51 protein-coding genes and 1 riboswitch are annotated in these 48,663 nt (G+C 33.6%); of the genes, 42 read left to right on the top strand and 9 right to left on the bottom strand.

The genetic code is table 11. The features are described from left to right. Nucleotides 1–259: 259 nt before the first annotated feature. Nucleotides 260–634 carry a hemerythrin domain-containing protein gene (locus tag DFR80_RS11405; RefSeq protein ID WP_199505815.1) on the top strand — a complete coding sequence of 125 codons (375 nt, stop codon included), beginning with the start codon at nt 260–262 and terminating at the stop codon, nt 632–634. Between the two features lie 158 nt (nt 635–792). Here DFR80_RS11405 and DFR80_RS11410 read toward each other — a convergent pair whose 3' ends face one another. Then, nucleotides 793–2,565 carry a methyl-accepting chemotaxis protein gene (locus DFR80_RS11410; protein WP_114490034.1) on the bottom strand — a complete coding sequence of 591 codons (1,773 nt, stop codon included), beginning with the start codon at nt 2,563–2,565 and terminating at the stop codon, nt 793–795. 248 nt (nt 2,566–2,813) lie between these two features. On the opposite strand from DFR80_RS11410, the gene DFR80_RS11415 reads away from it, so the two are divergent. Beyond that, a complete protein-coding gene (locus DFR80_RS11415; protein WP_076544327.1) occupies nt 2,814–3,656 on the top strand; it encodes a methyl-accepting chemotaxis protein in 843 nt (280 codons plus the stop codon). A 27-nt stretch (nt 3,657–3,683) separates the two neighbouring features. Next, nucleotides 3,684–4,175, top strand: coding sequence for an inorganic diphosphatase (locus tag DFR80_RS11420; RefSeq protein ID WP_076544328.1), 492 nt, complete (start codon nt 3,684–3,686; stop codon nt 4,173–4,175). A gap of 361 nt (nt 4,176–4,536) precedes the next feature. On the opposite strand, the gene DFR80_RS11425 is transcribed toward DFR80_RS11420, so the two are convergent. Beyond that, nucleotides 4,537–5,205 (bottom strand): Crp/Fnr family transcriptional regulator, encoded by a 669-nt coding sequence (locus tag DFR80_RS11425; protein WP_076544329.1) that lies wholly within the window; start codon nt 5,203–5,205, stop codon nt 4,537–4,539. A 335-nt stretch (nt 5,206–5,540) separates the two neighbouring features. Between DFR80_RS11425 and DFR80_RS11430 the strand changes: the two genes are divergently transcribed. The 3 genes from DFR80_RS11430 to DFR80_RS11440 are packed head-to-tail and all read left to right on the top strand — an operon-like array spanning nt 5,541 to nt 8,478. Continuing rightward, complete coding sequence (locus DFR80_RS11430; RefSeq protein ID WP_114490035.1) at nt 5,541–6,749, top strand: ABC transporter substrate-binding protein; 1,209 nt, start codon at nt 5,541–5,543, stop codon at nt 6,747–6,749. After that, nucleotides 6,746–7,441 (top strand): GTP-binding protein, encoded by a 696-nt coding sequence (locus tag DFR80_RS11435; RefSeq protein WP_076544476.1) that lies wholly within the window; start codon nt 6,746–6,748, stop codon nt 7,439–7,441. The genes DFR80_RS11430 and DFR80_RS11435 overlap by 4 nt, the downstream gene beginning before the upstream one ends. Continuing rightward, nucleotides 7,441–8,478, top strand: coding sequence for an ATP-binding cassette domain-containing protein (locus tag DFR80_RS11440; RefSeq protein WP_114490036.1), 1,038 nt, complete (start codon nt 7,441–7,443; stop codon nt 8,476–8,478). The genes DFR80_RS11435 and DFR80_RS11440 overlap by 1 nt, the downstream gene beginning before the upstream one ends. A 57-nt stretch (nt 8,479–8,535) precedes the next feature. On the opposite strand, the gene DFR80_RS11445 is transcribed toward DFR80_RS11440, so the two are convergent. Together DFR80_RS11445 and DFR80_RS11450 are read right to left on the bottom strand one after the other, a co-directional pair. Further along, complete coding sequence (locus DFR80_RS11445) at nt 8,536–9,108, bottom strand: hypothetical protein (RefSeq protein WP_114490037.1); 573 nt, start codon at nt 9,106–9,108, stop codon at nt 8,536–8,538. A 77-nt stretch (nt 9,109–9,185) separates the two neighbouring features. Continuing rightward, on the bottom strand, nt 9,186–10,253 hold the full coding sequence (locus DFR80_RS11450) for a metalloregulator ArsR/SmtB family transcription factor (protein ID WP_158537712.1): 1,068 nt from the start codon (nt 10,251–10,253) through the stop codon (nt 9,186–9,188). A gap of 179 nt (nt 10,254–10,432) precedes the next feature. Here DFR80_RS11450 and DFR80_RS11455 point away from each other — a divergent pair, with 179 nt between their 5' ends. From DFR80_RS11455 to DFR80_RS11465, 3 genes are read left to right on the top strand one after another with little or no spacing between them, the layout of a single operon-like run. Next, nucleotides 10,433–12,226, top strand: a complete 1,794-nt coding sequence (locus DFR80_RS11455; RefSeq protein ID WP_114490039.1) for a DAK2 domain-containing protein — start codon at nt 10,433–10,435, stop codon at nt 12,224–12,226. A 12-nt stretch (nt 12,227–12,238) separates the two neighbouring features. Then, on the top strand, nt 12,239–13,015 hold the full coding sequence (locus tag DFR80_RS11460) for a DUF1295 domain-containing protein (RefSeq protein ID WP_114490040.1): 777 nt from the start codon (nt 12,239–12,241) through the stop codon (nt 13,013–13,015). Between the two features lie 24 nt (nt 13,016–13,039). Beyond that, on the top strand, nt 13,040–14,014 hold the full coding sequence (locus DFR80_RS11465; protein WP_114490041.1) for a DUF523 and DUF1722 domain-containing protein: 975 nt from the start codon (nt 13,040–13,042) through the stop codon (nt 14,012–14,014). Between the two features lie 108 nt (nt 14,015–14,122). Here the strand turns inward: DFR80_RS11465 and gndA are convergent, their stop codons facing one another. The 4 genes from gndA to DFR80_RS11485 all read right to left on the bottom strand — a co-directional run bounded on the left by gndA (nt 14,123) and on the right by DFR80_RS11485 (nt 18,510). Next, nucleotides 14,123–15,520 carry an NADP-dependent phosphogluconate dehydrogenase gene (gndA, locus tag DFR80_RS11470; RefSeq protein ID WP_114490042.1) on the bottom strand — a complete coding sequence of 466 codons (1,398 nt, stop codon included), beginning with the start codon at nt 15,518–15,520 and terminating at the stop codon, nt 14,123–14,125. A 40-nt stretch (nt 15,521–15,560) separates the two neighbouring features. Then, nucleotides 15,561–16,217: a cyclase family protein gene (locus DFR80_RS11475; RefSeq protein WP_114490043.1), complete on the bottom strand. Its 657-nt coding sequence runs from the start codon at nt 16,215–16,217 to the stop codon at nt 15,561–15,563. Nucleotides 16,218–16,273: 56 nt separating this feature from the next. Then, a complete protein-coding gene (zwf, locus tag DFR80_RS11480; protein WP_114490044.1) occupies nt 16,274–17,803 on the bottom strand; it encodes a glucose-6-phosphate dehydrogenase in 1,530 nt (509 codons plus the stop codon). Between the two features lie 71 nt (nt 17,804–17,874). After that, nucleotides 17,875–18,510 carry a lactate utilization protein gene (locus tag DFR80_RS11485; RefSeq protein WP_114490045.1) on the bottom strand — a complete coding sequence of 212 codons (636 nt, stop codon included), beginning with the start codon at nt 18,508–18,510 and terminating at the stop codon, nt 17,875–17,877. A 173-nt stretch (nt 18,511–18,683) separates the two neighbouring features. On the opposite strand from DFR80_RS11485, the gene DFR80_RS11490 reads away from it, so the two are divergent. The 8 genes from DFR80_RS11490 (at nt 18,684) to DFR80_RS11525 (ending at nt 28,600) form a co-directional block, all read left to right on the top strand. Next, nucleotides 18,684–18,887, top strand: coding sequence for a putative motility protein (locus DFR80_RS11490; RefSeq protein WP_076544466.1), 204 nt, complete (start codon nt 18,684–18,686; stop codon nt 18,885–18,887). 112 nt (nt 18,888–18,999) lie between these two features. Beyond that, nucleotides 19,000–20,022: a substrate-binding domain-containing protein gene (locus DFR80_RS11495; RefSeq protein WP_158537713.1), complete on the top strand. Its 1,023-nt coding sequence runs from the start codon at nt 19,000–19,002 to the stop codon at nt 20,020–20,022. An 11-nt stretch (nt 20,023–20,033) separates the two neighbouring features. Continuing rightward, nucleotides 20,034–21,788 (top strand): sensor histidine kinase, encoded by a 1,755-nt coding sequence (locus tag DFR80_RS11500; RefSeq protein WP_114490047.1) that lies wholly within the window; start codon nt 20,034–20,036, stop codon nt 21,786–21,788. A gap of 1 nt (nt 21,789) precedes the next feature. Then, nucleotides 21,790–22,938: a response regulator gene (locus DFR80_RS11505; RefSeq protein ID WP_158537714.1), complete on the top strand. Its 1,149-nt coding sequence runs from the start codon at nt 21,790–21,792 to the stop codon at nt 22,936–22,938. A gap of 330 nt (nt 22,939–23,268) precedes the next feature. Beyond that, nucleotides 23,269–24,366 (top strand): substrate-binding domain-containing protein, encoded by a 1,098-nt coding sequence (locus DFR80_RS11510; RefSeq protein WP_076544462.1) that lies wholly within the window; start codon nt 23,269–23,271, stop codon nt 24,364–24,366. Between the two features lie 90 nt (nt 24,367–24,456). Continuing rightward, nucleotides 24,457–25,989, top strand: a complete 1,533-nt coding sequence (locus DFR80_RS11515; RefSeq protein ID WP_076544461.1) for a sugar ABC transporter ATP-binding protein — start codon at nt 24,457–24,459, stop codon at nt 25,987–25,989. A gap of 2 nt (nt 25,990–25,991) precedes the next feature. Further along, entirely contained in the window at nt 25,992–27,104 is a 1,113-nt protein-coding gene (locus tag DFR80_RS11520; protein WP_084566107.1) for a sugar ABC transporter permease, read from the top strand. Nucleotides 27,105–27,247: 143 nt separating this feature from the next. Further along, entirely contained in the window at nt 27,248–28,600 is a 1,353-nt protein-coding gene (locus DFR80_RS11525; RefSeq protein ID WP_114490049.1) for a tetratricopeptide repeat protein, read from the top strand. A gap of 67 nt (nt 28,601–28,667) precedes the next feature. On the opposite strand, the gene DFR80_RS11530 is transcribed toward DFR80_RS11525, so the two are convergent. Continuing rightward, nucleotides 28,668–29,435: a glutaminyl-peptide cyclotransferase gene (locus tag DFR80_RS11530; RefSeq protein ID WP_114490050.1), complete on the bottom strand. Its 768-nt coding sequence runs from the start codon at nt 29,433–29,435 to the stop codon at nt 28,668–28,670. A gap of 202 nt (nt 29,436–29,637) precedes the next feature. On the opposite strand from DFR80_RS11530, the gene DFR80_RS11535 reads away from it, so the two are divergent. The 25 genes from DFR80_RS11535 (at nt 29,638) to DFR80_RS11655 (ending at nt 48,601) form a co-directional block, all read left to right on the top strand. Beyond that, the gene (locus DFR80_RS11535) at nt 29,638–29,907 is read left to right on the top strand and encodes a DUF6470 family protein (protein ID WP_076544457.1); all 270 of its coding nucleotides are present in this window, start codon (nt 29,638–29,640) and stop codon (nt 29,905–29,907) included. A 32-nt stretch (nt 29,908–29,939) separates the two neighbouring features. Beyond that, the gene (gene fliW / locus DFR80_RS11540) at nt 29,940–30,383 is read left to right on the top strand and encodes a flagellar assembly protein FliW (protein ID WP_076544456.1); all 444 of its coding nucleotides are present in this window, start codon (nt 29,940–29,942) and stop codon (nt 30,381–30,383) included. Beyond that, on the top strand, nt 30,383–30,610 hold the full coding sequence (gene csrA / locus DFR80_RS11545; RefSeq protein WP_076544455.1) for a carbon storage regulator CsrA: 228 nt from the start codon (nt 30,383–30,385) through the stop codon (nt 30,608–30,610). Before fliW ends, csrA begins: the two co-directional genes overlap by 1 nt. 54 nt (nt 30,611–30,664) lie before the next feature. Next, complete coding sequence (gene fliS / locus DFR80_RS11550) at nt 30,665–31,072, top strand: flagellar export chaperone FliS (RefSeq protein WP_076544454.1); 408 nt, start codon at nt 30,665–30,667, stop codon at nt 31,070–31,072. A 14-nt stretch (nt 31,073–31,086) separates the two neighbouring features. Continuing rightward, complete coding sequence (locus tag DFR80_RS11555; protein WP_076544453.1) at nt 31,087–31,476, top strand: hypothetical protein; 390 nt, start codon at nt 31,087–31,089, stop codon at nt 31,474–31,476. 33 nt (nt 31,477–31,509) lie between these two features. Continuing rightward, nucleotides 31,510–33,501 carry a chemotaxis protein CheA gene (locus DFR80_RS11560; protein WP_114490051.1) on the top strand — a complete coding sequence of 664 codons (1,992 nt, stop codon included), beginning with the start codon at nt 31,510–31,512 and terminating at the stop codon, nt 33,499–33,501. Between the two features lie 25 nt (nt 33,502–33,526). Beyond that, nucleotides 33,527–35,518: a methyl-accepting chemotaxis protein gene (locus tag DFR80_RS11565; RefSeq protein ID WP_147270189.1), complete on the top strand. Its 1,992-nt coding sequence runs from the start codon at nt 33,527–33,529 to the stop codon at nt 35,516–35,518. Nucleotides 35,519–35,531: 13 nt separating this feature from the next. Further along, nucleotides 35,532–36,023 carry a chemotaxis protein CheW gene (locus DFR80_RS11570; protein WP_076544450.1) on the top strand — a complete coding sequence of 164 codons (492 nt, stop codon included), beginning with the start codon at nt 35,532–35,534 and terminating at the stop codon, nt 36,021–36,023. Nucleotides 36,024–36,125: 102 nt separating this feature from the next. Continuing rightward, nucleotides 36,126–36,608: a chemotaxis protein CheW gene (locus DFR80_RS11575; protein WP_158537715.1), complete on the top strand. Its 483-nt coding sequence runs from the start codon at nt 36,126–36,128 to the stop codon at nt 36,606–36,608. Between the two features lie 27 nt (nt 36,609–36,635). Next, nucleotides 36,636–37,238, top strand: coding sequence for a chemotaxis protein CheC (locus tag DFR80_RS11580; RefSeq protein ID WP_076544448.1), 603 nt, complete (start codon nt 36,636–36,638; stop codon nt 37,236–37,238). Continuing rightward, entirely contained in the window at nt 37,222–37,725 is a 504-nt protein-coding gene (locus DFR80_RS11585; RefSeq protein ID WP_233493847.1) for a chemotaxis protein CheD, read from the top strand. Before DFR80_RS11580 ends, DFR80_RS11585 begins: the two co-directional genes overlap by 17 nt. 139 nt (nt 37,726–37,864) lie before the next feature. After that, nucleotides 37,865–38,218, top strand: a complete 354-nt coding sequence (locus DFR80_RS11590; RefSeq protein ID WP_076544447.1) for a response regulator — start codon at nt 37,865–37,867, stop codon at nt 38,216–38,218. A 90-nt stretch (nt 38,219–38,308) separates the two neighbouring features. Further along, nucleotides 38,309–38,394: riboswitch (cyclic di-GMP riboswitch) on the top strand. Nucleotides 38,395–38,449: 55 nt separating this feature from the next. Continuing rightward, nucleotides 38,450–38,836, top strand: a complete 387-nt coding sequence (gene flgB / locus DFR80_RS11595) for a flagellar basal body rod protein FlgB (RefSeq protein WP_114490053.1) — start codon at nt 38,450–38,452, stop codon at nt 38,834–38,836. A gap of 2 nt (nt 38,837–38,838) precedes the next feature. Continuing rightward, nucleotides 38,839–39,264: a flagellar basal body rod protein FlgC gene (flgC, locus tag DFR80_RS11600; protein ID WP_114490054.1), complete on the top strand. Its 426-nt coding sequence runs from the start codon at nt 38,839–38,841 to the stop codon at nt 39,262–39,264. A gap of 16 nt (nt 39,265–39,280) precedes the next feature. After that, a complete protein-coding gene (gene fliE, locus DFR80_RS11605) occupies nt 39,281–39,577 on the top strand; it encodes a flagellar hook-basal body complex protein FliE (protein WP_076544444.1) in 297 nt (98 codons plus the stop codon). A 44-nt stretch (nt 39,578–39,621) separates the two neighbouring features. After that, nucleotides 39,622–41,160, top strand: coding sequence for a flagellar basal-body MS-ring/collar protein FliF (gene fliF / locus DFR80_RS11610; RefSeq protein ID WP_114490055.1), 1,539 nt, complete (start codon nt 39,622–39,624; stop codon nt 41,158–41,160). Between the two features lie 20 nt (nt 41,161–41,180). Further along, nucleotides 41,181–42,185, top strand: coding sequence for a flagellar motor switch protein FliG (gene fliG / locus DFR80_RS11615; protein ID WP_114490057.1), 1,005 nt, complete (start codon nt 41,181–41,183; stop codon nt 42,183–42,185). Continuing rightward, on the top strand, nt 42,178–42,936 hold the full coding sequence (locus DFR80_RS11620) for a FliH/SctL family protein (protein WP_076544441.1): 759 nt from the start codon (nt 42,178–42,180) through the stop codon (nt 42,934–42,936). The genes fliG and DFR80_RS11620 overlap by 8 nt, the downstream gene beginning before the upstream one ends. Further along, the gene (gene fliI / locus DFR80_RS11625; RefSeq protein WP_114490058.1) at nt 42,929–44,236 is read left to right on the top strand and encodes a flagellar protein export ATPase FliI; all 1,308 of its coding nucleotides are present in this window, start codon (nt 42,929–42,931) and stop codon (nt 44,234–44,236) included. The genes DFR80_RS11620 and fliI overlap by 8 nt, the downstream gene beginning before the upstream one ends. Nucleotides 44,237–44,262: 26 nt before the next feature. Beyond that, nucleotides 44,263–44,697: a flagellar export protein FliJ gene (locus DFR80_RS11630; protein ID WP_076544439.1), complete on the top strand. Its 435-nt coding sequence runs from the start codon at nt 44,263–44,265 to the stop codon at nt 44,695–44,697. Further along, nucleotides 44,694–45,239, top strand: coding sequence for a MotE family protein (locus DFR80_RS11635; RefSeq protein WP_233493849.1), 546 nt, complete (start codon nt 44,694–44,696; stop codon nt 45,237–45,239). Before DFR80_RS11630 ends, DFR80_RS11635 begins: the two co-directional genes overlap by 4 nt. Nucleotides 45,240–45,354: 115 nt before the next feature. Beyond that, the gene (locus DFR80_RS11640; protein ID WP_114490060.1) at nt 45,355–46,992 is read left to right on the top strand and encodes a flagellar hook-length control protein FliK; all 1,638 of its coding nucleotides are present in this window, start codon (nt 45,355–45,357) and stop codon (nt 46,990–46,992) included. Nucleotides 46,993–47,005: 13 nt separating this feature from the next. Continuing rightward, a complete protein-coding gene (locus DFR80_RS11645) occupies nt 47,006–47,437 on the top strand; it encodes a flagellar hook capping FlgD N-terminal domain-containing protein (RefSeq protein WP_114490061.1) in 432 nt (143 codons plus the stop codon). 20 nt (nt 47,438–47,457) lie between these two features. Further along, nucleotides 47,458–47,853 (top strand): TIGR02530 family flagellar biosynthesis protein, encoded by a 396-nt coding sequence (locus tag DFR80_RS11650; RefSeq protein WP_114490063.1) that lies wholly within the window; start codon nt 47,458–47,460, stop codon nt 47,851–47,853. Nucleotides 47,854–48,016: 163 nt separating this feature from the next. Next, nucleotides 48,017–48,601 carry a flagellar hook-basal body complex protein gene (locus DFR80_RS11655; RefSeq protein ID WP_114490064.1) on the top strand — a complete coding sequence of 195 codons (585 nt, stop codon included), beginning with the start codon at nt 48,017–48,019 and terminating at the stop codon, nt 48,599–48,601. The last annotated feature ends 62 nt before the right edge of the window (nt 48,602–48,663 follow it).

The raw sequence follows: 48,663 nt of genomic DNA on the forward strand, positions 1-48,663 counted from the left end.
CGGTGAAACAACTCCTTTTGGTGTTTTTTGTCTGCAAACTAATTATACCAAAAGAAGGAGCTTGTTTCACCTTTTTTGCGTAATCTGTGGATAATTTATTTTAAGGACTTCTAAGAGCTAATTATCCACATTTTTTACTGTTGATAACTTTGAGTTTTTGCTATTTTAAAAAATGGGGAAACTACTTTAAATAAAAAAAGAGGTGTTAAAATGTTTAAATTAAATGATACAGTGGGTAATATTGTAACTGAATTTCCGGGTGCAGCAGAACTTACCCCGTCTTTCTGAGCTGACTAAAAAAATTCTGCGAGCTCATCGTGAAAATCATGGTGAAGTTTTAAAGAAGGTTCACCGCTTATTTAGTACTTTAAAAATGGAATTAGAAGAACATTTAATTAAAGAAGAGGAAGAAATATTTCCCCTAATTAAAGAATACTCTGAGCAGGAAAATGATATAAAGAATAAAGAAACTCTGAATGCCATCCTGGAATTAGAATCCGAACATGATACAGCTGGTGAGATAATCAAGGAATTGAGAGAAGTTACAGCTGATTATCAGCTGCCCAAAGATGCCTGTAATTCATTTAAGCTAACTTACAGTCTGCTTAAAGATTTAGAATCAGATTTATTTTAACATATTCATCTGGAAAATAATATTTTATTTGCCCGTCTAGAAAATTAAAACTTCTAAAGTTATAAAAAAGTATAAGCTAATAATAAAACCCCCTGCCTTAATTAAATAGTTAGCAGGGGGTGATTAATTTAAACTAATAAATCAAGAAATTTATAATTTTATTCTACTTTAAAGTTAGAAATCATATTCTTAAGATTATCTGACATCTCTGATAATCGGTGGGCAGCAGATACTATTTCTTCAGTGGAGGCAATTTGTTCCTCACTGGAGGCGGCAACTTCTTCTGCATTGCTGGCAGCTTCGTCACTGACTGCGGCAACATTATTAATCATATTATTAACATCTGAACTCACTGCTGCCATTTCTCCAGTTTCGATATCAATTTCAGTAATTAAACTGCTTAATTGAGTGACTGCTTTTTCGATATTATTAAATATTGCTCCAGTATCTTCTATTACTTCTACACTATTATTAACTGCATCTTCAGTTCCATCCATTTTCTGAACAGCATTATTTACCCCGGCCTGAATTTTATCTATCAACTTAGAAATATTGTCTGTAGCTTCGGCAGATTCTTCAGCAAGCTGTCTAATTTCATCTGCTACTACCGAAAAACCTCGCCCAGCTTCCCCAGCTCGAGCAGCTTCAATAGCTGCATTTAAAGCAAGTAAATTTGTCTGTTGTGATATATTATTAATTAATTGAACGATATTTCCGATTTCTTCTGATAAATCACCGAGATTATTAATTGTAGAACCGATTTCTGCAGAATTATCTTTTACTTTATTGACCTGTTTAATTGAACTCTGCATTGAATCAGTACCATTTTTAACATTTTTAATAACTTGATTAGACGAATTATCCATTGCTTTTGATTTTTCCCTGGTAGTTTCTATTTTGGAGATTAGTTGATTGACACTTTTACTGGTCTCAGAAATTTGGGCTGACTGCTCTTCGGCTCCTGAGGCAACATTTTCTATTGCTCCTCCCACCTGTTCGGCAGCTCTTTCTACTTCCTGCCCGGAAGCGGCAAGTTCTTCACTTTGAGCACTTAGCTCACTGACTTCCATCTGAATTTCTCCCACCAAATCTTTTTGAGCAGCAGCAGTTTTATTATAAGCGCTGGCTAATTTACCAAGTTCATCCGTGCTCTCTATATCTAGCCTGTAGGTTAAATCTCCTGCAGCCATTTTGTTCATTCCAATTAATATTTTATTTATATTTTTAGAAATATAACGAGAAATAAATAAAATTATAAGTGTAAAAATAACAGCAGCTATAATTAAAAAGACAATTAGAGTATTAGAAATATTTCCAATAATATTTTCTAACTCATTCCTGACCCCATTGACCTGATTATTAATTATACCTTCATAAGTACCGGCCCCAATAAAAAAATCAGTATTATTTATTGGTGCAACATAACTTATCTTATTTTCATCTTCTCCCGTATTTGGATTTGCATAAATATAATCAACAAAACCGCCTCCACTTTCAGCTGTTTCAGCCAGAGAACGCAAGATATACTTGCCATTAGCATCCTGCAGATCCCATCTGTTATTACCTACAACTTCTGGCGATGGAGGAAGAGAGATTGTATTACCATCATAATCATAAATAAAGAAATATCCTACTTCTCCAAATCCAATATTTTTATTATAATTTCTAATTAGTTCCTGTAAATCCTGCTTACTTAAATCATTATTTGAATTATTTAACTCACCCAAAAATTGTGAAGCCGTTTCTGTAGCATTTTTAATTCTTTCTTTTTCTAAATCCAAAAGATAACTGCTAACGGTATTTGTATTTTCTTTTTGCAGACTATTAAACTGCTGATTGAAAAAATATCCCATTATTAGTACTAAGATCAAAAAACTAAATCCAATTACTAAAAATATTTTTTTAGCAATATTTAAATTTTTAAAAAACATATAAGAGCCTCCCTGTTTTGATTAATTGTGCGAAAATTGTTTAAAAAAGTAAATCTTTGACTAATTATATCATACTAAGGCAAAAAGAAAAATAATATTGATAACTATTATAAAATATAAATATTTTAAATTATAATTAAAAATATAATTTGCAGTCAATATTTACGGATTGAAAAGCAGGATTACTTATATTGATCTAGAAATAATATAAGTGAAGTAATCATATTTAAAAACGGGGGAATTTTTTTATGCTTAAGATTGGGATTATTGGAGCAGGAGCTGGTGGTGCTTCTATATTAGAAACATTTTTGGATATAGATGATGTAGATGTAATAGGTATTTGTGATAATAATAGTAATGCCCCAGGAATAAAAAGAGCAAGAGAAAATGGGGTACCAGTATATGATGATTTTAATGATCTGCTGCAGCTAAATAAAGAGAAAGTTATTTTGGAAGTGACAGGAAATGACATAATTTCGGAGAAAGTTAAAGAAGCTGCAGATGAAAAAACTAAAATAATTGATTCTGAAACTTCTTTAATTCTTTTTAAAATCGTAAATTCCAGAGAAGAAATGTTAAAAAGAATGGAAGTTGAAGCTGATAAACTCTGTAATCTGGCTGTGGATATTGGTGGAACTATTGAAGAAATTAGTGATAGTAATAGTGAAAATATTGAAGAATTAGATCAGACTGCCTCTAAACTGCAGCAGGCATCAGAAAATAGCAAAGCTAATCTTGAAAAGACAAATGAAATAGTTAAATTTATCAAAACTGTTTCTGATCAGACAAAAATGTTGGGCCTGAATGCTGCAATTGAAGCAGCCCGAGCTGATGTTAAAGCTAATGGTTTTAATGTGGTAGCTGATGAAATTAGAAAATTGGCAGATGAAACAGGAGCTTCAGTTAAAGAAATAACCGGATTTATTGAAAAGTTAAATGAGTCAACCGAAAATACTAAGATAAATATAGATAAAATGAATCAGAAAGTTGATCAGTTTACTGAAAATGAAAAAATTATGACTGAGAAATTACATAATGCAGCTGATCAGATTACAAAAATGGCAGAAAGTTTATCTGAACTTATTGATTAAAAAGTTAATTTAAATGGAGGAAATAAAATGAGTGGTAATTTAATTGATGTTTTTGTTGAGATTCCAAAAGGAAGTAATAATAAGTATGAGTATGATAAAGAGAAAGGCAAATTCAGATTAGATCGGGTAATGTATTCACCTGTATATTATCCAGCGGATTATGGATATTTAGAAGAAACTCTGGCTGATGATGGAGATCCACTTGATGCAATGGTTTTAACTACTTTTCCAACTTTCCCTGGTTGTATAATTACTGCAAGAGTAATTGGGATGTTTATTATGGAAGATGAAAAAGGTCGGGATGAAAAAATATTTACGGTTCCTGAACATGATCCAAGATTTAAAAATACAAATACTCTTTATGATCTTGAGGAACATCTGCTCAAGGAATACGAACACTTCTTTTCTGTATATAAAAATTTAGAAGAGAAGGAAGTAAAAATTATTGGCTGGGCGGGAATTGAAGAGGCTCTGCAGGTAATTGAAGAGTCCAAAGCTGCTTATCAGAGAAATAACTAAAATTGCTTATTTTTAAGTAAATTAACTAATTGAAAGAAACATGTCTATATGAAACTGACAGGAATATATTTTTAATTAAAAAATCCTGAGCCAGTATTAATGGCTCAGGATTTTCTTATTTTTTAACTGTAAATATCGTTTTTTAATTAATTATTTTTCGCTGTTAAATATAATTCTATTAACTGAGGGGCTAAAACTATTCCCATCATAGTTAATACTATTAGTAAATCTCTCATTGTATTAACCCTCCTTCTTCTTATATTCTTATAGTCTTATAAAAGGTTATTAACAACATTATATAGTATTATTTGTTTATGTCAAGTAAAATAGTTAACAATAATGGTTATTATTAAGTTTTTATTTAGGTATATAATTTAATTTGATCAAGTTTATAAATAATAATTTTTTTGCGAGAGGTTTTAATTAGATCTTCACTTTCAAACTGCCCCAGGACGCGGGAGACAGTTTCCCGACTGCTGCCAATCATGCTGGCCAGTTCCTGTTGAGTTAAAGAAATATCTAAAATAACTCTATCTTTATTTTTTTTACCATACTTTTCAGCCAGAAAGATAAGAAGTCCTGCAACTCTAGCAGAACTATCTTTTAAGGCCAGGTCCCTAACATTTTGTTGAGCTCGACGCAGGCGTCCACTCATTTCTCTAAGCAGTTTAACTCCAATAGAGGGATGGTTTAAAATAAGACTTTCTAATTCTGATTGATCAAATACAATTACTTCAGTATCAGTCATTGTTATAGCTGAAGCAGGATAATTACCTTTATCAAAGGCAACTATTTCTGCAATTATATCATGGTCACTAAAAATATTCAGGATCTGTTCATCACCATTTTTTATCATTTTAGTTAGTTTAACCTGTCCATTTTTAATAATAAAGAATTTATCTCCAGCTTCACCTTCAAAAAAAATATATTCTCCTTTTTTAAATTCTGTTTCACTGGCAATCTCGTCAATTAAATTTAATTCTTCTTCTGTAAGCAGACTAAAAAAAGGTATTTCTTTTACTACACTCATTTATTTTCCCACCTCAAATTTATTCTATATATTCTATAATAAGCAATATTTTTTTAAAAATCAAGTAAACTGCTCAACTTTGAAAAATATTTTAACTTTATGTGATTTATAACTCAGAAAATTTTAGCCGGTACTGGTATAATTAAAATATTGTTTCCATATCATTTTAAGAGAAGACAAATTTTTGATAAAAAAAAATAAGCTGAGTGAGATAGGTCACAGAACAAACTTGAGTAAAATGCTAAACTTTAAATAGTAAATAATATAAGTACAGGTTATTCGCAAGTTATTTTTAGATAATCGGTATAATTATCAATAAAGGAGTGTTTATAAAAATGGAAAGAAAAATTGATGTTAATAAAAATTTATTTGAAATAACTGAAGCATATCCGGAAGTTATTTCTGTACTGGTTAATAAAGGTTTTAATCAATTAGATAAAGAGGAAAAAAGAAAAAGTTTTGGTAAACAAATTACTTTAAAACAGGCTGCCAGGCTTAAAAATTTGGATCTGGAAAAGCTTATCGAACTGATGGAAAATGAAATAGCAAAAAAATCTGTTACAAAAACTGAGGGAGAGAAAATTAAAGTTGCTGGTTCTTTACCCTGTCCGGTAAAAATTCCAATGACAGAAGAATTGGAAAAAACAGCTGCCGAACTGGATTATGAGGTTGAGCTCGATCTTAAGTCTGCTTCTCAGGGGCTGGAATGGCTTCAGAATGGTTTTGAGGAAATCAGTTCAGCTGCTGAACTCTCCGATATCTTTATTTCTGCCGGTTTTGATCTTTTCTTTGATAAAAATTTGATGGATCGCTTCCGCCGCCAGGATGTTTTTAAGGATGCAACAGGAATTACAGAATTGAACAAAGATTTTACGGAAGCCGGTGTTGATCTGCTGGATCCCGAAGGTGATTATTCTGTTTTAAGTATTGTACCGGCAGTATTTTTGGTAAATAAAGAAGAATTAGATGGTAGAGAAATTCCTGGAAGCTGGGAAGATATTTTAAGTGAAGAATTTGCCAACAGTGTCAGTCTGCCAGTTAGTGATTTTGATCTTTTTAATGCAATCTTATTAAATATTTATAAAGCATATGGTAGAGAAGGGGTTCAGAAGCTGGGACGTTCAATGAAAAAAGCTCTTCATCCATCTCAGATGGTTAAAGATGGAGGTCGTAAAGCCGATGATCAGCCAGCGATTACAATTATGCCATATTTCTTCACCAGAATGGCAAAGCGTTTCCCCCATATGGAATTTGTCTGGCCTGAAGATGGAGCAATTGTTTCTCCAATCTTTATGCTGACTAAAGCGGAAAAAAATGAAAAGATGAAACCTTTAATTGATTTAATGGCTTCAGAAAAAATGGGTAAGGTTTTGGCTGAACAGGGATTATTCCCCAGTGTACTGCCAGAAGTAGATAACGGACTGCCCGAAAATGCTCAATTTATGTGGCCCGGTTGGGATTTCTTAAGAGGGGAAAATCCAGGTGAACTCTTAAAAGATTTAGAAGCAGAATTTAACAAAGCTGTGGAGGTGGCTGCAGTATGAATTTAGTCACCTTCTCCGGCCCACCTTCCTCTGGTAAAACTGCTGTTATTTTAAAGACTATAGAAGCAATTCAGCAGCGGGGACTTAATGTTGGGGTTGTCAAGTTTGACTGTTTATATACAGATGATGATGAACTCTATCGTAAAGCGGGAGTACCGGTTAAAAAAGGTTTATCAGGTTCTCTCTGTCCGGATCATTATTTTGTTAGTAATATTGAAGAAGTTGTTCAGTGGGGTAGAGAAAAAGAACTTGATCTTTTGATTACAGAAAGTGCAGGCCTCTGTAATCGCTGCTCTCCTTATATTAAAGATATTAAGGCGATTTGTGTAATTGACAATTTGAGTGGGATTAATACTCCTAAAAAAATTGGACCAATGTTAAAGACAGCTGATATTGTGGTAATTACCAAGGGAGATATTGTTTCTCAGGCAGAAAGAGAAGTTTTTGCTTCCAGAGTCAGTACAGTAAATCCTGATGCTATGGTGATGAATGTTAATGGTCTGACAGGACAGGGCGCTTATGAGTTTTCGACTTTACTGTTTGATGAAAATGATCATATAGATACAGTAACAGGTAAAAAATTAAGATTTTCTATGCCTTCTGCTATGTGTTCTTACTGTCTTGGTGAAACAAGAATTGGTGAAGAACATCAGTTAGGAAATGTTAGAAAAATAGAACTGGGTGATGAATAATGATCATTAAAGATAAATTGAAAAGTTCGACAGTAAATGAAATTATTGAGCAATATCCCTATACCGAAAGTTTTTTTGAGGATCAAAAGCTGGCAGTGGATGATCAGGAAAAAACTCTTAAAGAAATTTATGCCGGATTAACAGTTGAGGAAAGAGAAGATGTGGTATTTGATTTAGATCAATTTGCAGACAGTTTGAGTTCACATATAAAAAATATGCAGGAGTTTTTAGGGGAGAATGACTCTGTAGTAGCAAAGCTCTCTATTCTTGCCGGTAATAATAAGGATGGAAAAAAAGAAAATTATGATAAGCTGGATATACACAGTGGAGAAATTATCTCGATAGTTGGGCCAACTGGCTCAGGGAAAAGTCGTCTGCTGGCGGATATAGAATGGACCGCCCAGGGAGATACACCAACAGAAAGGCAAATTTTAATAAATGATGAGGTACCGGATAAAAAATGGCGCTTTACCGGCGGTAAAAAACTGGTGGCTCAGCTTTCACAGAATATGAACTTTGTGATGGATCTTTCGGTAATTGAATTTTTAAATCTACACGCTGAGAGCCGTTTAATTGATAATCAGGCAGAGGTTGTAGAAAGAATTTTTAATGAAGCCAATCGACTTGCAGGTGAGCAGTTTGGCAGAGAGGCTCAGATCACGAGCTTGAGTGGTGGTCAGTCAAGAGCTTTAATGATTGCTGACACTGCAATATTAAGTTCATCTCCGATTATTTTAATTGATGAGATCGAAAATGCTGGTATTGATCGTGAAAAAGCACTTGAGCTGCTAGTTGGTGAAGAAAAAATAGTTCTGATGGCTACCCATGATCCAATCTTAGCTCTGATGGGAGATAAAAGAATTATTATAAATAATGGAGGAATTAAGGATATAATTGATACTACTGCAGAAGAAAAAGAATTAATGCAGGAATTAAAGGTTCTGGATAAAGTTCTAACTGATTTAAGAAATGATCTGCGTTATGGTAAGAATTTATCAAGAATCAGTGAAGAACTGGCTGCAGTTAAAAATACTTAAAGGTATAATGACATCCCGGTACTGTTCTGCAGTCTACCGGGATGTTTATGTATCTAGCTAAATTTTTTGAAATGTATTGATATATGCTGAGATAAAATAGTAGACTGCTGTTCCCAGCAAAATCAGAGGAATCAGATTTAGTTTTACAAAGACAGCAGTGGCCGCGGCCAGAATTATTATTAATAGTTTTTCCAGATTAAACTGAGATATTAATTCACTGTTTCTGGTACTTTCTTTTTTGGAGTTGATTTTTTTGTAGTGAAGATTATAAGCTCTATTTAAAATTGCATATAAGATAGCGGTAGTTAAGATTAATAGATAAAGATAGCTAGAAGTCAAACTAAAGTTATTATAGATTAAAATTGCTGTGGTTAAAGTGATAATCCCTAAAAAAAATTTTGAAAGAATAACTATATTTTTTAACTTCATTTTGGGAAGAAGTATGTCCATTTTTCTGGAACTCAGGTAAAAGACTAAAATAAAACTGCTGCAGAGTAAGACAATTTTAGGCAGCTTAATGTTTAAACTACAGAGATAATAAATTACAGAGCTGATAAAAAGATAAATACAGAGATTTAGTAAAACAGAAGCAGGATAATTAAATTTTACTGATTTTGGTATACGATTCATTTTAACTCCCCCTAGTTTAATTTGATAAAAATCTAATATATAATATTTAGATAAACATCTAATATTATTTTAAAAAATTAAATTAGATTATTAACGGCTTTTAAAACAGCTGTCTTAAATTTATTTTTATTTAACTTAAAATATAATTTATTTTCTTTTTTCTGTGCCTGAATAATATTATTCATTATTAATTTACTGACATGATGGGAAATAGTAGCATTAGAAAGATTTAATTTTTCTGCAAGCTCATTACCATACATTGTTTTTTCAGCCAAAAGCGCGATAATATTAAGTCTTGTTTCATCAGCCAGTGCTTTAAAAATTTCCAGGCTTCCTAAGAGACCTTCTTCATCAGCAGCAAAAATTTCAGGAAAGCGGAAACCGATCAAATAGAAACTATCGCCATTCTCTAAACTACTGTTTAAAATTCTAGTTTCATAAAAATAGGAGAAGGCTATATGATTTTGCTCTCCACTTAGCGGATTATCAATTAACTTGCTTAATATATTTTCCAGATATTTTTTACCATAGCGTTTGATATTTTCCTGGTAATTATCATTAATTTTTTCTAATTTATTTTTTATCCATTCCAGATCACTGCTGAATATGTTTTTATAATACCACTCTAAAAGTTCAATAAATTCATTTTTCATTGCCTCAGGTTCAAAATAGAACTGCAGTAAATTCCATTTTTGAGCAGAAGAAAAATTAAGTTTTTCATTAACAAATTTTGCAGCCTGTTTTTCATTTTTGATTAAACTCTTAACTTTCGCCAGATCAATTTTCTCTGAAGGAGCCGGACCATATCCTGACTGAGTAAATCGATAAAGAAAATCTGAAGCTTCTTTTTCTCTTAAATAACTTAAATAATCTTCCATCTTATCTATCTCAAGTACTGGTATTTCTGAAATTAGGCAGAGGCCAAAATAGCTTTCTTCATTAAAGTATTTTGTAATTGTTTCTTTTTTGTTTTCTGGAATTTTTTCCAGTGTTTCTGCAGTCCAATTAACTATTTCTTTATCAAGTTTGATTTCTTTTTCCAATTCTAAATCCTCTAAATTGATTGTTTTATTGTTATTTAATCGAAAAAGACTTAAAAATACCTCATAAATAATTGATCGATCCAAAATATAATTATTACTCATCATAACAACTCCTTTAATAAACTTCTAACTATAGTATAATTAGATATCTATCTAATGTCAAGCTGATTTCTAAAAATTTTTAGAAAATTATTTTAAATAACTTTCAATTTTTAGCATTTAAGGATATAATAAATTTAACAGTAAAGATTATTAATTTGATCAGGCAGGAGGAGATAAGGATGAAAATAACTTATCTTGATGGAAAAAGATTATATTATGCTTTTTTATCTGGAGCAAAAGAAGTTATCGCAAATAAAAAAGAATTAAATCGCATAAATTTATTTCCAGTTGCAGATGGAGATACCGGTAGTAATTTATCGAGAACTTTAAGTTTTGTTAAAAATGAAGCAGTAAAGGATAATTCTTTAACTATAACTTTAGACTCTATGGGAGATGCTGCATTGAGAGGAGCAATTGGAAATTCTGGTATTATTTTTGCTCAGTTTATTAATGGTTTCAAAAGCAGTGTTGACCGGGCAGAGAGTATCAATGTAAATAAGTTTGCTCTGGCAATAGATAGAGCAGTTAAGCATACCTACCAGGGAATTAATAATCCAGTTGAAGGAACAATTTTAACTGTAATGAAAGACTGGTCAGAATCTTTAAAGACATTAAAAAATAAGAGCAGTGATTTTGCGGAAATAATGGAAGAATCTCTTAAAATCGCTTCCAGCTCTCTGGAAAATACCAAAAACCAGCTTGAAGTTTTAAAAAAGGCAAATGTTGTTGATTCGGGAGCTCAGGCTTTTGTATTATTTCTAAAAGGGATTGTAGATTTTATAAAAAGAGGAGACCTAAAAGAACTTAAAATTGATTCAGCAGCGAAAATTGAAGTTATTGAAGAAGAAATCGGTCAAGAAGAAGAGATTAAGTTTCGCTACTGCACAGAAGCGTATTTAGAAAATTTAATGATAGAAATACCCAAACTGCGAAAAGAAATTGAAGATCTGGGCGATTCTTTAATTATTGCTGGGGATAAAAATAAACTCAGGGTTCATATTCATACCAATAATCCACCTGAGTTATTTATTAGATTAAAACAATTTTCTCATATTTTAGACCAAAAAGCGGATGATATGCTTTTGCAGCAGGGAGTGAAGTATAATAAGCGGTCAGAGATTGCTATCTTGACAGACTCAATTGCAGATTTGCCAGAAGAATATATAGATAAACATCAGATTCATATTTTACCACTAAATATTCTGCTTGATGGAACTAATTATTTAGATAAACTTACCATAGATAGCAAGAACTTTTTTGAGATTATTGATGATGCTGAGGAATATCCATCTTCAGCTCAACCGGCAGTTAAAAAGATTGAAGATCAGCTGAGTTATCTGGCAGAAAATTATAATTCAATTATTGCAATTACAGTGTCTGCTAAAATGAGTGGCACTTATAATAATTTAGCCAGAGCAGCAGAAAATGTCAGCCGGGAAAATAGTGAGCTTAAAATTGAAGTTATAGATTCCAGAACAAATTCTGGAGCTGAAGGTCTTTTGGTAATAGAAGCAGTAGAGCAGATAGAATCAGGGAAAAGTTTTGAAGCAACAATTGCCTATCTTAAATCAATCAGAGAAAGACTCTATATTTATGTCAGTGTGAGTGATTTTAAATACATGGTTCGCGGAGGACGAGTCAGTCCTCTTAAAGGAAAACTTGCTGGATTTCTTAATCTAAAACCCATTATTTCAATTGATCGAAAAGGTAATGGAATAGCTTTTGCTACAGCATTCAGTAAAAAAGGTAATTTCAAAAAAATCAAATCAATTTTGAAGGATCATCAGCAGGGAAATGGAATTAAACGCTTTGCAGTTGTACATGGAGATGATCTGGAGCGAGCTGAGAGGTATCGGGATAGTTTTAAAGAATTACTGGGTATAGAAGCTGATTTTTTGGAAGCGATTTCTCCAATTGTGGCAATGAATGCTGGACGTGGAAGTACTGCTGTTGCATTACTAGAAAAAAATTAAGGGGTTGTTAAAATGTTAAGTTCAATTTACTTTCAGTTATTTCTTTTGGTGCTGCTTTATTTTTCACTTTTCTTTGTGATTGCTGTATTAAAAAAAGATAATTCAATTGTTGATATTGGCTGGGGTCTGGGTTATGTTTATACAGCAAATATGGCTCTGTACTTAACTAATAATTATAATCTGCGTTCTTTTATTATAACTTTTCTGGTTAGCATCTGGGGATTAAGATTAAGTTATCACATTTTTAAGCGAAATCTTGGTAAGGGCGAAGATTTTCGTTATGCCAAATGGAGAAAGGAATGGGATAATTTTTATTTAAAGTCATTTTTAAGAGTTTTTATGCTGCAGGGATTATTATTATTTATTATCTCAACCCCAATAATTAAAATTATTTCTTCGCCTTATCAGAGCTTAAAAATTATAGATTTTATTGGTTTATTTATCTGGGGGATTGGCTTTGCCTTTGAAGCAGCTGGGGATAAACAGCTTAAAGATTTTAAGGCTAAATCTGACTCTGAAAAAGATGGACATATAATGAAAGAAGGAGTCTGGAAATATACCAGACATCCTAATTATTTTGGTGATGCTCTGGTCTGGTGGGGATATTATATTATTGCCCTGGCTGTAAGTGGCGGCTGGAAATTTATTTACAGTCCTCTAATAATGAACTATTTGCTTCGTTTTGTTTCGGGGGTACCGCTATTAGAAAAGAGATATGCTGATGATGAGGAATATCAGCAATATGCAGAAGAAACAAATATATTCTTTCCCTGGTTTCCTAAAAAATAAAGATAAAAATAGGAGTGATTTATTTTGAGAGAGTTTAGAAAACCAAATCTAATTTTAAGTAAATGTCTGGAATACTGTAAATGTCGGTATAATGGAGATTTGATACCGGACAAATTTGTGCGGGCTTTAGAAAAACATGTTAATTATATTAAAATATGTCCTGAAGTTGAAATAGGACTGGGGGTTCCCCGTAATTCGGTTCGTTTAATAAAAAAGAGTGATCAATACAGACTTGTAGATTCTATGACAGGTGAGGATCATACGGAAAAAATGGATGATTATATTGAAAGCTTCACTTCAGAATGGAAGGAGGAAGAAATAGAAGGCTTTATTGCGAAGAATCGCTCACCATCATGTGGGAGTAATGATTCCAAAGTCTACTCTAAAGCCGGAAAGGTACCAGCTCTGGGAGAAAAACGAGCAGGTTATTTTGCCGATAATTTAGCTCAAAAATTTTCTTCACTGGTTATTGAAAATGAAGGTCGACTCAAAAATTTTAAATTACGGGAAAACTTTTTAATTAAGATCTTTTTGCTGGCAGATTTGCGGCATGTTATTGAAGGTAAAAATATCAAAGATTTAATTGATTTTCACAGTAATAATAAATACTTAATAATGTCTTATAATCAGGAGGGTTTAAATAAACTGGGAAGAATTGTGGCAGCTCATGTAAGAGGAAAGACTGAGGAGACAATGCAAAAATATAGAGATCAAATGTTAAAAACTTTAAATGTGCTGCCTGATTCAGGTAAGAGGGTTAATATGCTTCAGCATATTTTTGGTTATGTATCATCAGATATTAGTCGAGAGGAGCGGGAATACTTTTTAGAAACTCTTCAGGATTTTAGAAATGATAAAGTGCCATTTTCATTACCTCTTGCCTTGCTCAGATCCTGGATTATTAGATTTAAAGTCGATTATTTAATGCCACAAACAATTTTTAAACCTTATCCAGAAGGATTGATTGACTTAAGTGACTCGGGTAATGGCAGATTTTAAAATCAAATCAAAAAGGTGCTCCCCTTTTTAATTACGGGGGAGCACCTTTTTTAGATATTTAATTAAAAGTAAAATCATTTATTATAAACTTTTAAATAACTGGAACTATTATTCCCATTCAGTATGGAAAGTTCCTTCCTGATCACGACGCTGATAAGTATGTGCACCAAAGAAATCACGCTGGGCCTGAATTAAATTGGCTGGAAGTTCTTTTGCTTTTAGGCTGTTAAAATAATCAAGAGCAGAATGAATTGCAGTTAATGGTACTCCCGCTTGGGCTGCAGTAGTAATTAATTTGTCTATTTTATCTGCAGCTGCATTAAGCTGTGATTTAAACTGGCGAGCAGTAATTAAAGAATTTAACTGCATATCTTCAGCAAAAGCAGCCTGGATTGGTTCCAAAAGCCCGGAGCGGATTATACACCCATCCTCCCAGATGCGCGCAATCTCTTTATAATTTAAATTATATTCATATTCATTTGAAGCAGTTTTTAAAAGCTTAAATCCCTCTGCATAAGCAATTACTGAAGCAAAGTAAAGAGCAGATTTGAGCAGGGGCAGCAATTCTTCTTTATTAACTACAGGTCTGGAACTGCTTGCAAATTGGGCAGAGTTTTCAACTCTTTCAGTTTTAATTGCTGACATTAAACGGGCATTTACACCTGCATTAATAGTGGGAATAGCTGTGCCAAGATCTAAGGCACTCTGTACACTCCATTTACCAGTTCCTTTATGTTTTGCTTTATCCAGAATTAAATCAATTAATTTTCGCCCAGTTTTAGGATCATCCTTCTGCATGATTTTAGCAGTTATTTCTACCAGATAAGAATCAAATTCCTGATTCCATTTGGCAAAAATATTTCCCATTTCCACCGGTTTTAACTGCATTACCTTACGCATATAGTCATATATTTCGGCCAGCACTTCCATAATACCATACTCAATTCCATTATGAATCATTTTCACATAATGTCCGGCTGACCGGGGACCTAAGTAGCTGACACAGGCCCCTTTTTCGGTCCTGGCAGCTGCATTTTCCATGATATCAGAAACCTCTGCATATGCGTTTTCATTGCCGCCAGGCATAATGGAAGGACCGTGAAGAGCACCATATTCACCACCGCTGATTCCTACTCCTAGATACCGGATTCCTTTTTCATTGAGATTTTTTAACCTTCTATTTGTATCCTCAAAATGAGAATTTCCACCATCTATAATAATGTCATCTTTTTCTAAATAGGGCAGTAGACTGTCAATAACTAAGTCTACAGGTTTACCAGCCTTAATCATCAACATTATTTTACGAGGCTTTTTAAGAGAACTTACAAATTCTTCAAGTTCATAGGTAGCTTTAACATTTTGATTTTGTACTTTATTTTCCATAAAATTTCTAATTTTACTTTTTGTACGATTATAAACTGCAATAGAATGATTGCGAGCAATATTTAGAGTCAAATTCTGACCCATGACTGAAAGCCCAATCAATCCAATTTCATATTTCTTCATTAATAATTACCTCCTTAATAACAAAACTTAAAAAAATAATTTATTTAAATAATTTGAGCATAGTTTCAATTTCTCCAGGCTCAAATAAATAAGCCCTACCTGGTAAACCATCACTATCTGCAATTTTTAGAAGAGAAAGTAATAAAATATATTTTCCGGCAGGAACTTTTTTTAATCGCAGTCCTTCTAAAATCATGATTTTTTCTCCCAGGAGTTTTTTATGGGTTGGATGTTCTGATTGAGCTCGTTCTATTCCATTTGTGTCAATACCTACTCCCTTTATTTTTTTTGTTGCCAGATATTTAGCACCACTTTCTGCCAGATAGATAAATTTTTCAGGAGTCTTTTCCAGAAAACCAGGTTCGGAGTTGCGTGTTTTTAAAATTAAAAATGAGTTTTCTTCAATAGTATATTCTTTTAGATCTGCCGCCGTAATTTTTTCATTAAGCTGAGTTAAGTCCAGCAGTTGAGCCTGATAAAATGGATTTTCAGCAAAAAACAAATTGGCATTTTCTCCATCCTGCAGCATATGCAGTGGCGCATCTACATGAGTTCCAGTATGGACATTCATCTGTAATTCAGATTCGTGTGCGTCTCCTTCGGAAAAATCCCTGACAGTTTTGAGACGGGGTCTAATTTCGTCTTTACCTTTATAAACCAGCATATTTTTTCTAATTGTCATTGAAATATCATACATAAAAATTCCCCCTTAAATAATTTACAACCGTTAATATTAAATTATATCTATATCTTTTACGACAATTCTTTGTCCAGCCATTTTCTTCCATCTGCTTCCAGCAGCCGGTCAGCTGCTTCAGGGCCTTCGCTTAAGGCTGGATAATTATGGAGTTCAATATTTTCTTCTTCACATTTTTGTTGAATCTTGTCTATAAACTTCCAGGAATATGAAACCTCCTCCCAGCTTGTGAAGAGAGTTTTATCCCCCTCTATCATATCATAGATTAGACCTTCATAATTTTCAGGAGAGTTAAAGAACTGTTGGCAGCTCTGACAGAATTCCATTTTAACAGGAATAATTTTGTTATTGCTTGCCGGTTTACGAGTATTAAACCTGAGTGAGACACCTTCTTCAGGTTGGATTTTAATTAGCAAAAGATTGCTGTCCAATTTCTGATTTTGAAGATAAGAAGAATGAAAATTATCTTTAAATTCAACTGCGATTGCAGCTTCTTTTTTATTCAACCTCTTACCTGATTTCAGATAGATAGGTACATTTCGCCAGCGATCATTATTTAAAAACAGTTTAAGTGCCATAAAGGTAGCGGTCTGAGATTCAGAATTAATCTGCTTTTCTTCGCGATAAGCTTTGATTTTTTCTCCATTAACAGTATTTGAGTCATACTGGCCCCGGACAATATGTTTATCTATATCGCTTAAATCATTGTCAGCCAGTTCTTTGAAAACCTCTACTTTTTTATCTGAGATTTCCTGAGCACTTAAATTAGCTGGTTCTTCCATAGCAATTAAGGATAATACCTGTAGAATATGGTTTTGAAACATGTCTTTAATTACCCCGGTATCATCATAGTATTTGCCGCGGTCTTTAACTCCTTCTGATTCATTTAAATAGATTTGTATATTATCAATATGCTCTTTATTCCAGAGAGCTCTAAAAATTGGATTGCTTAATCTGATCACCATTATATTCTGGATCATTTCTTTGCCCAGGTAATGGTCTATTCTAAAGATATTTTTTTCAGAAAAAATATCATTTAGAGTATTATTTAACTTTTTGGCAGATTCAAAATCATGTCCAAACGGTTTTTCAATGACCAGTCTCGAATCACTGTGTTCAAAACCAGCATTTAATAAGTTAAATTCCTTTAGTTTTTTTGAGATTTCAGCAAAAAACTTAGGCGCAGTAGCCAGATAAAAAATCCGATTGGAAATTTTATCTTCTTTAGACTTCTGCAAAAGTCTTTTTCTAAGTCTTTCAAAGTCATTATTTTCCTTAAAGGAAAGTTGAAAATATTCTATATGATCTGCCAGTGACTGCCAGATTCTGTTATCAATTTTCTCCTTTTTATTTTCAATTGAAGAATATAAATTATTAAGATATTCATTTTTATTATCATAGCGACGGCCGGTAGCGATTATTGTATAATTATCTGGTAAAATATTTTTGGCTGCTAAGTTATAAAAAGCAGGGATAATTTTATTATGTGCCAGATCACCAGTACCACCAAATAATATAAATTGAAAATTGTTTTCAATATTTTTATCTTCAGGACTTCTATATAGTCTATCTGCTGTTTTGTTCATTGAAAGCACCTCCCATAACTATAATAAACTTAACACAGTGATCTAATTATTACTGTAAATAGATTAACATTTTAAAATCCCAGCTCTTCTCCAACTAAGATAACTTTAATTCTTCCTTTATGGCGAGAACGACGGGTAATAACAGTTTGACAGCAGATAGTATCTTCAATCTGGCAGCTGCTGCAGTGGCCAGTTTTAGCACAGGGAGTTTTTTGATCTAGTCTGACTGAGTTTGCAGGTGCTGCCTGATTACGAACTCTTTTAACTGCACTTTCCTCATCTGCGGTAACTTTATTCATGCCTGCTACAATAATTACATTTTTTGGTCCATAAATTAAAGCTGCCAGGCGATTGCCGTTGCCATCAACATTTACCAGCTTGCCTGACTGAGTAATTGCATTAGAACTCATTAAATAATATTCTGCACTTAGTGCCTGATGATAGATTTTCTCTTTTTCAGTTGAATTTTGGGCAGTCGCTCTATCCAGCAAATTATAATTACCAGTTTTTAAGTCACTAAAAATCCCGATTTCATCTAGAGTCATTGAGCCTCCCCAGGAAACAGAAGAGTTTTCTTGAATCAGGTCAAGAATTTTTTCTCTGGCTGCTTTTGAATTTTCTACATAAAAACCTTCAATATTTCTCTTTTTAAAATTTTTAATAATATTCTCTGCTTTAATTTTGTAGTAATCTTTCTTAATGGTCATCATAATTCTCCTTTCAAAATTTATTCTCTCACTAGTAATAATTGTACAAAAGTACTCAAATTACCTTCTTTATTTAATTAATTACTCAAAATAGTGGAAAAACAGCATAAAATCTGCTATTATTAAACTACTAACACTGTTAAATTTGAATTAATGGCAGAGGAGTTGATATTATGAGCAGTGTGAACGCTGCAATGCAGAATCAGATAGCAAGTATTCAGCAGGCTTTAAGTATTTCTGGCATGCAGAAGGCTATGGGTCAGAGTGCTGATCAGGTTTCTAAACTGGTTGAAGGTATGAAAGAAACTTCACAGGCGGTACAGCAGGCCAGAGCCGCAGGGCCAGGTAGAGGTCAAAATATTAATCTGATGGCATAGTTTTAAGATTTAAACTTAAAGATTAAAGGCCTTTAAAAGGGCCTTTTTTTATGTGTTATTTACAGTTTTTGCAATTTTTAGATAGATGAATAAATTTGTGGGGTGACAAATATTGTTTGCTCAAAAAAATAAAATTTTAATAATTTTTATTTTAATATTGATTACTTTTTTTAATTTGCCGGCAGCGGCAGAAAATATTGATCAGCAGGAAGACCAGAAAAATGAGCAGGAAATTACTATAGCATATGTTCCAAGATCACTGGATAATCCAATTTTTCTTGATGCTTATGAACATGCTCAGGAGAAAGCAATTGATCTGGGGATTAATCTCGAATGGGTGGCTCCTTTTGCTTATGATGCGGAAGAGCAGATAGATATTATTGAAAGTCTAATTGCCAGGAAAGTAGATGGAATGGTAATTAGTGTTAATAATACACCTGAATATATAAATGTAATTAATAAGGCGGTCGAGGCAGGAATAGCAGTTGCAACTTTTGATGCTGATGCTCCTGATAGCAAAAGACTTTTTCACATAGGTATTAATAATTATAAAGCTGGCAGAGTAACTGCAGAAGGACTGCTTGATGTCTTAAAAAATAATAATATTGATTACAGGCAGCAGGGAAAATACCTAAATACAATGATTATGACAGGAGTCAGAGGGGCTTTAAATTTAGATAGTAGAATCGAAGGTTTTCTGGATAGGGTAGAAAATACCAATATAAGAGTTAAAGATATAATTGAAAATCAGGATAGTGTCAATCTTTCGGTGGAATTACTGGAGCAGTATTTACAGCAAAATCCAGATATTGATATTATATTTTTTGTGGGGGGGTGGCCCTTTTATGTTCCTGCAGAAGCTTTACCTAATTTTCAAAAGTGGGCAGAAGATGGAGGTATTGCAGTTGGGATAGATATTTTTTATGATGCTCTATTATTACAGAAAAGAGGTCTGCTGCAGTACTTAGTGGGACAGGATATGGCAACTATGGGCTCTAAAGGTTTATCAACATTGTATAATTATATAATGTATGATGCTCTTCCTCAGGAATATATTGAAACCGGAGTAGAAGTTGCTAACGAACAAAATTTAGAGAGGCTTCTCCAGACTCATCGCCCCTGGAGAGTAAAATAAGGTGGGAATTAATGTTTAATAAATTTTTCAAAAAATTATTTAATAGAATAGAAATTCATACCATTAGAACTAAATTAATTATTTCTTTTTTGATAATTGGTCTGCTGCCTATTTTATTATCCGGGTTGCTTTCTTTTAATATTTATCGAGGTGCGATTAATGATCGCATTAGTGATTACTCACAGGAAATGGTAAACAGGATGGAAAGAGATCTGGAGGATTATGTTAGTGAAATAGAAACTTTTTTAAGCAGAGAACAGGATTTTTATATTAATCAGTTTATCAAACTTACTCAGGCAAATGATTTTAGAAATAATAGAAAATATGCTTTTCGAATCTGGGAGGATTTTAATAATTTAAAACAGATGAAACCCGGTCTGGAAGATATTGCAATTACTTTTCAGGACGGCCGCAGAATCAGCAGCTATGGTACCTTTAGTATAGATATAAAAGAGTTTAAAAACAGGATGTATTCAAATTTAAGTGGAGATATATTTTTTACTCCGCCCTATAGTAATTATCTGCAAAAGGAAGTAATTACAATTGTTAGTTCATATTATCCAGAAATCGCAGAAGAAAATGTATTAATTTCTGCCGACATTGATCTGGATGTACTGGCAAATTTGACAGATTTTAATCTGGGAGAAAAGAGCTATTTTTTAATTGCTGATCAAAATGGTGATATTGTCTATCATCCTGATCAGGAAAAGATCGGCAAGCGGAGTCTGCTTTATAGTGACGGTTTTCCTAATCGCAAAGTAAATTTAAATGGAGAACAGTATATTCTAACTTCCACTTTTTCTAAATCTACTGGCTGGTATATAATCAGTATGGCTTCGGCTGATGAAGTAGAAGCAGAATTGAATTATATTACTGATATTACAGTATATCTAACTCTAGTAGTACTTTTGATTATTATTTTACTGACTGTTTATCTTTCTTATTCTCTTTCGAAACCAATTCAAAAACTGCAGGAACTAACTCATCGTGCTTCTGAAAATGATCTCTCAGTAAAAATTGATATCAGTGGTAATGATGAGATTGCTGAGCTCGGTCAGAGCTTTAATAAGATGATCAGGCGAATAAATAAGTTAATGGAACAGAATGTTAGAGAACAGAAGCTCTTGAGAAAACTTGAAATGGAAAGTCTGGATAATCAGATTAAACCTCACTTTATATATAATACACTTGATTTAATTATTGGTCTGCTGGAAAATAAAGATTTTGATAGAGCAACTCATATGGTGGAAGCTCTGGGTAAATTCTTTCGTTTAAGTTTAAGTCACGGTAAGGAAATGGTCTTGATCAGAAATGAAATTAAACATGTAAAAAATTATCTTTTTATTCAGCAGTTTAGACATGGGGAAGAATATGAATATATAATTGACATTGAGGATTTTGAAATAATGGAAAAACACATTCCTAAACTAATACTGCAGCCAATAGTAGAAAATGCTATTTATCACGGTTTATTACCGGCTGAAAAAAATGGTCTGGTTATCGTTAAAGGCTATCGGGAAAATAAAAATATATATTTTAAAATTGCGGATAATGGAGTTGGGATCCCAGCTGCCAAAGTGAGGGAAATTAATAAAATATTAACTGGTGAATTAAAAACTGATGATCAGAAAAAATATTTTGGTCTTCGTAATGTGGATCAGCGTTTAAAATTAATGTATGGTGGTAGTTCAGGTCTTACTGTGGAAAGTATTGAAGGCGAAAAAACAACGGTCATTATTAGGATTGATCAGAGGGGAGGAAAGTAATTTGGAATTTAAATTACTGCTGGTTGATGATGAAAAACCGATTAGAAAAAAATTAATTAACAATACAGACTGGGCCGGAGAGGGCTATCAAATATTTGCTGCTGCTAATGGCAGGGAAGCTTTAGATATTATTAAAGAAAAAGGAATAGATATTCTGGTTACTGATATTCAGATGCCTAAATTAAGTGGAATGAATTTAATTGAAGAGGCCAGAAAAAATAGTTCTCATTTAAAAGTAATTGTTATTTCAGGTTTTGCAGAATTTGAATACGCTCAAAAATCGATTCGTTTTGGGGTTAATGACTATTTATTAAAGCCTTTTCGTTCAGAAAAATTATTAGATGTGGTTAATAAAGCTAGAAATGAGCTAATTAAGGAAAAAAATGATGAGCAGAGGCTTGCTGTTTTAAGAGGAGAGATATCCAGTTATATTAATGATCATAAACTTAACATAATCTATAACTGGTTAATTGATGATCAATTTTTTCAGCATCAGTCTTTAATAATGGACCGCATTGATTTAAACGCTGTTTTAAAAAGAGGTAGTAGAGATGATATTTTAAAAACCGTAAATAAAATTATTGAGGAACTAAAAAGTGTAAAACTTAACAAAGAAAAATTATATGTGGTATTAAATAATCTGATTTTAGAAAGCTTTAAAATTATTAAAGATCTGGATTATGAAGCGGAAGATTTGATGGAGATTATTAACAAAAAGAGAATTGAGGCTTTAGATTATAATGATTTAAAAGAAATTGAAATTTTGCTAAAAGAGTTTCTGTTGAGATTACATGATTTAATTTCTTTTAGTCCGGGAGAAAAAAATGCTGAAATTATTAGTGAGATGAAAGAATATATAGCAGCCAATTATCAGGATGGGATCACCTTAAGTGAGATGGCCCGCAAATTTAATTTAAGCACCGGTCATTTAAGTAATCTTTTTCATGAGGAAACGGGAGAAAGTTTTAGTGATTATCTTAATATGATCAGATTAAATAAAGCAAAAGAACTTTTAAAAACAACTGATGATAAAATTTATCAGATTGCCGATCAACTGGGGTTTAATGACGCCTACTATTTCAGTTCCTGGTTTAAAAAACTGGTCGGAGCCTCTCCCACAACATATCGAGATAACATTAATCTTTTGTAATAAACGTATTTTTGGTAATTACTGAAAATATAATCAAGAAATAATTAGAGTCCTCAGCTGGAATTTTAGCTGGGGACTTTCTCTATTTTATAAATTCTTGTCATATTTTTATTTTAATGAATTTAGTAGTATAATAGTTGCTTTTAGAAAAACATTCATATGAGCCTAAATTAATCAATACAAAAAATATTCAAGGGTTTAAAAAAATATTCTATGGTTAATGCTCAGATTATTATATACAATTTAGATAAATCAAATAACTCTTTGAGAATTATAAGCAAATATAAGTTAATAATGGTTCACATTGAGAAAACTATTAGGGGGTTAATAATGAAAAAATTAAGTATTTTGTTGGTAGTAGTTTTACTTGTTTCCTCAATCTCAATGGCGGCTTTTGCTCAGGATGGTGGCGGTTGGTTGGATAATCTTCTTGGTAATAACAAAAAAGAAGATGATGGTCTAATCAAAGTTGGCTTCCTTCTGAAGACAATGCAGGAAGAAAGATATATTAAAGATAGAGATGCTTTTATTGAAAAAGCAGAAGAATTAGGTGCTGATGAGGTAATTTTTGATTCAGCAAACAATGATGAAAATATTCAGCTTTCTAAGTTTGAAAACATGTTAACTCAGGGTGCTGATGTTATAGTGTTACAACCTGTTAATACAGGTACAGCAAGTAATATGGTAAAAATGGCTCATGAGTCTGGAGTTGCAGTAGTTAACTATGACTCTTTAATTATGAATAGTAATGTAGATGTATTTTTAACCCAAAACAGTTGGGCTGTTGGTGAACTGCAGGGTAAAGCAATGGTTGAATGGTTTAAAGAAAATCGTGGTGAAGTCAAAGGTAATGTCGTTTTATTAAGAGGACAGCCTGGTGACTCCAATGCCAATGCTTTTTCTCAGGGAGTTCTGGACACAGTAGCTAAATATGATGGACTTAACTTAGTAGTCGATCAGAGTCATGAAGGTTGGTCTCCAGATCTGGCTATGGCTACAACTGAAAATGCTTTAACAAAATATGATAACAATATTGATGCTGTTGTAGCAAATAATAGTGGTCTTGCTTCCGGTGCTGTAAGAGCTCTCGAAGCTCAGGGTATGGCAGACAGTGATCAAGTTTTTGTTGCCGGGTCTGATGCTGATTTATTAAATATTAGATATATAGCTCAGGGTAAGCAGACTGTTGAGATCTTTAAAAAGATTAAACCTTTAGCTTATAGATCTGCTGAAGTAGCAGTTTCTTTAGCTAAGAATCCTGATAAGCCAATTGATGAAATTGTAAAAATTGATCGCTATGTTGACAATGGTAAGATTGAAGTACCAACTGTAATTACAGAAATTGTAGTTGTTAATAAAGATAATATTATGGATACTGTTGTAGCAGATGGATATCATGAAGCAACAGAAATTTTCAAAGATGAGTAAATATAAGAATATATAAGAACAAATAATATAGCAGTCCCATCCATTAGGATGGGATTGCTCTGTAAATAATCAATTCTGGAGGTAAAATAGATGGCTGAAGTAATTCTGGAAATGAAAAATATTATTAAAGATTTCCCCGGTGTACGAGCTCTAGACAATGTTAATTTTACTTTGGAGCAGGGAGAAGTCCTGGCTCTGGTTGGAGAAAATGGTGCCGGGAAATCAACATTGATGAAGGTTTTGAGTGGTGTCTGGCCCTATCCTACCTATGAAGGAGATATTTATCTTGATGATCAGCTTGTTCGTTTTGACAATACCAGAGAAGCGGAAGAAGCCGGAATCGGAATCATTCATCAGGAATTAAATTTGCTGCCTGACCTATCTGTTGCTGAAAATATATTTTTAGATAGACAACCTTTAAACAAATTTGGTGGAATAAAATGGGAAGAATTATATCATAATGCCGAAAAGGTACTGGCAAGGTTAAACATGGATATTGACCCGAGAATAGAACTTGGAGATTTAACTGTTGGTAAACAGCAGATGGTTGAGATTGCAAAAGCACTTTCCTTAGATACCAGAATTTTAGTTTTTGATGAGCCTACTTCTGCACTAACAGATTCTGAGGTAAATGAACTCTTTACAGTAATTAATGAATTAAGAGCCAGTGGTGTTTCAATAATCTATATATCTCATAAAATGGAAGAAATAGAAGAAATAGCAGATTCCGTTGTTGTTTTAAGAGATGGCTCAACTATTGGTGACAAAATAAATATTGATCAGGTTACTCTGGATGAAATTATTGCCAGAATGGTTGGTCGTGATATTGAAGATCTTTTTCCCAGTCATGATTTTAAACGGGGAGAAAAAACGCTGGAAGCAAAAAATATATCAGTTCCTGATCCTTTTAACCCTGAGAAAAAGCTGGTAGATGATGTTTCATTTTCTGCCCATAAAGGAGAAATTCTTGGTATTTCAGGTTTGATGGGGGCAGGTAGGACTGAGCTTGTAAATGCTATTTTTGGAGTTTATGGAAAAAAGCGAGAAGGAGAAATTTTTCTAAATGGAAAGAAACTGGATATTAAATCTCCTGCTGATGCAATAAACAATGGAATAGCTCTGGTCACTGAAGATAGAAAGGAACTTGGGCTTCTTTTAGATAAGAATTTGGTAATGAATATGACTTTACCTTCAATCAAAAAATTCAGTTCTAAACTGGCAATGGATAAGCATGCCGAAAGGGCTGTAGCTGAAAAATACGTTGATGAACTAAATATTAAGACACCTTCTCTGGATGTATTCGTAGAAAAATTAAGCGGTGGTAATCAGCAAAAAGTAGTTATTGGAAAGTGGCTGATTACAGAATCTGATGTTCTGATTTTAGATGAACCGACCCGGGGAATAGATGTTGGAGCTAAAACTGAGGTTTATAGATTAATGAATCAGCTGGTTGAACAGGGAGTTACAGTAATTATGATTTCTTCTGAGCTGCCAGAAATTATGGGAATGAGTGATCGGATAGTTGTGATGTCTGAAGGTAAAAAGACTGCTGAGTTAGAACGTTCTGAAGCAGATCAGGAAACAATAATGAAATATGCTACTGGTAATAAAGGAGTTGAATAAATTTGAAGAAGTTTATCAAGAATAATGGTACATTTATAGCTTTAATTTTTTTAGTTATTATATTAAGTTTTTTATCACCTTCATTTTTAAGTTCAAGAAACTTAACTAACCTGGTGCGTCAGGTAACAATTAATGGGATTATTGCAGTTGGAATGACTATGGTAATTCTGCTGGCTGGTATTGACCTTTCTGTAGGTTCTGTAGTTGGACTATCCGCTGTAACAGTAACTCTTTTAATGCAGGCTGGATTTGGTATGTGGCTCGCAATTTTAGTTACTCTGATTGGAGTAGGTGGTGTAATTGGATTTTTCAATGGTTTTATGAGTGCAAAGTTTGATATTCACCCCTTTATTATTACTCTGGGTATTATGACTATTGCTAGAGGTTTAAGTCTTGTTTTAACTCAGGGAGTTTCAGTTCCGGTTACTAATTTAACCTTCGCGGAAATAGGTAGTGGATATATTCCTAAATTACCTTCTCTAATTATTTTAGTAGTCGCATTAGTTCTGGGTATTTTTGCTGTATTTAAAACCAGTATTGAGCTAAAAAATGGCGAAAAAGTTAGAAACAAAGCCAGATTAACAGGTGGAATAATTTTAACTATCGCTGGATTTATTGCCGGATTCTTTACCTTTATTGGCTATCAGGGAATTCCGATTCCAGTAGCTATTTTTGCAGTAATTGTAATGGCCGGTATTTATACTCTGCGTAAAACTCGCTTTGGTCGTAAATTATATGCAATTGGTGGGAATGAAAAAGTAGCCTGGCTGTCTGGTATTAATATTTTAAAGTCAAAAACCATGGTATTTGTCATCACAGGTGTTTTAAGTGCTGCTTCCGGTATTTTGCTTGCTTCTCGATTGAATGGTGCATCTCCTAACTTAGGAGACGGTTTTGAGCTTGATGCTATTGCCTCAGTAATTATTGGGGGTACCAGTTTTATGGGTGGTGTTGGAACCATAACCGGAACAGTTATTGGTGCCATAATTATTGGAGTTATCAATAACGGAATGAGTTTACTGGGTATTAATACGTTTTATCAGATGATTGTCAAAGGTTTTATTATAATTCTGGCTGTTATGATTGATGTTTTAAACAGAAGAGAAACAGCATAGAATATAAAACTAAACATAAAAATATAAATTCTGGAGATAGCCCGACTATTACTTTGTGGCTATCTCTTTTTCTTTTCAGATTAATTAATATGTGATAAAATAGTAAAAAAGAGGCAGATATTAAATCTGGAGAGGTTGTTATAATGAATAAAAATAATGCTCATTATCGAGAAGCAATGAAACTTATAAAAAATAATAATGTATCAGATGCCATTGATGAATTAAAATTATGTTTAAAATTTAATTCCAAGAGTGTATCTGCTCTTAATTTACTTGGTCTGGCCTATTATCTTAAATGCAGGTTTGATAAAGCAGAAAAAATATGGCGGAAAAGTCTGTCTCTGCAAAAAGATAAAAATAAAGCCAGAGATTATCTGGAATTAATTACTAAACAGGATTTTAAAGAGATTAGAAAAGAATATAAGGAGATTCTTTTTAATGATGAAACAGAAAAGAACAGGAAGATTAAATTTTTAAAAAGATTAATTGAAGAATATGATGAATTAATTGAACCTTATGTTATTCTTGGACTTTTATATAAAAAAGAAGAAAATTACGAAGAAGCTTTAAAATATTTTTATCAGGCATATGAGCTGGATAGTGGTAATCAGAATATAAAAAATTATATTATGCAGTGTGAAAAAGAAGATAAAAATAGCAGTGCATTTAATTTTAAATCAAAGACAAATAAAAAGAGTGCTTTAATTGCAGGAGTAATTGCTTTAGCTTTATTTGCAATTTTTCTAAATTTAAGTGGAGTCAGTCCTTTAAATTGGATTGGAAATAACCTTCAGGGATTTGAATTTGCAAATTCCGCTAAAGAAGAGGAAAGTGAAAATCCGGCTTTAAGTCAGAATTTATCTGGAGAGGTTAATTCATCCCCGAAAAAGATAAAAACTTCAGAAGAGAGTAATTCTTCGCCGGATAATGGTTCTAATGAAGCAAACAAGTTAGAACAAAATAAAAAAGAGCAGGTAAAGACAGGCAGCACCAGTATTTTAACCAAAAATAAGCTGCTTGATTATCAGAAAGATTCTCCGTTGATTTCCTTAGAAAATATTAGAGAATTAAAAGAAAAAGAAAGAGAAAAAAATAGACTGGAAGCAGCAAATACATTTTTGGAAGATGGAACTGAACAGCAGCTGTTTAATTTGGGAATGGATTATTTTTCCCGTCAGGACTATCAGGATGCAATTGATATATTTAATAGTATATATAATTTGACTGAAACAGACTATTTAAGGCGCGAAAGTTTATTTTTACTGGCCCGAAGTCACGAAAAAATAGATAATTATCAGTCTGCAGAGCATTTTTATCGTATTTATTTAAATGAATATAAGGAAAGCAATTATTATGATGAGGCTCTTTATAATCTTGGTTTAATGCTTAATGAGGCCGGGAAAGTAGAAAAAAGCAAAGAGGTATTAAAAAGATTAAGAGAGGAAGAGCCTTACAGCGAGTATAATAACTCACAGGTTTATGAGATTTTAAATTAATAAGCAGAGTTTAAATCGATCCTTCTGGGAAATGGTTATTAAGCTATTTTCCAGAAGGATTTTAGTTTTAATCGATAATTTTAATTCTATAAATTTTGGGCCATAATTTTCCTGTAACCAGAAATGTTTTATTTGTTGAATCATAAGCAATTCCATTTAAGACATTTATTTCGCCTGTATAGTCTGTTTTCAAAATTCCACTCAGATCAAGATATGCTGAAACTTTACCACTTGCAGCATCGATTTTAATAATATAATCTGTTTGCCATATATTTGCATAGATAAAACCATTTTGATATTCTAATTCATTAATGTTTTTTATCAGCCGGTCTTTAGTTCTGACCTTGATTTTTTTGGCTAATTCGAATGTGTCTGGATTTCTAAAATATAGATATTCACTGCCATTGCTCATGATCAGGTGTTTTCCGTCATTGGCTAGCCCCCAGCCTTCTTCCGAGTAGTTAATTTTTTTGATTAAATTAAAATTAAGATCATAGACGAAAGCTATATTTTCTTTCCAGCTGAGCTGATAAATTTTATTATTTAAAATAGTAATTCCTTCCCCAAAATAATCCGAACTTAGATTTATTTTATCTAAAATTCGGCCGCTTTTAATTTCGAGCTTTCTTAAACTTGATTTACCATAGAGACCTGTACCTTCATATAAATTGTTATCAAAAATTTCCAGCCCCTGGGTAAATGCTTTTGGATCGTGTCGATAACTTTCTATAACCTGGTAATTTAGTTCTGTTACTGTTTCAGTTTCCAGGGCTGAAACTGGATAAGTAAGTATAAAAAGCAGAATAAGTATTAAAAAGATAATTTTATTTTTCATTTTCAGTCACCTCAAAATTTTTTAATTGCATATTTTATTTATTCGCTATTAATATTTCAAAACCTTTTTTAGATAATAATAACTGGGAGTAAATTGAAGTATAACATATTTAAGTTGCTTTAATCTTATATAAGTGTATTTAATTCAATTTAATATTTAATCCATCATTGCCGATGCTTAAATTAAGAGAGGATGTGATCTAATGCTGCAGAATTTAGATTTGCAGATTGATAGTTATCCATCCAGAAAAGCAATGGGTTTTTATAAATTGAAAGATAGTACAAATAATTTTTCAAAAAAAGGAATGGAAACCGCCAAAAAAGCAGCAGCTTTCTATGCAGCAACCGGTGATAAATTGAGTGATTTTAAAAATTATAAAATCTCAGATCTGGGTGCAGAAATTATGTACAGTGAGCAGAAGGAACTGGTTATAGCTTACAAACCGGGACCAAATATAAATTTCAAGGCTTAAAATATTAGTAAGTTAAAATTGGAGGTATTTAAATGGAAATAATGACCCGTGATTTTGGAAGACTGGAAATAGCAGAGTCAGATATAATTATTTTTAAATCAGGTTTACCTGGTTTTGAGAATTTAGAAGAGTTTGTTTTACTACCGCTGGGGGAAGAATCTCCTTTTATAGTTATGCAGTCAGTTGATAATCCGGATATTGCCTTTGTAACTGTGGAACCAGGGAATTTAATTCAAAATTACGAATTTGAGATCAGCGATAAGACTGAAAAGGAATTAGAAATCAAAAAAGTCTCGGATGTACTGATACTTAACATTATTACTCTAAAGAATGAGATAAAAAAGAGTACTGCCAATCTATCAGCACCAATAGTAATTAACATAGAAGATAAATTGGGAAAACAGGTAATTCTTGATGATAGCCGCTATCAGGTTAGATATAAAATATTTGCTCCTGTAGAAGAGGTGGCAGAATAATGCTGGTATTAACTAGAAAATTAAATGAAAAAATTGTTATTGATGAGAGGATAGAAATTACTGTTGTTGGAATTGAGAATGGTAAAGTACAGCTTGGGATTGAAGCTCCTCAGGAAATTGAAATTATGCGCAAAGAGCTGTTGGAAGATGTTAAAGAAGAGAATAAGAAAGCTGTTAAAAACAAAAAGTTATTGGAAGAATTAAATAATATTAAATTTAAACTCTAGATTTATTGCTATTTTAAGCAAAAAATTATAAAATATGTTTAGGAGGTAATTTTTATGCAGGGAAGAAGCGCCGATCAGTACAAACAGATGCAAATTAAGACAGCAAGTCCGGGTAAGCTTCTGCTGATGCTTTATCAGGGTGCGGTTAAATTTATGAAATTAGCAAAAAAGAATATAAAAGAAGGAAAAATTGAAGAAAGCCATAAAAATATAATTAAGGCGCAAAATATTATTTTAGAATTACAGAGTACTTTGAATAAAGAACAGGGTGGAGAAATCGCTGTTCAGCTCGAAAGTCTCTATGATTTTATCTACAGAGAGTTAATACAGGCTAATCTTAACAAAAATACCAGACACCTTGATAATGTAATTCCTCTGGTAGAAGAATTATTTACTACCTATAAAGAAATTGTAATTAATCAAAATTCTGGCGAAGATAAACGAGTAAATGTTGGTGTTTAGGCTGGAGGTTGATAATGAAAGATTTATTTAAATTATATCAAAAGTTAAAATCACTGACTAAAGCAGAGGCAGATCTGATTGAAGCTGGTGATTTTGATATTTTACAAGAAAAATTAGCTAGTAAAAATGAGGTCATTGCAGAGATTGATAAGGTTGAGCAGGAAGATTACTTTGCTCAGCTTGCTTTATCTTTAACTAAAGATGAACTGCAGCAGAAAAAAACTAAACTTCATAATTTATTAAAGGAGATAGCTGAACTTCAGGCTCAAAATATGCAGGAACTGGAAGAGAAAAAGAAAGAAAATAAAGAAAGAATGATTTCTCTATACAGTCGGGAGAAGAGTATTAAAGGCTATCTCAATTCTGATAAATATGAGGCAAAGTTTTTTGATCAAAAAAGTTAATAATTTTAATAATTAAAATCAGGGGGGAAGTTAATGCAGGATAATGGTTATTTAGATATGTTTTTTGATGAGGCAAAAGAATATGTTGAAACCCTTAACAACGGTATCTTAACCCTCGAAAATAATCCCGGGGATAAAGAAACTATAGATGCAGTATTTAGAGCAGCACATTCTCTTAAGGGGATGGCTGCGACTATGGGGTTTGAAAATTTAACCGAGCTGACTCATAAGATGGAAAACATGCTTGATCGAGTTAGAGAGGGTAAACTGGAAGTTAGAACAGATTTTATAGATCTTTTATTACAGGGACTTGACAATATTCAGTTTCTGGTAGAAAAAATTAGAGAAAATGAAGGTGAAGAACCTGATGGCATTAATTTAGAAGGCTTTATTAAGGAACTCGCCAGTTATGTACAGTCAGCTTCGTCTTCTGAATCTGATGCTGGAACAGCTGGTTTGGATGCTGATGAAGAAAGTGATTTTAGAGTTGGACTTAACCAGCAGGAAAAAAAGGAACTTGAAAGCCAGAAGAAAGACAAAGAAAGAATTTATCATTTAAAAGTTGTTTTAGATGATCAGGATTTTCAGAGTGTACGTGCTTTTATGGTTCTTAAAAAAATTGAAGAGATTGGAACATTATTTAAATCTGTACCTGCAAAAGAGGAAATCGAAGATTCTGAAGAGTCAATTTCTGAGCTTGATATTTATGCTTTAAGCTGGCTGCCGACAGATGAATTTAAAGAAGAACTGGCTGAAGTTTCTGGAGCGGAAGTTCTCAATTTTGATGAGATTGAAAACTTAGAACTGGATAAAGAAAGTGCGGCAGATGAACAGGGAAGTCTGCATGCTGAGCATAAGGTTAATTCTTTTCAGAGTAGTTCTACAGTTAGAGTTGATATTTCTAAACTTGATACTTTAATGAATATGGTCGGGGAACTTTTAATTAATAAGACCCGGCTGCAGTCACTTGATATTCAAAAATCAAAATTTAATGAGATTATTCCTCAGCTGGATAGAGTGACAATGGAGCTGCATCATATAGTAATGCAGATTAGAATGGTTCCAGTAGGTGTAATGTTCAGTAGATTTCCAAGAATGATTAGAGATCTTTCTAATAAAATGGAAAAAGAAATTGATTTTGTTATGGAAGGTCAAGAAACTGAACTGGATCGTTCGATAATCGATGAATTATCAGATCCGCTTACTCATTTACTGCGAAATGCCATTGATCATGGAATTGAAAAGCCTGAAGCCAGAAAAGCTAAAGGCAAAAATGAGGAAGGTCGAATAGAGCTTAGAGCCTATCAAAAAGGCAGCGAAATCATCATAGAAGTTAAAGATGATGGAGCGGGTATTGATGCTGAAAAAATTGGACGTAAGGCCATAGAAAAGGGAATAGTGACTGAAGAAGAACTGGAACAGATGGAGAGAAGAGATATTCTTGATTTTGTCTTCCATCCTGGTTTTAGTACTGCTGCTGAAGTTACAGATGTGTCTGGCCGTGGTGTTGGGATGGATATAGTTCGTAATGTAGTTAAAAAACTTGATGGACAAATTAGTATTGAATCTGAACTGGGTCAGGGAAGTACATTTACAATTTCTCTCCCTCTAACTCTTGCAATAACTCAGGCGCTGATGATTACAGTAGATGGAGACACTTTTGCAATTCCTCTGAATGCTGTAAGTGAGACACTTACAATTAGCCCGGAAAATATTAAAAAGGTAAGAGGTAAGGATGTAATTGTATTAAGAGAAAATACAATTCCACTTGTTTCGGCTGCCGAAATTTTTGGTCATGAAAGCCTTGATTCATTTAAAAAATCAGAGTCTGACCTTTCGGTAGTGATTTTAAAAAGTGGTGATCGTTTTATTGGTCTCATTGTAGAGGAACTATTAAACCAGCAGGAGATTGTAATTAAATCTCTAGGTAATTATCTGCAGGATACTGAGTATATCAGTGGTGCGACAATTATTGGTGATGGTGATGTTGCTCTAATTATTGATGTAAGAGATATTGTTGCTTAAATATAAAAATAGGGGAGATAAAAAGATGGACCTTAGTATCGATAAAATTAACTGGCAGAGTATCAGAACAAAATTAATAATAATTATAAGTATTTTAGTTTTAGCCTTAATTTTACTTTCTTCAGTTTTTACTTATTTTCAGTCGAGGAGTATTCTGGAGGAAAGTATCTATCAGTCAGCTTTAGACAAAGTTCGTAATAATGCCAGACAGCTGGATATGGTTATTGATCAGAGCATAAGTTCAGTCAAAAATCTGGACCACAGTTGGTTTGACAGCCGCACAACTTTGGATACCGAACTGGCAAGACAGCTTTATTTTAATATGGGTAATAATGAACATTTTGCAACTATAGTGGAAGAACACCCTTATCTATCTTCACTTTTTTTAATTGATTTAAATGGACAGATGAGTACAACTTATTCTGACGAAGAAATAAATGTATCAGAAATGGATTTTTTTAAGAGAGCTCTAGAAAGTAAAGAAACTTTTATTAGTGATCCGGTGCAGACCCCGGGGGCTGAAGAACAATCAGTTTTAATAATCGAGCCCTACTTTGTAGGCGAAAATTTAACCATGATTTTTGGGGGATCAATTCCTCTTTCTGTATTTAATCAGATGAGTACTTCAATGAATATAAATGGTGAGGGATCTGGTTTTATAATTAATGAAAACAACCATGTGATTGCTCATGAAAATCCTGAATATCAGGGAAACCAGTCGATACTTGAAGCCGGTGGACCGGAGATGAAAGTTTTATTTGAGCAAATGCATTCAGATGCCAGTGAGATAGAATTCTATGATCTGCTGGGAGCTGAACGTGGAGTTGCTTTTGCTCCCTTAAAATCTGCCAACTGGGCACTTGCAATTCAGGCAAAAAATGCTAATGTTATGGCTCCAATTACCACAATGCGCTATATGAGTTTATTAATTGGCATTATTGCAGTGATTATCGGAATTGTGGTCGCTTATTATATTGCGGGGTATATTGCAAAACCAATCTTAAAACTACGTGATTCTGCAAATGTAATAGCCGGTGGAGATTTAACAGAAACTGTTAATATTGATAACAAAGATGAAATTGGCGAACTTGCAGATGCTTTTAATCAAATGGTAGCAAACATTAAAAAACTGGTTATAAACATTAATGATTCTGCTTTAAAAACTGATCAGACAGGTGAGGAGTTAAAAGCAACCGCTGCTCAAACTTCTGAGTCTATTGATAATGTTGCTGCTACAGTAGAAGAATTTTCTGCTTCAATTGAGGAAGTGGCTGCTTCAGCAGAGGAATTTGCTTCTTCAAGCACTGAGATTAATGAAAATGTTCAGGGGATTACTGATTATACTGATCAGGTTAATGATCTGGCAGAAAATGGTCTGGTAGAGATGCAGAAAACAGAAAAAGAGATGGAAGAGGTAATGGAAGTCTCTGCTGAATCAATTGATAAAATTAATAACCTTAATGAGTCTGCCGGGAAAATTAATGGGATTGTTAATATGATTTCTTCAATTGCAGAACAGACAAATCTGCTGGCTTTAAATGCTGCTATTGAGGCTGCTCGAGCAGGAGAAGCCGGGCGAGGATTTGCAGTAGTGGCAGACGAAATTAGAGAATTAGCTGAAGAAACTAAGGGATCAACCGATGAGATTAAAGGCCTAGTTGATAACCTGCAGGATGAAATAAAGGCTACAGTTGGTGTTATCAATAATACCAATGACCAGATTAAAACAGGAGCAAATTCTGTTTCTGAAACTGGTAAAACCTTCAACAATATTACTGATAAAATTAAGGATGTTGTTGTTCAGGTTAAAGAAACAGCTGCCTCTGTTAACGAGCTTTCAAAAGGAAGTCAGGATATTTCTAAAGTTACAGAAGAGCAGGCAGTTAATAGTGATCAGATTTCCGATTCTGTTCAGCAACAATCAGAGTCGATGGAAAATCTTAACCAGGCAGTTGATAGTCTGACTGAGATGACAGTTGAATTAAAAGAATTAGTTGGAGAATTTAAAATTTCATAAATGGGGTGTGATTATGGAGACAGCTCAAGAACGCGTAGATTTAGAAAATGCTAAAAATAATAAAAAAAGCGGTCAGGCTCAATATGTAGTTTTTAATATTGGAGAAGAAGAATACGGGATAGAAATAGAATATACTCGAGAAATTATCAAATCTGCTCAAATAACAAATGTTCCCAATACGGATGAACATGTTGTAGGTGTTATTAATTTGAGGGGGATAATTGTTCCAGTTGTTGATCTGCACAGCCGCTTTGAAATAGATCAGGATAGTGGAGATTTTGAAAAAGATGAACAGCGAACTATTACCGTGGAAGTTAACGATATGTTGCTGGGAATCCAGGTAGATCATATTGAAGGTATTGTCTGGTTAGAAGAAGATAGTATTACTCCGGCTCCTGATGTGGAAAGTGGATTGCGTCAGGATTACCTGCGCGGGGTCTGCGCTCGTGATGAGGATCATCTTTTGATTCTGCTGGACTTAGAAAAAACACTTTTTACCCAATAAGTTATTAAGAGCTTTCCTTTGCTAAATTTTTAGCTGATAAATGAAGCAGAGGAAAGTTTTATTCTGAAAAAAGGTTTTATAAATGTACAGGAGGTGATGGTGTTGGAGCTTAAAGAAATAACCCGGGATAAAAAACAGTATGTTATCTTTTATCTGGCAGACAAAAAATTTGGAGTAAATATCAATCAAACAAAAGAAATCCTTTCTAATACAGAAATGACCTTTGTTCCTGATAGTCCAGATTTTATCAGCGGAATAATTAATTTAAGGGGAGCTGTGGTTCCGGTTGTTGATTTAAAGTTGCGTCTTAATATTGAAGGGCAGAAAAAAAATAGAGAAGAGAAAATAATAATTGTAGAGCTGGATGGTTTAACTGCGGGGATGATGGTTGATGATGTTAAAGAAATTGAGCCTTTAACCAGAGAAAATATTGTAAACCTTCCTGATTTAGCCAGAAAAGTAGATAGTGATTATATTGAGGGAGTTGGTAGAGCTGATAAAGATGGTGAGCTTCTCCTGCTTCTTGACCTAAAAAATGTTTTAAGTAATCGCGAAATAGAAGAACTAAAAAAAGTCGATAGTTAAAATAAATAATACCAGGAGGAGGAGTTTATGGAATTAGATAGGACCAAAAAAGATATACTTAAAGAAGTAGCAAATATCGGGGCGGGAAACGCAGCCACTGCTTTTTCAGGGATGATTGGTCATGAAATAAATATGACTGTTCCTAAAGTGGAGTTAATTGATATCCAGGATTTACCTGCAATTACCGGTGATGAAGAAGAATATATTGCCTGTATTATGATTAATTTTTCTGGAGAAATATCGGGTAAAATTTTACTTGTAGTTGATATGGAAAATGTTGAAAAAATGTTAAAATTAATTTTTTCTACGGATGATCTTCCCGGAAAAGAAATGCAGAATTCTGCTCTTAATGAATTGGGAAATATACTAAGTGGAGCTTATTTAAAAGCAATCAATGATTTTACTGATTTAGACCTTGATCAAAGTGTACCAGCGATGGCTTACGACATGGCTGGAGCTGTTTTAAGTTCTTCTGTTATTGATTACAGTCAGACTGAAGATTTTATTTTGCTTCTGGAAACAGAATTTGTTGCTGGTAAAGAGAAATTGGAACTCTTTTATTTTTTCATTCCGGAAAAAGATTCCCTGGATTTTCTTTTTCAGCGACTGGCAGGTGGTAGTTTTGCCTAGTTCGGATCTGGTAGCAGAAAAAATGGTTGTTAAAATGGCAGATCATGCCATAGGTGATGAAAATACAGTTTTAGCAACTCTGGGACTTGGCTCCTGTATTGGAATTGCGCTTTATGATAAATTTTCTAAGGTAGGGGGACTTGTCCATATTATGCTGCCTGAAAATCCAGGGGGCAAAAAAACTGTAAAATATGCAGATACAGGGATTCCTTTTTTGATTGAGGAAATGGAGGCTGCAGGTGCCAAAAAAAGGCGGCTTTCAGCTAAGATTGTAGGTGGGGCAGGAATGTTTAAGTCGGAAAGTGGAGACTCAGTAATGAAGATTGGTGAAAGAAATATTGAAGCAGTTAAAGAAGTTTTAAAAAATGAGGGAATAAAAGTTATAGGTAGTGATGTTGGCAAAGATTATGGGCGCTCAATGTATTTTTATCCTGATGATGGTCGAGTTGAAGTTAAATCATTCAGCAGAGACTTGATTACCATATAAATTTATTATATAGTAATAGATGGAAAAAAGACATTATTATTATTTTTAGATAAATTATTTTTTTACTATTGTAAACAAGAATCATTTCTGTTATTATATAATATAACAGTAGATATAATCTAGAGGAGGTAATTTTTAAATGCCTAGGGTGTTAATTGTTGATGATGCAGCATTTATGAGATTAAATTTAAAAAATATATTAAAAGATGAATTTGAAATAGCCGGTGAAGCCGAGAACGGAAAAGAAGCAGTTGAATTATACCAGGAATTAAATCCTGATATAGTTACTATGGATATTACAATGCCAGTTATGGATGGACTGGAAGCTATTAAAGCAATTCAGGATATAGATCCCAGTGCTCAGATTGTTGTTTGCAGTGCTATGGGTCAGCAAAAAATTGTTATTCAGGCGATTGAAATGGGAGCAAAAGACTTTATTGTCAAACCATTTAAAAAAGATAGAGTAATGGAATCACTTAAAAAGCTGCTTTAATTTAAATTATAATATTTAATAATTCTTTGATTATATTTATTATTAATATACTTAAATATAAATTGTTTTTTTAAAAACTAATATATGTATTTAAAATATTAGCAAAATTAGCGAAAGCTAATGACGCAAAGTTATGGGTCTAAGATATTTTGTATTATGATTGCCAGACTGCACATTCAAAAATCTATAGCTGTGACTGTAGATTTTTTTGCTTGAAAGGGGTTTGAATATATGGATAATTTAGAAATTATAGCCAGAGCGCTTAATGGTTCTGCTCGGAGAGGTGAATTAATTGCTAATAATTTGGCAAATGTGAGCACCCCCGGCTACAAAAGACAGGATATTGATTTTAAAACTGCCTTGAAAAAGGAAATGAATTCTTCTAATTCTATTAGTCTGAAAACTACTCAAAGTAACCATATAGCTTTTAGTAAACAATATACTTCTGTTCGCAGCAGTCAGAATAATAGGAATAGTAGAAATGACGAAAACAGTGTGGATGTTGAGGTTGAGATGGCAGAACTGGCAAAAAATAGTATTTATTATAATGTAATGTCAAATAGAGCTGCCGGACATTTTTCCACCTTAAATCAGGTTATTCAGCAGGGAGGTAAATAATAATGTTTAAAGGAATAGATATTAGTGCTTCCGGTTTAACTGCTCAGAGATTAAGAATGGATACCATATCATCAAATATTTCTAATGCGGAAACAACCAGGGATGAAGATGGCAATACCTACAGACGGAAAGTTCCGATTTTTAGACAGAAAATAGAAAATCAGATGGGATCTGGAATTAATTCTGATAATCTTAAATCGGCTGGAGTAGAAGTTGCAGAAATAGCAGAAGATCAATCTCCATTTCGCCTTGAATATCGTCCTGAGCATCCAGATGCGAATGAGGACGGTTATGTAGAGCTCCCTAATATTAGCATCATGACCGAAATGGTTAATATGATAGACGCAACCAGAGCATATGAGGCAAACATACAGGCAATTTCTAATTATAAGAGTATGGCAAATAGTGCTTTAAATATTAGTACTTAATTAAGGAGGGAAGAAAATGGAGATTAATCCAGTTAAATTTCAGAGTGGATTTGAAAACTTTTCTCTTGAAAATGAGAATAAAAACAAAAAAACCGAAGCTTTTTCGGATTTGTTTAGAGAAAAAATGAACGAAGTTAATCAGCTGCAAAAAGATTCGCAGGCTATGACAGCCAGTTTTGCCGCTGGAGAAACAGACAATATACATGATGTGATGATTGCTGCCGAGAAAGCTAAGGTAGCAGTTAATCTGACAACTGCAGTTCAGACCAAAGTGATTGATGCATATAATGAAATTATGCGTCTGCAGGTATAGTATAAGATGGTAAAACAAAGAGTATTTATGGAAGAGGTATAGTGATGGCCGAATTTTTCGCAAAATATAAAGAAGAGATTCAAAACACGTGGCAAAAATTGAATAGAAACATTCAAATCTTAATTATTGTTCTCACAATATTAATGGCTGGAGCTTTTGGCTATCTTATATTTAGAGGAACTTCTACAAACTATCAACCTCTTTTTACCAACCTGTCTACAGATGATACTGCAGCTATTGTAGAAAGACTGGATGAAAATAATGTAGATTATCAGCTTGGAGGTAATGGTAATACAGTTTTAGTTCCAGAAAGCGAGATCTATAGATTAAGACTTGATATGGCTTCGGCAGGTCTCCCGGATCAGGGAGTTGTCGGTTTTGAAATTTTTGATAATAGTGAATTTGGTACAACAGAATTTGAAAGAAGAGTTAATTACTATCGCGCACTGGGTGGAGAATTGAGCCGTTCTATTCAGTCAATTTCAGGGATAGAATTTGCTCGTGTTCAGATCACACCACCAGAGGAAAGTCTATTTTTAGATGAGGAGAAGTCGGCTACGGCTTCAGTTATGGTTAAACTGGCTCCTGGATATAATATGAGTGCAGAAAGAGTTAATGCTGTTCAGAATCTAGTTGCAAGTGGAGTTCAGGATTTACCTTTAACAGAGGTGACAGTTGTTGACACAAACGGAAACCTGCTGTCTCATCCTTCTAATCCTAATAGTGATCAGTGGTCTGATCCCCAGAATTTTGCAATGCAGCAGGAATTCGAATCTGCTTTAAAAAATGATTTAAATACCCTGTTAACTAAGGTTTTAGGACCAAATAACTTTGCAGTTCAGGTTAACGCAAGCTTAAATTTTGATCAGAGGGAGTCAGAAAGCAAAATATATTCACCTGTAATTGATGAAAGTGGAATTGTTCGCAGTGAAGAAATAAATACTGAAACTCAGCAAAATGGAGCTTCAGGTGGTGCTCCGGGCACAGATACAAATATTCCTCAATATCAAGGGAATGGCACCGGAGAAAATAGCAGTTATGAGAAAAAAAATAATATTACTAATTATGAAATAAATGAAAGAATTGAACATCATGTTTATGCGCCAGGTGAGGTTCAGCGTTTATCTGTTTCTGTAGTTGTAGATCAGAGTACAGATGAAGAAACTATGCAACAAATTAGGGATGCGGTTAGTGCAGCAATTGGCTATAATGAGCAGCGAGGTGATGTTTTAAATATCAGCTCGATGGCTTTTGACGATTCACTTGAACAGGCAGCTCAGGATGCTATTCAGGCTCGTGCAGCAGCGGAAAGAAGACAGATGTATATTTATGGTGGCCTTATATTATTAGTTTTATTACTAACATCTGCTTTAATTATTTATTTATATCGCAAAAAACCCGCGGCAAACAGAGGAAGTAAAGTTGATGTTTCAGTTGAAGAAGATGAAGAAGAAATTGATTTATTTGAACCAGATGCAGACCAGAAAAAAAGAGCCAGAGTTAAAAATGAACTTGAAAATATGATTCATTCTGATCCAGAAAATGCAGCTAAGTTGATACGCAGCTGGTTAGTTGATGAATAAATGTCAAAGGGGTTTTTGTTATGAGAGAAGAGTTAACAGGAAAAGAAAAGGCGGCTATTTTGTTGATTTCACTGGGACCGGACGTATCTTCTGATATTTTTAAGCATTTAGATGACGAAGAGGTTGAGAAATTAACGTTAGAAATTGCCAATCAAAATAAAATTGATCCTGAGACCAAAAAGAAGATTCAGGAAGAATTTTTGCAACTGCAGAAAGCAAATGATTATATTAATTCTGGTGGGATTAATTATGCCAAGAAAATACTGGAAAAGTCATTTGGTAAGGATAAAACCCGAAGTATTATCAATCGTTTAACTGCTACTCTTCAGGTACGGCCCTTTGATTCAATTCGCAAATCAGACCCCACTCAATTGTTGAATTTTATTCAGGAAGAACATCCACAGACAATTGCTCTGATTCTTGCCTATATTAATCCAACTCAGGCTTCTCAAGTCCTATCCTCACTTTCACCAGAAATTCAGAGTGAAGTAGCAAAAAGAATAGCTGTTATGGATAGAACTTCTCCGGAAATAATCAAGGAAGTTGAGTCCGTCTTAGAAAAGAAACTTTCATCAGTTGCTGCTAATGAATATGCTAGTGCAGGAGGAGTCCAGTCAATTGTTGATGTTTTAAATCAGGTTGACCGGGGTACTGAAAAGAATATTTTAGACAAATTGGAAGAGGACGACCCGGAACTGGTGGAAGAGATTAAAAAGAGAATGTTTGTTTTTGAGGATATTGTTCTTCTATCAGATAGAGCAGTACAGCTTGTATTACGACAGGTTGAAACTCACGACCTTGCATTAGCTTTGAAAACAGCCAGTGATGAGGTTGAAAATATTATAACTGGAAATATGTCTCAGCGAGCAGCAGAGATGTTGGAAGAAGATATGGAATTTATGGGACCTGTAAGAATTAGAGAGGTCGAAGATGCTCAGCAGAGAATTGTTAACGTGATTAGAGAATTAGAAGAAAGTGGAGAAATTGTTATAGCCAGAGGTGGGGAGAGTGAAGTAATTGTCTAAAGTTATTAAGGCATCTCAGGTTACAGGTAAATATAAGATAAGTCAAAAACCTAAAACCATTTCTTTAAATAATGATGACAGAGATGAATCTTTTTCGAAAGAGGAAAATAAAGCAAATAAAATTAATAGTAATAAAAATAAAATTTTGAGCCAGGCTGAAAAAAAAGCAGATAAAATTATTAAAGAAGCAGAAAAAGAAGCGGAAACAATTATTGAACAGGCAAAATCTAAAAAAGAGAAAATACTGTCTGAGAAAGATAAAATATATCAGGAAACTAAAGATGAAGCCCGAAAAGAAGGTCTGGCAGAAGCAGAATCTCAAATTGAAAAAAAGGAAAAGCAATTAGTTGATTTAATTTCCAGTTTTGAGAGAGAGTTTGAAAAGGAAAAAAGTAGTATTCGCAAAGATGTGATTGAACTGGCGGTTAAAATTGCCAGTATTGTTATTGACGTTAAATTAGAAACAGAGCATGATATGATAAATAATATTATTTCTGATATGCTGAGAAAAGTAGACGATAATCATCGAGATATTGTAGTCAGGGTTAATCCGCAGCTGCTGCCATATATTGAAGAGAATCGTTTTTATCAGCATATAAATCAAAAAAATATTGAATTTATTTCAGATCCAGAATTGCGAAAAGGTGATTGTGTAGTTGAAACTAATCTTGGTGGCAAAGAAGGAAGTCTTGATCATAAACTTGATTTAATAAAAACTGAGTTGTTAAAAGAGGTAGAACAGCATGATTGATTTAGATATGTCAAAATTAGAGAATAAACTTAAGGATATTAATATGACTCGTAATTTTGGTCATATCAATCGGGTGATTGGTCTGGTTATCGAATCTATTGGACCCCAGGCATCACTGGGAGAGCTCTGTTTGATCAAAGGAGAACAGGGTGATATTAAAGCTGAGGTTGTTGGTTTTGATGATAATAAAGTTTTAATGATGCCGATTGGTGAGATGGAAGGCATTAAGCCCGGAGCGAGAGTTGTGGCCACTGATTCGAAATTGAAAGTTAAGGTGGGACGAGAGCTGCTTGGTAAAATAATTGATGGATCAGGAAATGTAATTACCGACGCTGATCTTGGTGGTTTAAGTGAAGTTCCCGTTAATCGTAAACCTCCCAATCCATTAACCAGGGAAAGAATTAAAGAGCCACTGTCGTTAGGGGTTCGCTGTATTGATGGTTTTTTGACCTGCGGTAAAGGCCAGCGAATGGGTATTTTCGCAGGTAGTGGTGTTGGAAAATCTACTTTACTTGGGATGGCTGCTCGGAATACCAATGCTGATATTAATGTTATTGGTCTTGTGGGTGAGCGGGGACGTGAGGTCAGAGACTTCATCGAAAAAGATCTGGGGGAAGAAGGCTTAGAACGCTCAATTGTAGTAGTTGCTACCTCCGACCAACCGGCTCTGCTGAGAGTTAAAGCTGCAAATATTGCCACTGCAATTGCAGAATACTTTAGAGATCAGGGAGAAGATGTGCTGCTGATGATGGATTCTGTAACTCGAGTTGCTATGGCTCTGAGAGAGGTTGGACTTGCAATAGGAGAACCACCAGCTACAAGGGGTTATCCACCCTCTGTTTTTGCTGAGCTACCCAAATTATTAGAGAGAACTGGGACCAATGATAAGGGGTCAATAACTGCTCTTTATACTGTGCTTGTTGAGGGTGATGATTTTAATGAACCTGTTTCAGATACAGTGAGAGGTATTTTAGATGGTCATATTTCGCTTTCGCGAGAACTTGCAGAAGCAAGTCATTATCCTGCTGTTGATGTTCTAAGCAGTGTGAGCAGAATTATGGAAGATATTGTGAGCGAAGAACACAGTCAGGCTGCAGCAAGCTTGCAGAAAATGATTGCAACTTATAATCAGTCTGAAGATTTAATCAATATTGGAGCTTATGAAAAAGGTTCCAATCCTGAGGTGGATAAAGCAATAAATAAAATAGATGAAATTAATGATTTTTTGACTCAGGGGGTTAATGAATCAGCCAGTTATGAGCAGACTGTAAAACGGTTAATTGAAATAGCTAATAATTAGATATATAGTTATTGAGGTGGCTTAAAATGAAGGGATATAAATTTAAGTTTGAAAAAATCTTAAATTTAAGGATCAGACAGGAAGAACAGGAAGAAGATAAATATTTAATCTTAAAAAAAGAGTTAAATGCTCTTAAAAATAAGATTAAGACACTGGAATCGGAAAAAGAAAATATTTTTAAGCATTTAAGAGATCAAGAAAATGATCTTGCACTAAATATCAGCCTCAGGCGTTATTTGAAAAATTTAAAACTTAAACAAGAAAGAGTCCGTAAAGAAAAAAAGGAAAAAAAGAAAGAAGTAGATGAGCAGCTTGATATTCTACTGGAAAAGAAAAAAGAGCGAAAGACTTTAGAAAAATTAAAGGAACAGGAAATTGAAAAGTTTGTTAAAGAATTTCTGGAGGATGAGCAAAAAGAACTTGACGAGTTGGGACGACTTTATTCTATGGGTGGGAGATGAACTTGATAAAAAAGATTTTATTTTTTCTCTTATTATTTTTAATATTATTTGCTATGTTATCCTGGTCTTTTGATGCACTGGGAATTATTGATATTAAGGCGACTGTGAGTAATCTTGCTAATAATACTCCGTTTGTTAAAGATTATTTAATTACTCAGTCAGAGCTTGATTCTTTAAAAGAAGAAAATAATTCTCTTAAAAATACAATTTCTGAAAAAGATAGTAGAATTGCGGAATTAGAAACTCAAATCGAAGAATTAAATAAAAAATTAGCAGAGCAAAATAATCAATTTGCAAATTTAGAATCAGATTATAAGTCTTTAAAGACTGAAAAGAATAATCGGGAAGCAAGGTTAGAAAAAATCGCTAACATTTATCGCCGGATGGAACCTGAATCGGCAGCAGCTGTAATTCAGGAACTGGAAAATAATCTGGCAGTTGAAGTTTTAAGTAGATTGAAAGAGGAACAGGCTGCTTTAATATTAGAGTCTATGCCCCAGCAGCAGGCTGCAAAGTTTATCAGCCAGCTGGGTTTAGAATAAATTAATTCTGAAAGTTAGGTATATATAAAGAAAACTTAGTGTGACGGGCTCAATGCCCAAATACAAAGTTATCATTTTGTATATAAAAGAAAACTTTGTGAAAGGAGGTGAATAAATGACAGAAGCGATAGTCAATAATATAATTCAAAGCTCAAACAAAGACTTTTTTTCGCCAGGTAAAGAAAATCTTGAATCCGGGCATTCTAAAAGTTTTGCTAAGACTATGCGTGAAATTAACAGTCAACCTCAAAAAAGAAAAACTTATTCTGCCAGAGAACCTATATCCAGTCAGAATAAAAAGGCTAAGCTTGATGAAAAGGGATTCTTTAAAAAGTTGAAGAAAATTTTGCAGAAAGACAGCACAAAAGTTCCTTCAGAACTTCTCTCAATGCTTCAGAATGTTAGTTTGAATAGGGAGCAGAGAGCAATGTTGGGACAGTTAATGCTAAATTTGCAGAATAATAATCTTAGTATTTCAGATCTCAAGTCATTACTGAAAAAAAACAGTAACAGATTAAATCTGGAAGAGTCCAGTCTGCAGTATTTATTTAATGAAACTGAAGGAAACAAGGAGCTGTCTTTTCAGTCATTGAATATTGAAGATTTAGAAAAGCTGTCTTACTTAATGAAAAATGGGATAGTTAAATTATCTGAAAAAGAAAATTCTGAACTGAAGAGTGAAATAAATAAACTGAGTCAAATTTTGTCTAATCTGGATAGTAGGAAATTAAAATCCAATTTAAATCAAACTAAAGCAGCTGACAATGCTGATAGTAGTTTAGAGCATTTAATTTCTGTTTTAAAATCAGTTGATCTGGAAAGTGATTCACTGGGCCAAATTTCCAGGCTGGAAAATCTCGAAACACCTGTTTTAAGCAGCTTACTTGATCAGGATAATTCTGCTTTGTCAGAATCGGTCAATATGGTTACTTCTGGTGATGGAGAGTCATTATTTGCAGAATTAAGTGTTCAATTAGAAGAAATGCTTAAACAGCAAGACTCACAAAGCTCTGCTAATAATTCAGCAGCTAAAACTGATCTGCTTAACTCAGAACTTTTTTCTCTAAACTCGGATCTGTCTTCTGTTTTTGATTCTGCAGGGAAATTAGAAAATCAAAATAATTTTTTTGATTTAGATAATTCTAATTTGCTTTTTAATTTTGGGCAGGAAAATCAAAATCTTAACGGAAGTGTTAATACAGAGCAGTTTAGTTTAAATAATGAGAACAGAGCTCAACTTGCTGAAAGTGCTGATTTAAGATCACAGGTTGTGGAGCAGTTTAAAGGAGAATATTCCCCGGAAACAAAAGAAATGCAGATTCAACTAAAACCAGAATCACTTGGTAAAATTGATATTAGTCTTTCTTATGATAATCAAGAATTAACAGGTAAAATGCTGGTTGAGAGTGAGCTGGTGAGGGCACAGCTGGAAAATAGTCTTAAAGGACTAAAATCAGATCTGCTTAAACAGGGAATCAATATTGAACAGTTTAAGATTGAAACTGCGAAAAATGGCCCCCAGCAGGTTGATAAACAGGAAAACTTTGTCTTTGATCAACAGAACAGTGGTTTTAGTGATGGGGAAACAGGTCAGAATCAGGAATATGAGCAGCGTCAGTTCTTTCAGGGACAGTATTATGTTCGAAGACATAATGGTAGCCCTGACTTAGATAATGATAGTTTAGTAATGAGGCAGCAGGAAATTATTAATAGAGCGGCTTTTTCTAATGAAAAGCTCAATTTGCTTGCCTAAAGGAGGTAGTTAAATGTCTGATATTACCGGTGTAACAGCCGCTCAAAATACTCAATATGAACAGGAAACGGAGAGAGGCAGTCTAACTGGTGACAATGGTCTGGGTCAGGATGCATTTTTTAAGTTATTAATTACCCAGCTTCAAAATCAGGATCCACTTAATCCAATGCAGGATCGTGAGTTTATATCTCAGATGGCAGAGTTTTCTTCACTGGAAAAAACTGAAAAACTTTATTCTCTGCTGGAAAACAAACTGAGTTCCAACCAGGTGATTGATAACAGTAATCTAATTGGAAAAGAAATTACAGCCAGCGTTGAAGGCGTTGAACTTAAAGGGGTTGTTGAGGCAGTTAAATCTTCCAAGGATAAAGTTTTAGCAGTTCTTGATACTGGATCTGAAATTGAAATCAATAAGATTACTCAGGTTAAAAATGTTGAAGTTTAAAGCTAAAAGAGGTGTTAATAATGGATAATCGACTACAGATCAATCAACCAATACGACCTCTACCTAAAACACAGCAGCCAAATAAGACTGCTCAGAAAAAGAAAAATAGCAATTCTCCTTCTTTTAAAGATGTTCTGGGAGAAAAGATGAAAGGAAAAGAAAAACTTTCTTTTTCGAAACATGCACAGAAAAGAATTAATTCCCGTGCTATTCCAGTTACTAAAGCTGAACTTGATAAGCTTAATAATGGAGTAGAAAAGGCTCGCGATAAAGGAGCAAGGGATTCTCTAGTGATGGTTAATAATGTGGCTTATATTGTGAGTGTGGAAAATAATACTGTAGTTACTGCAGTTGATGAGGAAAGTATGGATGATAATGTCTTTACAAATATAGATAGTGCAGTTTTTATGAAATAAAAGTGAAATAATATTTGAGATTAGGAAAGTTAATTGATTTAATTTAAGCTAAAAATAATAAAACTAGCTTAAAATCGGATATGAGCTGGACCTTTTTCAGGAAGCTCTGTCCTGCTGTCGATAACAGCAGGACTCCGATAAATACTGAAGGAGGAAAAATTATATGTTAAGATCGATGTATGCCGGTGTGTCAGGTTTAAATGCACATCAGCAGATGATGGACGTGACAGGTAACAATATTTCCAATGTAAATACTATTGGTTTTAAAAGCAGCCGTGTCACTTTTAAAGAAATGTTAAGTCAGACAATTCAGGGTGCTTCTGCACCACAGGCTAACCGGGCCGGTACCAATCCACAGCAGGTTGGACTTGGTGTGGGAGTTGGAAGTATAGATAGTGATATGTCTTCCGGTAACCTGCAGTCAACAGGGAAGACTTCTGATGTTGCAATTCAGGGAGATGGATTCTTTGTTTTACGAGATGGCAACAATCAGGTTTATTCCAGAGCAGGAAACTTAAACTTCGATGAAAACGGAAGGTTATATTCATCCAGTACTGGAATGCTGGTTCAGGGCTGGATGGCAGATGCCAATGGAGACTATGGAGATTTTAATGCTCAAAATATTGATGACATTACATTAAAACAGGAAATTAATGCTCAAGAGACTGACAAAGTAAAGTATGGGAAAAATCTTGATGCTGGAGCAATGAATAGTGGCTCTTTGACAAATGTTGTGAAATCTAAATAGCACCGTTTGAATCATGTTATCTCTTTAATTTTTTGAATTACTCTTAAATACTCAGTAATGAT

The sequence above is a fragment of the Halanaerobium sp. ST460_2HS_T2 genome (genome assembly GCF_003337665.1).
In the GTDB taxonomy this organism is placed as follows: domain Bacteria; phylum Bacillota; class Halanaerobiia; order Halanaerobiales; family Halanaerobiaceae; genus Halanaerobium; species Halanaerobium kushneri.

Excerpts from the sequence above, each read along its gene's own strand:
- DFR80_RS11555 (WP_076544453.1), top strand. The coding sequence starts at position 31,087 with ATGAAAGATTTATTTAAATTATATCAAAAGTTAAAATCACTGACTAAA.
- DFR80_RS11650 (WP_114490063.1), top strand. The coding sequence starts at position 47,458 with ATGGATAATCGACTACAGATCAATCAACCAATACGACCTCTACCTAAA.
- DFR80_RS11490 (WP_076544466.1), top strand. The coding sequence starts at position 18,684 with ATGAGCAGTGTGAACGCTGCAATGCAGAATCAGATAGCAAGTATTCAG.
- DFR80_RS11450 (WP_158537712.1), bottom strand. The coding sequence starts at position 10,253 with ATGAGTAATAATTATATTTTGGATCGATCAATTATTTATGAGGTATTT.
- DFR80_RS11420 (WP_076544328.1), top strand. The coding sequence starts at position 3,684 with ATGAGTGGTAATTTAATTGATGTTTTTGTTGAGATTCCAAAAGGAAGT.
- DFR80_RS11560 (WP_114490051.1), top strand. The coding sequence starts at position 31,510 with ATGCAGGATAATGGTTATTTAGATATGTTTTTTGATGAGGCAAAAGAA.
- zwf (WP_114490044.1), bottom strand. The coding sequence starts at position 17,803 with ATGAACAAAACAGCAGATAGACTATATAGAAGTCCTGAAGATAAAAAT.
- DFR80_RS11535 (WP_076544457.1), top strand. The coding sequence starts at position 29,638 with ATGCTGCAGAATTTAGATTTGCAGATTGATAGTTATCCATCCAGAAAA.
- fliI (WP_114490058.1), top strand. The coding sequence starts at position 42,929 with ATGATTGATTTAGATATGTCAAAATTAGAGAATAAACTTAAGGATATT.
- DFR80_RS11445 (WP_114490037.1), bottom strand. The coding sequence starts at position 9,108 with ATGAATCGTATACCAAAATCAGTAAAATTTAATTATCCTGCTTCTGTT.
- DFR80_RS11570 (WP_076544450.1), top strand. The coding sequence starts at position 35,532 with ATGGAGACAGCTCAAGAACGCGTAGATTTAGAAAATGCTAAAAATAAT.
- DFR80_RS11640 (WP_114490060.1), top strand. The coding sequence starts at position 45,355 with ATGACAGAAGCGATAGTCAATAATATAATTCAAAGCTCAAACAAAGAC.
- gndA (WP_114490042.1), bottom strand. The coding sequence starts at position 15,520 with ATGAAGAAATATGAAATTGGATTGATTGGGCTTTCAGTCATGGGTCAG.
- DFR80_RS11440 (WP_114490036.1), top strand. The coding sequence starts at position 7,441 with ATGATCATTAAAGATAAATTGAAAAGTTCGACAGTAAATGAAATTATT.
- DFR80_RS11430 (WP_114490035.1), top strand. The coding sequence starts at position 5,541 with ATGGAAAGAAAAATTGATGTTAATAAAAATTTATTTGAAATAACTGAA.
- DFR80_RS11645 (WP_114490061.1), top strand. The coding sequence starts at position 47,006 with ATGTCTGATATTACCGGTGTAACAGCCGCTCAAAATACTCAATATGAA.
- DFR80_RS11525 (WP_114490049.1), top strand. The coding sequence starts at position 27,248 with ATGAATAAAAATAATGCTCATTATCGAGAAGCAATGAAACTTATAAAA.
- DFR80_RS11510 (WP_076544462.1), top strand. The coding sequence starts at position 23,269 with ATGAAAAAATTAAGTATTTTGTTGGTAGTAGTTTTACTTGTTTCCTCA.
- DFR80_RS11515 (WP_076544461.1), top strand. The coding sequence starts at position 24,457 with ATGGCTGAAGTAATTCTGGAAATGAAAAATATTATTAAAGATTTCCCC.
- DFR80_RS11635 (WP_233493849.1), top strand. The coding sequence starts at position 44,694 with ATGAACTTGATAAAAAAGATTTTATTTTTTCTCTTATTATTTTTAATA.
- DFR80_RS11630 (WP_076544439.1), top strand. The coding sequence starts at position 44,263 with ATGAAGGGATATAAATTTAAGTTTGAAAAAATCTTAAATTTAAGGATC.
- DFR80_RS11530 (WP_114490050.1), bottom strand. The coding sequence starts at position 29,435 with ATGAAAAATAAAATTATCTTTTTAATACTTATTCTGCTTTTTATACTT.
- DFR80_RS11435 (WP_076544476.1), top strand. The coding sequence starts at position 6,746 with ATGAATTTAGTCACCTTCTCCGGCCCACCTTCCTCTGGTAAAACTGCT.
- fliS (WP_076544454.1), top strand. The coding sequence starts at position 30,665 with ATGCAGGGAAGAAGCGCCGATCAGTACAAACAGATGCAAATTAAGACA.
- DFR80_RS11415 (WP_076544327.1), top strand. The coding sequence starts at position 2,814 with ATGCTTAAGATTGGGATTATTGGAGCAGGAGCTGGTGGTGCTTCTATA.
- DFR80_RS11460 (WP_114490040.1), top strand. The coding sequence starts at position 12,239 with ATGTTAAGTTCAATTTACTTTCAGTTATTTCTTTTGGTGCTGCTTTAT.
- DFR80_RS11655 (WP_114490064.1), top strand. The coding sequence starts at position 48,017 with ATGTTAAGATCGATGTATGCCGGTGTGTCAGGTTTAAATGCACATCAG.
- fliW (WP_076544456.1), top strand. The coding sequence starts at position 29,940 with ATGGAAATAATGACCCGTGATTTTGGAAGACTGGAAATAGCAGAGTCA.
- DFR80_RS11565 (WP_147270189.1), top strand. The coding sequence starts at position 33,527 with ATGGACCTTAGTATCGATAAAATTAACTGGCAGAGTATCAGAACAAAA.
- csrA (WP_076544455.1), top strand. The coding sequence starts at position 30,383 with ATGCTGGTATTAACTAGAAAATTAAATGAAAAAATTGTTATTGATGAG.
- DFR80_RS11590 (WP_076544447.1), top strand. The coding sequence starts at position 37,865 with ATGCCTAGGGTGTTAATTGTTGATGATGCAGCATTTATGAGATTAAAT.
- DFR80_RS11455 (WP_114490039.1), top strand. The coding sequence starts at position 10,433 with ATGAAAATAACTTATCTTGATGGAAAAAGATTATATTATGCTTTTTTA.
- DFR80_RS11500 (WP_114490047.1), top strand. The coding sequence starts at position 20,034 with ATGTTTAATAAATTTTTCAAAAAATTATTTAATAGAATAGAAATTCAT.
- DFR80_RS11425 (WP_076544329.1), bottom strand. The coding sequence starts at position 5,205 with ATGAGTGTAGTAAAAGAAATACCTTTTTTTAGTCTGCTTACAGAAGAA.
- fliF (WP_114490055.1), top strand. The coding sequence starts at position 39,622 with ATGGCCGAATTTTTCGCAAAATATAAAGAAGAGATTCAAAACACGTGG.
- DFR80_RS11580 (WP_076544448.1), top strand. The coding sequence starts at position 36,636 with ATGGAATTAGATAGGACCAAAAAAGATATACTTAAAGAAGTAGCAAAT.
- DFR80_RS11410 (WP_114490034.1), bottom strand. The coding sequence starts at position 2,565 with ATGTTTTTTAAAAATTTAAATATTGCTAAAAAAATATTTTTAGTAATT.
- fliE (WP_076544444.1), top strand. The coding sequence starts at position 39,281 with ATGGAGATTAATCCAGTTAAATTTCAGAGTGGATTTGAAAACTTTTCT.
- fliG (WP_114490057.1), top strand. The coding sequence starts at position 41,181 with ATGAGAGAAGAGTTAACAGGAAAAGAAAAGGCGGCTATTTTGTTGATT.
- DFR80_RS11475 (WP_114490043.1), bottom strand. The coding sequence starts at position 16,217 with ATGTATGATATTTCAATGACAATTAGAAAAAATATGCTGGTTTATAAA.
- flgB (WP_114490053.1), top strand. The coding sequence starts at position 38,450 with ATGGATAATTTAGAAATTATAGCCAGAGCGCTTAATGGTTCTGCTCGG.
- DFR80_RS11485 (WP_114490045.1), bottom strand. The coding sequence starts at position 18,510 with ATGACCATTAAGAAAGATTACTACAAAATTAAAGCAGAGAATATTATT.
- flgC (WP_114490054.1), top strand. The coding sequence starts at position 38,839 with ATGTTTAAAGGAATAGATATTAGTGCTTCCGGTTTAACTGCTCAGAGA.